Annotated in this window: 60 protein-coding genes (2 of these 60 only partly in view); 42 read left to right on the top strand and 18 right to left on the bottom strand. The window is 68.0% G+C overall.

The window, feature by feature from the left end; all coding sequences use genetic code 11:
- From hemW to B0920_RS19280, 5 genes are all read right to left on the bottom strand, one after another.
- Positions 1-705, bottom strand: the 5' portion of a protein-coding gene (hemW, locus tag B0920_RS19300; RefSeq protein WP_078034257.1) for a radical SAM family heme chaperone HemW. The gene continues 534 nt to the left of window position 1, outside the view; 705 of the gene's 1,239 nt are visible here — the first part of the coding sequence; the start codon lies at positions 703-705; the stop codon falls past the left edge of the window.
- A complete protein-coding gene (gene rdgB / locus B0920_RS19295) occupies positions 702-1,289 on the bottom strand; it encodes an RdgB/HAM1 family non-canonical purine NTP pyrophosphatase (RefSeq protein WP_078034256.1) in 588 nt (195 codons plus the stop codon). Before rdgB ends, hemW begins: the two co-directional genes overlap by 4 nt.
- Before the next feature lie 221 nt (positions 1,290-1,510).
- On the bottom strand, positions 1,511-2,245 hold the full coding sequence (rph, locus tag B0920_RS19290; RefSeq protein WP_078034255.1) for a ribonuclease PH: 735 nt from the start codon (positions 2,243-2,245) through the stop codon (positions 1,511-1,513).
- 11 nt (positions 2,246-2,256) lie between these two features.
- On the bottom strand, positions 2,257-3,189 hold the full coding sequence (locus B0920_RS19285) for a PP2C family serine/threonine-protein phosphatase (RefSeq protein WP_078034254.1): 933 nt from the start codon (positions 3,187-3,189) through the stop codon (positions 2,257-2,259).
- A 9-nt stretch (positions 3,190-3,198) separates the two neighbouring features.
- Positions 3,199-4,215, bottom strand: a complete 1,017-nt coding sequence (locus B0920_RS19280) for a serine/threonine-protein kinase (RefSeq protein ID WP_078034253.1) — start codon at positions 4,213-4,215, stop codon at positions 3,199-3,201.
- A gap of 94 nt (positions 4,216-4,309) precedes the next feature.
- Here B0920_RS19280 and B0920_RS19275 point away from each other — a divergent pair, with 94 nt between their 5' ends.
- The 4 genes from B0920_RS19275 to B0920_RS19260 all read left to right on the top strand — a co-directional run bounded on the left by B0920_RS19275 (position 4,310) and on the right by B0920_RS19260 (position 8,535).
- Entirely contained in the window at positions 4,310-5,197 is an 888-nt protein-coding gene (locus B0920_RS19275) for a YicC/YloC family endoribonuclease (protein WP_078034252.1), read from the top strand.
- A gap of 117 nt (positions 5,198-5,314) precedes the next feature.
- The gene (gmk, locus tag B0920_RS19270) at positions 5,315-5,962 is read left to right on the top strand and encodes a guanylate kinase (protein WP_078034486.1); all 648 of its coding nucleotides are present in this window, start codon (positions 5,315-5,317) and stop codon (positions 5,960-5,962) included.
- Positions 5,963-6,011: 49 nt separating this feature from the next.
- Positions 6,012-6,215 (top strand): DNA-directed RNA polymerase subunit omega, encoded by a 204-nt coding sequence (gene rpoZ, locus B0920_RS19265; protein WP_005665923.1) that lies wholly within the window; start codon positions 6,012-6,014, stop codon positions 6,213-6,215.
- 76 nt (positions 6,216-6,291) lie between these two features.
- Positions 6,292-8,535, top strand: coding sequence for a bifunctional (p)ppGpp synthetase/guanosine-3',5'-bis(diphosphate) 3'-pyrophosphohydrolase (locus tag B0920_RS19260; protein ID WP_229455777.1), 2,244 nt, complete (start codon positions 6,292-6,294; stop codon positions 8,533-8,535).
- A 3-nt stretch (positions 8,536-8,538) separates the two neighbouring features.
- Here the strand turns inward: B0920_RS19260 and B0920_RS19255 are convergent, their stop codons facing one another.
- Positions 8,539-8,961, bottom strand: a complete 423-nt coding sequence (locus B0920_RS19255) for a YciI family protein (protein WP_078034251.1) — start codon at positions 8,959-8,961, stop codon at positions 8,539-8,541.
- A gap of 151 nt (positions 8,962-9,112) precedes the next feature.
- On the opposite strand from B0920_RS19255, the gene B0920_RS19250 reads away from it, so the two are divergent.
- The gene (locus B0920_RS19250; RefSeq protein WP_078034250.1) at positions 9,113-9,520 is read left to right on the top strand and encodes a GFA family protein; all 408 of its coding nucleotides are present in this window, start codon (positions 9,113-9,115) and stop codon (positions 9,518-9,520) included.
- Positions 9,521-9,593: 73 nt separating this feature from the next.
- Entirely contained in the window at positions 9,594-10,271 is a 678-nt protein-coding gene (locus tag B0920_RS19245; RefSeq protein ID WP_078034249.1) for a hypothetical protein, read from the top strand.
- A gap of 30 nt (positions 10,272-10,301) precedes the next feature.
- Here the strand turns inward: B0920_RS19245 and B0920_RS19240 are convergent, their stop codons facing one another.
- From B0920_RS19240 to greB, 4 genes are all read right to left on the bottom strand, one after another.
- Entirely contained in the window at positions 10,302-11,594 is a 1,293-nt protein-coding gene (locus B0920_RS19240) for a sorbosone dehydrogenase family protein (RefSeq protein WP_078034248.1), read from the bottom strand.
- Positions 11,591-12,022 carry a DUF2231 domain-containing protein gene (locus B0920_RS19235; RefSeq protein ID WP_078034484.1) on the bottom strand — a complete coding sequence of 144 codons (432 nt, stop codon included), beginning with the start codon at positions 12,020-12,022 and terminating at the stop codon, positions 11,591-11,593. Before B0920_RS19235 ends, B0920_RS19240 begins: the two co-directional genes overlap by 4 nt.
- Positions 12,023-12,124: 102 nt before the next feature.
- Positions 12,125-12,715, bottom strand: coding sequence for a biliverdin-producing heme oxygenase (locus B0920_RS19230; RefSeq protein ID WP_078034247.1), 591 nt, complete (start codon positions 12,713-12,715; stop codon positions 12,125-12,127).
- Positions 12,716-12,764: 49 nt separating this feature from the next.
- Positions 12,765-13,331: a transcription elongation factor GreB gene (gene greB / locus B0920_RS19225; protein ID WP_078034246.1), complete on the bottom strand. Its 567-nt coding sequence runs from the start codon at positions 13,329-13,331 to the stop codon at positions 12,765-12,767.
- Positions 13,332-13,416: 85 nt separating this feature from the next.
- On the opposite strand from greB, the gene B0920_RS19220 reads away from it, so the two are divergent.
- From B0920_RS19220 to B0920_RS19155, 14 genes are all read left to right on the top strand, one after another.
- Positions 13,417-14,049, top strand: coding sequence for a hypothetical protein (locus B0920_RS19220; protein WP_078034483.1), 633 nt, complete (start codon positions 13,417-13,419; stop codon positions 14,047-14,049).
- Complete coding sequence (locus tag B0920_RS19215; protein WP_229455773.1) at positions 14,046-15,527, top strand: ATP-binding protein; 1,482 nt, start codon at positions 14,046-14,048, stop codon at positions 15,525-15,527. Before B0920_RS19220 ends, B0920_RS19215 begins: the two co-directional genes overlap by 4 nt.
- Positions 15,524-16,168 carry a response regulator transcription factor gene (locus B0920_RS19210; RefSeq protein WP_078034245.1) on the top strand — a complete coding sequence of 215 codons (645 nt, stop codon included), beginning with the start codon at positions 15,524-15,526 and terminating at the stop codon, positions 16,166-16,168. The genes B0920_RS19215 and B0920_RS19210 overlap by 4 nt, the downstream gene beginning before the upstream one ends.
- A 117-nt stretch (positions 16,169-16,285) precedes the next feature.
- A complete protein-coding gene (locus tag B0920_RS19205) occupies positions 16,286-17,860 on the top strand; it encodes a GGDEF domain-containing protein (protein ID WP_078034244.1) in 1,575 nt (524 codons plus the stop codon).
- Positions 17,861-17,946: 86 nt separating this feature from the next.
- Positions 17,947-19,173 (top strand): flagellin lysine-N-methylase, encoded by a 1,227-nt coding sequence (gene fliB / locus B0920_RS19200; RefSeq protein WP_078034243.1) that lies wholly within the window; start codon positions 17,947-17,949, stop codon positions 19,171-19,173.
- Between the two features lie 306 nt (positions 19,174-19,479).
- On the top strand, positions 19,480-21,009 hold the full coding sequence (locus B0920_RS19195) for a flagellin (RefSeq protein ID WP_078034242.1): 1,530 nt from the start codon (positions 19,480-19,482) through the stop codon (positions 21,007-21,009).
- Between the two features lie 79 nt (positions 21,010-21,088).
- The gene (locus B0920_RS19190; protein WP_078034241.1) at positions 21,089-21,460 is read left to right on the top strand and encodes a flagellar protein FlaG; all 372 of its coding nucleotides are present in this window, start codon (positions 21,089-21,091) and stop codon (positions 21,458-21,460) included.
- A gap of 111 nt (positions 21,461-21,571) precedes the next feature.
- Positions 21,572-23,611, top strand: a complete 2,040-nt coding sequence (gene fliD / locus B0920_RS19185; protein WP_078034240.1) for a flagellar filament capping protein FliD — start codon at positions 21,572-21,574, stop codon at positions 23,609-23,611.
- Between the two features lie 31 nt (positions 23,612-23,642).
- On the top strand, positions 23,643-24,086 hold the full coding sequence (gene fliS / locus B0920_RS19180) for a flagellar export chaperone FliS (protein ID WP_078034239.1): 444 nt from the start codon (positions 23,643-23,645) through the stop codon (positions 24,084-24,086).
- 1 nt (position 24,087) lies between these two features.
- Positions 24,088-24,423, top strand: a complete 336-nt coding sequence (locus B0920_RS19175) for a flagellar protein FliT (RefSeq protein WP_229455770.1) — start codon at positions 24,088-24,090, stop codon at positions 24,421-24,423.
- 25 nt (positions 24,424-24,448) lie between these two features.
- Positions 24,449-25,582, top strand: coding sequence for a flagellar hook-length control protein FliK (locus B0920_RS19170; RefSeq protein WP_078034238.1), 1,134 nt, complete (start codon positions 24,449-24,451; stop codon positions 25,580-25,582).
- A complete protein-coding gene (locus B0920_RS19165) occupies positions 25,575-25,940 on the top strand; it encodes an EscU/YscU/HrcU family type III secretion system export apparatus switch protein (RefSeq protein WP_078034237.1) in 366 nt (121 codons plus the stop codon). The genes B0920_RS19170 and B0920_RS19165 overlap by 8 nt, the downstream gene beginning before the upstream one ends.
- Positions 25,937-26,686, top strand: coding sequence for a flagellar brake protein (locus tag B0920_RS19160; protein WP_078034236.1), 750 nt, complete (start codon positions 25,937-25,939; stop codon positions 26,684-26,686). Before B0920_RS19165 ends, B0920_RS19160 begins: the two co-directional genes overlap by 4 nt.
- 91 nt (positions 26,687-26,777) lie before the next feature.
- Entirely contained in the window at positions 26,778-28,466 is a 1,689-nt protein-coding gene (locus B0920_RS19155) for a PAS domain S-box protein (protein WP_179119229.1), read from the top strand.
- Here the strand turns inward: B0920_RS19155 and B0920_RS19150 are convergent.
- The 5 genes from B0920_RS19150 to B0920_RS19130 all read right to left on the bottom strand — a co-directional run bounded on the left by B0920_RS19150 (position 28,401) and on the right by B0920_RS19130 (position 32,344).
- A complete protein-coding gene (locus tag B0920_RS19150; protein WP_078034234.1) occupies positions 28,401-29,162 on the bottom strand; it encodes an SDR family NAD(P)-dependent oxidoreductase in 762 nt (253 codons plus the stop codon). The genes B0920_RS19155 and B0920_RS19150 overlap by 66 nt on opposite strands.
- The gene (locus B0920_RS19145; RefSeq protein ID WP_078034233.1) at positions 29,149-29,547 is read right to left on the bottom strand and encodes a MerR family transcriptional regulator; all 399 of its coding nucleotides are present in this window, start codon (positions 29,545-29,547) and stop codon (positions 29,149-29,151) included. The genes B0920_RS19150 and B0920_RS19145 overlap by 14 nt, the downstream gene beginning before the upstream one ends.
- A gap of 113 nt (positions 29,548-29,660) precedes the next feature.
- Entirely contained in the window at positions 29,661-30,461 is an 801-nt protein-coding gene (locus B0920_RS19140; RefSeq protein WP_078034232.1) for an SDR family oxidoreductase, read from the bottom strand.
- Positions 30,462-30,573: 112 nt separating this feature from the next.
- Positions 30,574-31,350 (bottom strand): alpha/beta fold hydrolase, encoded by a 777-nt coding sequence (locus tag B0920_RS19135; protein WP_078034231.1) that lies wholly within the window; start codon positions 31,348-31,350, stop codon positions 30,574-30,576.
- Between the two features lie 106 nt (positions 31,351-31,456).
- Complete coding sequence (locus B0920_RS19130; protein ID WP_179119228.1) at positions 31,457-32,344, bottom strand: AraC family transcriptional regulator; 888 nt, start codon at positions 32,342-32,344, stop codon at positions 31,457-31,459.
- A gap of 177 nt (positions 32,345-32,521) precedes the next feature.
- Between B0920_RS19130 and B0920_RS19125 the strand changes: the two genes are divergently transcribed.
- The 7 genes from B0920_RS19125 (at position 32,522) to B0920_RS19095 (ending at position 38,767) form a co-directional block, all read left to right on the top strand.
- Positions 32,522-32,980 carry a carboxymuconolactone decarboxylase family protein gene (locus B0920_RS19125; protein ID WP_078034229.1) on the top strand — a complete coding sequence of 153 codons (459 nt, stop codon included), beginning with the start codon at positions 32,522-32,524 and terminating at the stop codon, positions 32,978-32,980.
- Positions 32,981-33,077: 97 nt separating this feature from the next.
- Positions 33,078-34,508, top strand: a complete 1,431-nt coding sequence (locus tag B0920_RS19120; RefSeq protein ID WP_078034228.1) for an HD domain-containing phosphohydrolase — start codon at positions 33,078-33,080, stop codon at positions 34,506-34,508.
- A gap of 197 nt (positions 34,509-34,705) precedes the next feature.
- Positions 34,706-36,361 carry a cbb3-type cytochrome c oxidase subunit I gene (locus B0920_RS19115; RefSeq protein ID WP_078034227.1) on the top strand — a complete coding sequence of 552 codons (1,656 nt, stop codon included), beginning with the start codon at positions 34,706-34,708 and terminating at the stop codon, positions 36,359-36,361.
- A gap of 10 nt (positions 36,362-36,371) precedes the next feature.
- Positions 36,372-36,974, top strand: a complete 603-nt coding sequence (locus B0920_RS19110) for a cbb3-type cytochrome c oxidase subunit II (RefSeq protein WP_078034226.1) — start codon at positions 36,372-36,374, stop codon at positions 36,972-36,974.
- Positions 36,971-37,570, top strand: coding sequence for a cytochrome c (locus B0920_RS19105; RefSeq protein WP_078034225.1), 600 nt, complete (start codon positions 36,971-36,973; stop codon positions 37,568-37,570). Before B0920_RS19110 ends, B0920_RS19105 begins: the two co-directional genes overlap by 4 nt.
- Positions 37,548-38,192 (top strand): SCO family protein, encoded by a 645-nt coding sequence (locus tag B0920_RS19100; RefSeq protein WP_078034224.1) that lies wholly within the window; start codon positions 37,548-37,550, stop codon positions 38,190-38,192. Before B0920_RS19105 ends, B0920_RS19100 begins: the two co-directional genes overlap by 23 nt.
- Positions 38,189-38,767 (top strand): hypothetical protein, encoded by a 579-nt coding sequence (locus B0920_RS19095; protein ID WP_078034223.1) that lies wholly within the window; start codon positions 38,189-38,191, stop codon positions 38,765-38,767. The genes B0920_RS19100 and B0920_RS19095 overlap by 4 nt, the downstream gene beginning before the upstream one ends.
- A gap of 10 nt (positions 38,768-38,777) precedes the next feature.
- Here B0920_RS19095 and B0920_RS19090 read toward each other — a convergent pair whose 3' ends face one another.
- A complete protein-coding gene (locus tag B0920_RS19090) occupies positions 38,778-39,398 on the bottom strand; it encodes a response regulator transcription factor (RefSeq protein ID WP_229455769.1) in 621 nt (206 codons plus the stop codon).
- Positions 39,399-39,556: 158 nt separating this feature from the next.
- Between B0920_RS19090 and B0920_RS19085 the strand changes: the two genes are divergently transcribed.
- Positions 39,557-40,006 (top strand): Rrf2 family transcriptional regulator, encoded by a 450-nt coding sequence (locus B0920_RS19085; protein WP_078034222.1) that lies wholly within the window; start codon positions 39,557-39,559, stop codon positions 40,004-40,006.
- 365 nt (positions 40,007-40,371) lie between these two features.
- Here B0920_RS19085 and B0920_RS19080 read toward each other — a convergent pair whose 3' ends face one another.
- Positions 40,372-42,885 (bottom strand): TonB-dependent siderophore receptor, encoded by a 2,514-nt coding sequence (locus B0920_RS19080; RefSeq protein WP_078034479.1) that lies wholly within the window; start codon positions 42,883-42,885, stop codon positions 40,372-40,374.
- Positions 42,886-43,139: 254 nt separating this feature from the next.
- On the opposite strand from B0920_RS19080, the gene B0920_RS19075 reads away from it, so the two are divergent.
- Entirely contained in the window at positions 43,140-43,355 is a 216-nt protein-coding gene (locus B0920_RS19075; RefSeq protein WP_078034221.1) for a DUF4287 domain-containing protein, read from the top strand.
- Between the two features lie 2 nt (positions 43,356-43,357).
- On the opposite strand, the gene fliE is transcribed toward B0920_RS19075, so the two are convergent.
- Complete coding sequence (gene fliE, locus B0920_RS19070) at positions 43,358-43,723, bottom strand: flagellar hook-basal body complex protein FliE (protein ID WP_078034220.1); 366 nt, start codon at positions 43,721-43,723, stop codon at positions 43,358-43,360.
- Positions 43,724-43,909: 186 nt separating this feature from the next.
- On the opposite strand from fliE, the gene fliF reads away from it, so the two are divergent.
- The 13 genes from fliF to fliR all read left to right on the top strand — a co-directional run.
- On the top strand, positions 43,910-45,613 hold the full coding sequence (gene fliF, locus B0920_RS19065) for a flagellar basal-body MS-ring/collar protein FliF (RefSeq protein WP_078034219.1): 1,704 nt from the start codon (positions 43,910-43,912) through the stop codon (positions 45,611-45,613).
- On the top strand, positions 45,606-46,610 hold the full coding sequence (gene fliG, locus B0920_RS19060) for a flagellar motor switch protein FliG (protein ID WP_078034218.1): 1,005 nt from the start codon (positions 45,606-45,608) through the stop codon (positions 46,608-46,610). Before fliF ends, fliG begins: the two co-directional genes overlap by 8 nt.
- Positions 46,610-47,329 (top strand): flagellar assembly protein FliH, encoded by a 720-nt coding sequence (fliH, locus tag B0920_RS19055; protein WP_179119227.1) that lies wholly within the window; start codon positions 46,610-46,612, stop codon positions 47,327-47,329. The genes fliG and fliH overlap by 1 nt, the downstream gene beginning before the upstream one ends.
- A complete protein-coding gene (gene fliI, locus B0920_RS19050) occupies positions 47,292-48,800 on the top strand; it encodes a flagellar protein export ATPase FliI (protein WP_373887904.1) in 1,509 nt (502 codons plus the stop codon). Before fliH ends, fliI begins: the two co-directional genes overlap by 38 nt.
- Before the next feature lie 34 nt (positions 48,801-48,834).
- Positions 48,835-49,275 carry a flagellar export protein FliJ gene (gene fliJ / locus B0920_RS19045; RefSeq protein WP_078034216.1) on the top strand — a complete coding sequence of 147 codons (441 nt, stop codon included), beginning with the start codon at positions 48,835-48,837 and terminating at the stop codon, positions 49,273-49,275.
- A 7-nt stretch (positions 49,276-49,282) separates the two neighbouring features.
- On the top strand, positions 49,283-50,605 hold the full coding sequence (locus B0920_RS19040; RefSeq protein ID WP_078034215.1) for a flagellar hook-length control protein FliK: 1,323 nt from the start codon (positions 49,283-49,285) through the stop codon (positions 50,603-50,605).
- Between the two features lie 199 nt (positions 50,606-50,804).
- Positions 50,805-51,323 (top strand): flagellar basal body-associated protein FliL, encoded by a 519-nt coding sequence (fliL, locus tag B0920_RS19035; RefSeq protein ID WP_078034214.1) that lies wholly within the window; start codon positions 50,805-50,807, stop codon positions 51,321-51,323.
- An 18-nt stretch (positions 51,324-51,341) separates the two neighbouring features.
- Positions 51,342-52,325: a flagellar motor switch protein FliM gene (gene fliM, locus B0920_RS19030; RefSeq protein ID WP_078034213.1), complete on the top strand. Its 984-nt coding sequence runs from the start codon at positions 51,342-51,344 to the stop codon at positions 52,323-52,325.
- Positions 52,326-52,365: 40 nt separating this feature from the next.
- Positions 52,366-52,803: a flagellar motor switch protein FliN gene (gene fliN / locus B0920_RS19025; protein WP_078034212.1), complete on the top strand. Its 438-nt coding sequence runs from the start codon at positions 52,366-52,368 to the stop codon at positions 52,801-52,803.
- Complete coding sequence (gene fliO / locus B0920_RS19020; RefSeq protein ID WP_078034211.1) at positions 52,800-53,684, top strand: flagellar biosynthetic protein FliO; 885 nt, start codon at positions 52,800-52,802, stop codon at positions 53,682-53,684. Before fliN ends, fliO begins: the two co-directional genes overlap by 4 nt.
- The gene (gene fliP, locus B0920_RS19015; protein WP_143745836.1) at positions 53,674-54,414 is read left to right on the top strand and encodes a flagellar type III secretion system pore protein FliP; all 741 of its coding nucleotides are present in this window, start codon (positions 53,674-53,676) and stop codon (positions 54,412-54,414) included. Before fliO ends, fliP begins: the two co-directional genes overlap by 11 nt.
- Before the next feature lie 10 nt (positions 54,415-54,424).
- On the top strand, positions 54,425-54,694 hold the full coding sequence (fliQ, locus tag B0920_RS19010; RefSeq protein ID WP_078034210.1) for a flagellar biosynthesis protein FliQ: 270 nt from the start codon (positions 54,425-54,427) through the stop codon (positions 54,692-54,694).
- A protein-coding gene (gene fliR / locus B0920_RS19005; RefSeq protein WP_078034209.1) for a flagellar biosynthetic protein FliR crosses the window boundary here: on the top strand, positions 54,695-54,741 show its 5' portion. The gene runs 787 nt beyond the window's last position; only the first 47 of its 834 coding nucleotides appear in the window; its start codon is at positions 54,695-54,697; its stop codon lies off the right edge, out of view.

Below are 54,741 nucleotides of genomic sequence, written 5' to 3'. Positions count from 1 at the left end.
GAACACCGTGTTCGGCTCCATCGTCAGGTGGTAGAGCGACAAATGGGGCGGCTGGAAGGCCAGCGCGGTCTCCAGGTCGCGCCGCGCTTCCTCGAGGGTCTGGCGCGGCAGCGCGTACATCAGGTCGAGGTTGAAGTTGTCGAAGGTCGACTTCGCGATCTCGACCGCGCGCAGGGCTTCGCCGCCGTCGTGGATGCGGCCCAGGGCTTCCAGGTGGCCGCCATTGAAGCTCTGGATGCCGATCGACAGGCGGTTGATGCCGCTCTCGCGGTAGGACTTGAAGCGTTCGGCCTCGAAGGTGCCGGGATTGGCTTCCATCGTGATCTCGGCGTCCAGGTCGAGCGGCAGCAGGGTGCGCAGGTCGGACAGCAGCCGGTCTAGGCCCGCCGCCGACATCAGGCTGGGCGTGCCGCCGCCGATGAACACGGTGTGGATCTTGCGGCCCCAGATGAGGGGCAGCGACTGCTCGAGGTCGAGACGCAGGGCGTCGAGGTAGGCCTGTTCCGGCAGCTCGCCCTTGGCCTCGTGCGAGTTGAAGTCGCAGTAGGGGCATTTGCGCACGCACCAGGGCCAGTGGATGTAGAGCGACAGCGGCGGCAGCGCGCTCAGGTTCAGGGCGCCCGGCTGCAGGTATTGCAGGGCGGCGGTGGCCGGATTGCGCGGTTCGATCGGGCCGCCCTGGCCGGCGGGTTTGATGGGAATCATCGCTTCAGCTTCTCGACGAGGGCGCGCAGGGCCTGGCCGCGGTGCGACAGGGCGTTCTTCTGGACCGGGTCCAGCTCGGCGGTGGTCTTGCCGAGGGCGGGGATCAGGAAATGCGGATCGTAGCCGAAGCCGCCCTCGCCGCGCGGCTGCTCGACGATCTCGCCATGCCAGGCGCCGTCGGCGATCACCGGCTGGGGGTCGTCGGCGTGGCGCACATAGACCAGCACGCAGTAGTAATAGGCGGACTTGTCGGCGTGCTGGACGAGCTCGGCCACCAGCTTCTGGTTGTTGCGGGCGTCGGATTTCGGCTCGCCGGCATAGCGTGCCGAGTAGACGCCGGGGGCGCCGCCGAGGGCGTTCACGCACACGCCCGAATCGTCGGCCAGCGCCGGCAGCCCGGTCAGGCGCGCGGCGTGGCGGGCCTTGGCCAGGGCGTTCTCGACGAAGGTGCCGAAGGGCTCTTCGGCTTCCGGGACGTTGAACTCGCCCTGGGGGTGGAGCTCGAAGCCGATGGGGGCGAGGAGTTGGGCGAATTCCTTCAGCTTGCCGGCGTTGTTGGAGGCGAGGATCAGGCGTTGGGTCATGGTGGCGTGGGTGCTTGTTGCTGGGGAGGGGTGGTATTTTACCCCTTGGGGGTGCTGCGTGCTGTAGGGGCTGCGGTGCGGACTTGGATTCCGGCCTTCGCCGGAATGACGTGCTGGGGCTAGTTGAGACGAGTTAGCGTACCAATTCTCCCGCTACGTATGAACGTCATCCCGGCGCAGGCCGGGATCCAAGTTCGTGCGATCTGAGAGAAAAGAAAACGTCAGCCCCCCAACCCCAACGCCTGCCTTTGCAACTTCACCAACTCCGTCACCCCCAACTGCCCCAGGTCCAGCAGCCGGTTCATGCCCGCCCGGTCGAAGGCCGCCCCTTCGGCCGTGCCCTGCACTTCGATGAAATGCCCGGTCTCGGTCATCACCACGTTCATGTCGGTATCGCAATCCGAATCCTCGACATAGTCCAGGTCCAGCACCGGCACCCCGTGGTACACGCCCACCGAGATCGCGGCCACGAAGTGGCGCACCGGCACGGCGGCGATCAGGCCCTGCCCGACCAGCGCCTGGAAGGCGTCATAGGCCGCCACCATGGCGCCGGTGATCGAGGCGGTGCGGGTGCCGCCGTCGGCCTGGATCACGTCGCAGTCGAGGTGCAGGGTGCGCTCCCCGAAAGCTTCCAGGTCGAAGGCTGCGCGCAGCGAGCGGCCGATCAGGCGCTGGATCTCCTGGGTTCGGCCGGTCTGCTTGCCGCGCGCGGCCTCGCGGTCCATGCGCGTGTGCGTCGAGCGCGGCAGCATGCCGTATTCGGCGGTCAGCCAGCCCTGGCCCTTCCCTTTCAGGAAAGGCGGCACTTTTTCCTCGATGCTGGCGGTGCAGATCACCTTGGTGTCGCCGAACTCGATCAGGACCGAACCCTCGGCATGCTTGGTGTACTGGCGGGTGATGCGGACCGTGCGCAGCTGGTCGACCGCGCGCCCGCTCGGGCGTTGTGCTTGTGTCATGGCTAACTTTCTTATTTGAGTAACTGGGATGATTTTTCGATCGCTTCGCGGATCTCGGCGATGGCGCGCTCGATCTCGGCCTCGTCGAAAGCGTCGGCCTCGCTGCCCGTGGGAGCCGGGTCGGCGGCGATGATGGACGAGCTGACCTCGTCCGCCGGCAGCAGCGCGGTCGAGATCACGTCGCGCATGTTGGCCCCGGCAGTGTCCGCGCCCTGCCAGGTGATGCCCAGGGCGGTAGTGTTGTCGCCGCGCGCGCCGCCGATGGCGGCGGACATGGCGACCAGCTCCGGCACCGCCTGCACGATGCCCGTGCTCGAGAGCCGGTGCACGATCTCGCTGTCGGGCAGCACGCCCCACAGGCCGTCGGAACAGAGCAGCAGCGTGTCGCCCGGCTGCAGGGCGGCCTGGCGCGAGACGTCGACCCGCGGCGCCTGGGACGCGCCCAGGCAGTTGTACAGCTTGTTGCGGTCGGGATGGGTGGCGCGCTCGGCCTCCGTGGCGCGCCCGCGTTCGATCAGGTATTCGAGATGCGAGTGGTCGCGGGTGCGCGCCAGCAGCTGCTTGCTGCGCACCCAGTAGAGGCGCGAATCGCCGGCGTGGGCCCAGACCGCGCTGTTGTGCTGGACCAGGCAGGCCACCACCGTGGTGCGCGGGGTCTCCGGCAGCTGGTGGGTCTCGGCGTAGGTGACGATGTCGCGGTGGGCCTGGTGCAGGGCTTCCTCGAGGAAGCGCTCGGGCTTTTTCACGTAGGGCCGCGCCTGCATGCGGAACTGCATCGAGATCGATTGCAAGGCGATGGTGGCCGCGATCTCGCCGCGCAGGTGGCCGCCCATGCCGTCGGCCAGCACCAGCAGCAGCGCGTCGCGCGTGAAGCTGTAGCCCATGCGGTCCTGGTTGAGCTTGCGCCCGCCGATGTGGCTCTGCTGGTAGACGGAAAACTGCATGCGCCCTCCTCAGCTCCCGGCTTTGCCGCGCCCGAGGCCGCCGAGGCGGCCGACCAGGCCGCGCCAGCCGCCCGCGCGCGGCGCGTCTTCCGGGTCGCTCGCCCGTGCGCGTCCCTGTTCAGCATCCGGTTCCGCCGGCGCGGCCGGGGCCGTGCGCAGCACTTTCTGCAGCGCGAACACGCTCTGCGGGCGCGCCAGCGGATCGAGGGCCAGGCAGGCGCGCACCATCCGCACCAGCTCCTTCGAGTAGCGCAGCTCGAGCGCGTCGAGCTGGGGCAGGAGCTTGTCTTCGCTCTTGCGCGCGTCCGCCGGCTGCGGGGTCGCGCCCGCCATGCAGGCATACATGGCGGCGCCGATGCTGTAGATGTCGGTCCAGGGCCCGAGCTGGCTGCCCTTGGCGTACAGCTCGGGGGCGGCGAAGCCCGGGGTGTACATGGGCGCCAGCATGGGCACGTCGCTCTCGATGGTCTGGCGCGCCGCGCCGAAGTCGAGCAGCAGGGGCGAGCCGTCGGTGCGCAGGTAGATGTTGGCGGGCTTCAGGTCGAGGTGCAGCAGCTTGTTGGCGTGGACTTCGCGCAGGCCGCCGCACACCCCATTGAAGACCTGGCGCACGAACTTCTCGCTCAGGCGGCCGCCCTTGGCCACGGCGCGCGCGATGTGCTCCTGCAGCGCGTGGCCGGACTCGTAGGCCATCACCATGTAGACCGTCTCGTTGGCGCGGAAGAAGTTCACCACCCGCACCACGTTCGGGTGGACGATGCGCGCCAGCGCCCGCCCCTCCTCGAAGAAGCACTTCAGGCCGATGTGGAAGATCGGTAAATTGGCCTTTGCGACGCTCGGTATCAGCTCGCCCGGCTGGCGCAGCGCGAGCGCGCTGGGCAGGTATTCCTTGATGGCGACAGCATTGCCTTCGCTGTCATATGCTAGATAAACAATACTGAACCCACCGGACGCAATTTTCTTTACAATGCGGTATCCGGCAATTTCCAGGCCATCGGGCAGGGGTGCGTTGTTCTGAGCGGCCATCCAAGTGGGTTTCCTTGCTAAACAGGACGATTGTGTGGATAAATATCGGCTTTGTAAAGAATAAAAACCGGGGAACCCATTGAGCATTTCAAGCATGACTGGTTATGCGGTTGCCACCAGCGAAGGCGCTGCCGGCACCCTCACGATCGAGATCAAGAGCGTCAATTCGCGCTTCCTGGATCTTCAGTTCCGCATCAACGACGACCTGCGCGCGCTGGAACCCGATCTGCGCTCCGCCATCATGGCCGCCATCACCCGCGGCAAGGTGGAGGTGCGCCTGTCCTTCGGGCGCAAGACCGCGGGCGGCTCGCAAGTGCTCAACCACGAGTTGCTGAACGACCTGGCCCGCCTGCAGGCCGAGGTCACGCGCCACTTCGTGTCGGCGCCCCAGATGACGGTGGCCGAGCTGTTGCGCTGGCCCGGCGTGATCGAGGAATCGACCATCGGCCAGGAGTCGCTCCAGGCCGACGTCGCCGCCCTCACCGCCAAGACCATCGCCGCCTTCGTCGATAGCCGCAAGCGCGAAGGCGCGGCGCTGGAAGCCATGCTGCAGTCGCGCATCGACGCCATGGAAGCCATCGTCAAGCGCATCACGCCCCTGATCCCGCAGGTGATCGCCCAGTTCCAGCAGAAGGCCATCGAGCGCATGCAGGACGCGCTGGGCCTGGCCGGCCACGGCAACCCGACCACCCTGACGCGCCAGGAAGTGCTGGAGCGCATCCGCCAGGAAGTGACCCTGTACGGCATCCGGATCGACGTCTCGGAAGAGCTGTCGCGCCTGTCGGCCCACCTGAACGAAACCCGCCACATCCTGAAGAAAGGCGGCCAGGTCGGCAAACGCCTCGACTTCATGATGCAGGAACTGAACCGCGAAGCGAACACGCTGGGCGCCAAGGCCTCGGTCAAGGAACTGGCCGACGCCTCGATGGAGCTCAAGCTCCTGATCGAGCAGATGCGCGAGCAGGTCCAGAACCTCGAATAAAGCGGACCCACTTCGAACGCGTGGATGCGGGACCCGGCGACCGGGTTTCCCATCCACGCGTTCAGCGTTAACATGAATCATCGCGAAATGATTTCGCACGACAAGAAGGAACCCACCATGCTCCCAACCGCCTTCTCCGGCAGCCTGTTCATCGTCGCGGCCCCCTCGGGCGCCGGCAAGTCGACCCTGGTCAATGCCCTGCTGGCGCAGGAACCGGGCATCAAGCTGTCGGTCTCGACCACCACCCGCCCGCCCCGTCCGGGCGAGCAGGATGGCCGCGAGTACCATTTCACCAATGCCGAGGACTTCGTCAACCGCGCCGAGCGCGGCGAATTCCTGGAGTGGGCCGAGGTGCACGGCAATTACTACGGCACCAGCCGCCTGACCGTGGAACAGGAAATGAAGACCGGCACCGACATCCTGCTGGAGATCGACTGGCAGGGCGCGCGCCAGGTCAAGAAGCAGTTCCCCGACGCCGCCGGCATCTTCATCCTGCCGCCGTCGATCGAGGCCCTGGAGGAGCGCCTGCACAAGCGCGGGACCGACGAGCCCCACATCATCACCCGCCGCCTGCTGGCCGCCGGGGGGGAGATCGCTCACGCTCCGGAGTTCGAGTATGCTATCATCAACGAAGAGTTCAACGTCGCCCTGGCCGAACTGCAGGCGATTGTCAAAGCGACACGTTGCCGGTTCGCCCAACAAGCCGCCCGCAACGCTACGCTGTTTGCCCAGCTGGGTATCCACGCGCAACAACCACAATCGTAAGCGCTCGCGCCTCCCGGCACGCGACCACCTTGTCTATTTAGGAGCACACATGGCCCGCATCACCATCGAAGACTGCCTCAAGAACGTCCCCAACCGCTTCCAGCTGACCCTGGCCGCGACCTACCGTGCCCGTCAGTTGCTCCAAGGCCACACTCCCAAGGTCGAAGCCAAGGACAAGCCGACCGTTGTTGCACTGCGTGAAATTGCAGCTGGTAAAGTCGGTCTGGAAATGCTCAAGAAGGTCCCCATGTAATACCCGGGGGTTGCCTGGGTTAGTCAATCCGTTAACCTGTTATTCTGTACTATCACGCGGCTTGACGATAGAACGTATGATTTTGCCTAATCCGGATTCTCATCCAGGCAGCACCACCACCGGCCGCAGCAAGCGGCCGGATTCCCGCCCGCAGGACCCGATCGAGGCCCCCGCTCCCGGCGTGGCCTCCGTCACGCAGCTGATCAACAAGCTGTCCGACTACCTCACCCCCGCCGAACTCAAGAAAGTCAAGGAAGCCTACCGCTTCTCGGACGAGATGCACCTCGGGCAGGTGCGCAAGTCGGGCGAGCCCTATATCTCCCATCCGATCGCCGTCGCCGAGATCTGCGCCGAGTGGAAACTCGACGCCCAGGCCATCATGGCCGCCCTCCTGCACGACGTGATCGAAGACCAGGACGTCAAGAAGGACGAACTGATCGAGCGCTTCGGCGCCCAGGTCGCCAACCTCGTCGACGGCCTGTCCAAGCTGGAAAAAATCGAGTTCCAGAGCCTGGTCGAAGCCCAGGCCGAGAACTTCCGCAAGATGCTGCTGGCGATGGCCTCCGACGTGCGCGTGATCCTGATCAAGCTCGCCGACCGCCTGCACAACATGCGCACCCTGGGCGTAATGGCCCCGGCCAAGAAGCGCCGCATCGCCAAGGAGACGATGGAAGTCTACGTGCCGATCGCCCACCGCCTCGGCCTGAACAATATCTACCGCGAGCTGCAGGACCTGTCCTTCTCGCACCTGTATCCGCTGCGCTACCACACCCTGGGCAAGGCCATCAAGGCGGCGCGCGGCAACCGGCGCGAGGTGGTCAAGAAGATCCTCGAGGCCGTCAAGACCCAGCTGGCCAGCGCCGGCCTGCCGGCCGAGGTCTATGGCCGCGAGAAGACCCTGTTCGGCATCTACAAGAAGATGCGCAACAAGCACCTGTCCTTTTCCCAGGTGCTGGACGTGTACGGCTTCCGCGTCGTAGTCGACACCGTGCCCAACTGTTACGTGGCCCTCGGCACCCTGCACGCGCTGTACAAGCCGATGCCGGGCAAGTTCAAGGACTACATCGCGATCCGCAAGATCAACGGCTACCAGTCGCTGCACACCACCCTGATCGGCCCCTACGGCACCCCGGTCGAATTCCAGATCCGCACCCAGGAGATGCACCGCACCGCCGAGAGCGGCGTGGCGGCGCACTGGCTGTACAAGACCGGCGACTCCAACATGTCGGACCTGCAGCAGCGCACCCACGCCTGGCTGCAATCGCTGCTCGACATCCAGCAGCAGACCGGCGACTCGGCCGAGTTCCTCGAGCACGTCAAGGTCGACCTGTTCCCGGATTCGGTCTACGTGTTCACGCCCAAGTCCAAGATCATCGCCCTGCCGCGCGGTGCCACCGCCCTGGACTTCGCGTACTCGATCCACACCGGCATCGGCGACCATACGGTCTCGGTCAAGATCAACAACGAGGATCAACCGCTGCGCACCGAGCTGCACAACGGCGACATCGTCGAGATCGTCACCGACCCGGAATCGCGCCCGAGCCCGACCTGGCTGAGTTTCGTCCGCACCGGCAAGGCGCGTTCGGCGATCCGCCACCACCTGCGCACGGTGAACGTGAACGAGTCGGTGGAGCTGGGCCAGGAACTGCTGGCCCAGGCCCTGGCGGCGCGCAACATCCGCCCCGAGCTGCCGGCCGCCACCATCGAGAAGCTGCTGGCCGAATCCTCGGCCAAGTCGATGGACGAACTGTATGCCGACATCGGCATCGGCAAGCGCATGCCGGCCCTGGTGGCGCGCCACATCTTCGGCCTGATGGAAGGCGACCCCGAGCACCAGCCCTCGGCCCAGCCGGTGCCGGCCAGCGACATCGCGCCGGTCACCATCTACGGCAGCGAAGGCGTGGCGGTGCAGCTCGCGCCCTGCTGCCTGCCGATCCCGGGCGACCAGATCACCGGCCAGCTGCGGCGCGACCAGGGCCTGGTGGTCCACACCTGCGACTGCCTGCCGGCCAAGCGGGTGCGCGCCAAGGAGCCGGACCGCTGGATCGCGGTGCAGTGGGGCGAGGAACTGAACCGCCGCTTCGACTGCCGCATCCGCCTCCTGATCAACAACGAGAAGGGCATCCTCGCCCGGGTCGCCGCCGAGATCGGCGAGTCAGACGCCAACATCACCTATGTGGGCATGGACGAGGACGACGAACACAGCATGACCCAGCTGCGCTTCACGATCCAGGTCAAGGACCGGGTCCACCTGGCGCAGCTGATCCGCAACCTGCGCCGGGTCGCCGGCGTGAACCGCGTCGAGCGCGAGCGCTCCTGACCCTCAGGTCCCGAGCTGGGCGCGCTGGCGCGCTTCCTGTTCGCGCAGCTCGGGGGTCATGGCCTCGCCGAAGTCTTCCATGTCGAACACCTGGCGGATCTCGATCTCGGCTTCGCCGCTCAGCATCGGCATCGGCACCTTCTTGACCCATTCGATGGCCTCCTCGCGCGAGTTCACGCGCCAGATCCAGAAGCCGGCCAGCAGGCCATCGAGCGGAAACGGGCCCTCCTCCACCCTCACCCCGCCATCCTTCGAGAAAAACACCTTGGCGCCGCGCGAGGACGGATGCAGGCCCTCGCCGGCCTGCATCAGGCCAGCCTTGATCAGTTCCTCGTTGAAACGGCCCATCTCGGCCATCAACTCCGCACTGGGCATCTCGCCCGCTTCGCTGTGTTGGTCGGCTTTCAGCAAAATCATGAAACGCATGGCAATCTCCTTGTCTTGGTCAGTCTCTGGTGAGTCTCTGGCGAGTCACGGGGCTCGCGGCCGCCGTGTATCCTACGACGAAACACAGCGCGAAGATTCGACAGGGGCGCCAGGATTTTTTTCGCCTTTGGCATCGCGCAAGGAGAAGCGTATGACGAAGCTAAGCGGCGGCTGCCTGTGCGGCCAGTTGCGCCTCACCGCATCCGGCCCGCCCTACCGGGTCGGCATCTGCCACTGCATGGATTGCCGCAAGCACCATGGTGCGCTGTTCTACGCGGCCGCGATCTACCCGCAGGCCATGGTCCGCATCGAAGGCGAAGCGCGCGACTACCGGGGCCGGCATTTCTGTCCGCACTGCGGCTCCTCAGTGTTCGCCCGCAGCGGGGACGAGATCGAGGTCCACCTGGGCGCGCTGGACGCGCCCGACCAGCTCACGCCGAGCTATGAGAACTGGACCGTGAGGCGCGAAGCCTGGCTGCCGCCGTTTCCCCACACGCGGCGCTACCTGCACAACCGGGAGAATCAGGGAAGGTCCGAGGACGAAGACGGCGCTTCCTGAAGCATGGCGGCGGCACGCGTGCGCCACCCCTGCGCCATCCTCCTATACTGGCTCCACAACCGTGGAGGCCGCCATGTCCCGACTGTCCGTCCGCTCCCCTGCCCTGCTGCTTGCCGCGCTGCTTGCTTTGCCGCTTGCCGCGGCCGCCGAGCCGGTACGCATCGCCTCTCACAGCCAGGGCATGCTGTATCCCGAGCAACAGGCGCTGGGTGCGCTCGAACTGATTGCCCCGGTCAGGGACCCTGTCGATGTGCCGTTCTCCCTGCAACTCGACAGCCTCATCGATCCCGCCTCGCCCGACTTCGTCGCCTCCGCCTACGGCGTGCGCGATGGTTCGAGCATGGTGTCCCTGAGCTTCCAGGTCGGCGACCTGGCGCTGTCCTATGCCGGGCCGGCCCGGGCCAGCATCATCCGCTACAGCGACGGCCAGTACCAGCACAGCCTGTCCTTTACCCACAATTTTTATAATGTGTCTCTCACGCACATCTTCAACGCCGATCCGGCCTTGCTGGGAGACGGCTTTCTGGCGCCGCGCAGCTTTTCCAGCGACGATGGCGCGCAGGCCGTCTTTGAACTGGGGGTCAGCCAGTCCAACCCGGACGGCCCGAGTTTCCCCAGCGTAAGCGTGAGGCCCGAATTCGCCGCGCTGAGCGTCACCAGCCCGGTGCCTGAACCAGCGCCGGCCAGCCTGCTCGCGCTCGGCCTGCTGGCATGCGCCCTGCCGCTGGGCCGGCGCTTGAGGCGAGGCTGAGCAGCGCGGCCAGGCGGCCGCGCCTTCCCTTCACTGCTTGCGCGCCACCCGCCACACGATATTGGCGAGGTCGTCGGCGACGATCAGCGCCCCGCGCGGGTCCACCGTCACGCCCACCGGGCGGCCGCGGGTCTTGCCGTCGGCGTCGCGAAAGCCCGTCACGAACTCGACCGGCTGGCCGGCCGGACGTCCGTTACTGAAGGGAACGAAGATCACCTTGTAGCCCACCGGCTGGGCCCGGTTCCAGCTGCCGTGCTCGCCCACAAAGACGCCGTCGGCGAACTTCGCGCCCATTTCCGGCCGCGAGAAAGCCACGCCGAGAGCGGCGACGTGCGAGCCGAGCGCGTAATCGGGCTTGATGGCCGCGGCGACCTTCTTCGGATCCTGGGGCATCACGCGGGTGTCCACGTTCTGTCCCCAGTAGCTGTAGGGCCAGCCGTAGAAGCCGCCCTCCTTGACCGACGTCAGGTAGTCCGGCACCAGGTCCGGACCCAGCTCGTCGCGCTCGTTGACCACCGCCCACAGCTGCCCGCTGCCGGGCTGGATCGCCAGGGCGGTCGGGTTGCGCAGGCCGGTGGCATAGGGTTTGTGGGCCCCGGTCTCGGCGTCGATCCGCCACACCATGGCGCGGTCGGCCTCGACTTCCATGCCGCGCTCGGTGATGTTGCTGTTCGAGCCGATGCCGACGTAGAGGAAGCGGCCATCCGGGCTGACGGTCAGGGCCTTGGTCCAGTGGTGGTTGATCTCGGAGGGCAGCTTGGTCAGGCTGGCCGGCGGCCCGCCGGCCGTGGTCTGGCCCTCCTTGTAGTCGAAGCTGACCAGTTCGTCCTGGTTCGCCACATAGATCTTGTTGTTGGCGAAGGCCAGGCCATAGGGCGCGTTCAGCTTGTCGGCGAACACTGTCTTGAGCTCGTAGACGCCGTCGCCATCGGCGTCGCGCAGCAGGCTCAGGCGGTCGCCCCCCTTGACCTTGGTCGTGCCCTTGGCCTTGATGTAGCCGGCGATCACGTCCTTGGGCTTGAGCTTGGGTGCGCCCTTGGCCCGTCCTTCCGCCACCAGGATGTCGCCGTTGGGCAGCACCAGGGTCTGGCGCGGGATCTGCATGTCGGTCGCGATGGCGCTGACCGTATAGCCCTCGGGCACGGTCGGCTTCTGGTCGCCCCAGGCCGTCGGCTCGGCGATCTTCATGCTCGGCAGCAGGCCGCGTTGCGGCTCCGGCAGCTTGGGATCGGTGCCGTAGGCCTGGGTATTGCCGCCTTCGTCGCCGCAGGCGCTCAGCAGCAGGGCGGCGCCCACCAGGGGCAGGAGGCTCAGGCGCTTCATCGCACACCTCCCGTACGCAGGCCGAGTCCGACCCAGGCGGCGGCGATGGCCAGCAGGGTGACGATGACCGAGAGCACCAGGCCGGTCGGCATGACGGCCCAGGCGTCCTTCGCGTGTTCGAAGGCGTTCACCAGGCCCAGCACCCAGGTGGTCAGCAGCAGGAGGAAATAGATCAGCGCCTGGCGCGCCCTCGGCCTGGCGCGGACCAGGTGGACCAGCGCGAACAGCAGGGCCAGCCCGCAAAAGACCAGGGCCCCGGCGATCAGCCAGGAGGCGAAGTTGGCCCACTGGATCTGGTAGCTGTTGTGGTAAGCGATATCGCTCAGCAATGCGCCCAGGAACAGGGGCACGGTCCCGGCCAGCAGGATCGTATGCAGCGCGCCCGGTGGGCGATGAAGGGCCGTACTGGCCGGTGAGACGGAAGCCATGGTCGTGTCCTCGATGATGATTTCGTTGTCCAAATCATATCGACACGATCGGAAGCCTGTCGCATGCTTGAGCGCAGGAAACATCCGCGCCCGGCGGCCTTGCTAGGAGGCGGGCCGCAAGCCCAGTTGCAGGATGCTGTCGAAGGCCGCCCGCGCGCCGGCGCAGGCTTCGGCCACCTCTTCGGGCGTGCGCACCGCGCCGCGCAGGGACTGCATGAAGGCGCGCCAGCGCGGACCCGGTCCCTCCACATCCCCGCGCAGGTAGCGCAGCGGATGCGGCGCCAGGCGTTCGCTCAGCCGCTTGTGCAGCACGCTGCCGCCCAGCTGGGCGCCCTCGATGACGTAGCAGACGCCCCAGCGGTAGGCGGCGCTGGCGCCGTCCGGCCAGCGCGCAGCCGGTTGTGGCGCGACCGGCGCCGGCATGCCGGGCTCGTCCAGGTCGGCCGCGATCAGGGCCAGGCGCTCGCGCGGCGGCAGGAAGGCGGCGGGACCGTCGGCATAGCCGGCCAGCCAGGCCTGCAGCGGGGTCAGCCAGTCGCGCACCAGGCGCAGGTGGCTGGCGTAGTCCTCCAGGCCGGGCTGCGCCCCCGCCAGGGGAAGGCCGTTGTCCAGCCGCTCGTGGCGCGTGGCCGTGGCGGCGCGCAGCGCGGCGAGGACGTCCTGCTCGGCTGCGGTATCGTGATGGTGATTCATGCGGGGTCCGGAAAACGGCAAGCATCCATCTTACCAGCCCCCGGGCTCCTCAGTCGGCCTGCGGTTCGGGATACTCGACCGCCAGGATCTCCAGTTCGTCCACGCCGTTGGGCGTCTGCAGCATCACCACATCGCCCTCGCGCGCCTTGGTCAGGGCGCGCGCCACCGGCGACACCCAGCTGATCCGGCCCTTGAGCGGGTCGAGCTCGTCGATGCCGACGATGGTGACGGTGTGCTCTTCGCCGGCCTTGTTGAGGTAGGTGACGGTGGCGCCGAAGAAGACCTGGTCGTTGCCGTAATGAACGCTCGGGTCGACGGGGAAGGCCGAGTCCATGCGCTTGGTGAGGAAGCGGATGCGGCGGTCGATCTCGCGCAGGCGCCGCTTGCCGTAGATATAGTCGCCGTTCTCCGAGCGGTCGCCGTTGGAGGCGGCCCAGTGCACCACCTTGACCACCTCGGGCCGGTCGACGTCGATCAGCTGCAGCAGTTCGTCCTTGATGCGCTGGTAGCCGGCGGGCGTGATGTAGTTCTTGGCGCCGGCGGGAATCGCCTGGGCCAGGGCCAGTGCTTCGTCGTCGTCCTCGTTGTCGGACTCTTTCACAAATGCCTTGTTCATGGCGCCTATTGTAGCCACACCGGGGCCGGCCTGCGCTCCCGGCGCGTACGTGTGCCCATCCCGGGGCCTCATGTATCATGCTTTCATGAGACGCGCGCCATCCTCACGCCCCCGCAGCCGGCCGCTCGCGCCCCTGGTCCACCTGGCGGCGCTGGTCCTGCTCGCCGAGGCCTGGACCTGGGAAGTGGGCGCGCGCTGGGCCGCCGCGCTGGCCGCCTGGCCGCCGCTGCGCCGGCTGGAGGAGCACGTAAGCCGACTGCCGGCCTGGGCCGCCCTCACCGCCTTCCTGCTGCCGGGCCTGCTCCTGCTGCCGGTCAAGCTGCTGGCCCTGCTCGCCATCGGCCACGGCCATGCCGGCGCCGGCATCGCCGGCTTCGTCGCGGCCAAGCTCGGCGGGGCCGCGGTCGTGGCCCGCATCTACCTGCTGACCCGGCCCACCCTGCTCGGCGTGGGCTGGTTCGCGCGCTGCCACGGCGCCTTCCTCGCCTTCAGCGACCGGCTGCTGTCCCTGCTGCGCGCCAGCCCCTTCTACCTGCGCGCGCGCCGCCTGGTGGCGGCCTGGCGCCAGGGCGCGCGCCGGCTCGCGCGCCGGCTGCGGCGCCGGCTGCGCCCCCCTGCCGCGCACCCGCCTTCCAGCCACCTGCTGCGCGTCCTGCGCCGCTTCAGCGCCCAGTGGCGGGCGCGCCGCAACAAATCCACCGGAACCGGACAGCCATGAACGCCACCCCCAGCCTCGCCGCCGAGATGCAGTCGGCCACCTCGGAGATCTTCCTGCTCGACGCCGACACCCTGGCGGTGGTCGACGCCAACCAGGCCGCGCGCCTGAACCTGGGCTACGACAGCGCGGCCCTGTCGGGCCTGGACGCCTACGCCCTCGCGCCGGCGCTCGACCGCACGGCGCTGGCCGAGCTGCTGGCCGGCCTGGGCGAGGACGTCGGCGCCCAGGTCGGCCTGCGCACCCGCCTGCGCCGCAGCGACGGCAGCAGCTACCCGGCCAAGCTGACCCTGCTGCGCATCGTGCGCGATGGCCGCCGCCTGCTGCTGGCGATCGGCGACGACCTGTCGCTCGAGCATGCCGCCGTGCTGGCGCTGGAGCAGTACCAGGCGCGCTTCAACGCCATCGTCGACCACACTCCCGGCCTGGTCTACCAGTTCGTGCTGCACCCGGACGGGCGCGCCGACTTCCCCTACCTGAGCGAAGGCTGCCCGGCCCTGCTCGGGCTGTCGGTGTTCGAACTCCAGCACGACGCTTCGCTGTTCGAGGCCCTGATCCTGCCGGAAGACCGCAAGGGCTACCACGAGTCGATGCAGGCCTCGCGCGAGGAACTGGCGGCCTGGAACTGGGAAGGCCGGATCTGGATCGACGCCTGGAAGGACGTCAAGTGGATCAACCTGCGCGCCACGCCCCACCTGCTGGCCGACGGGGCCTTGCAATGGGACGGCATCATGACCAACATCACGGCCAGCCGCCAGGCCCAGGAAGAACTGCAGCGCTCGCGCGAGCGCCTGGCCGAGCTGACCGCCCACATCGAGCATGTGAAGGAACAGGAGCGCACCCGCATCGCGCGTGAGATCCACGACGACCTGGGCGGCAACCTGACCGCCATCAAGATGGCGCTGGCGATGCTGGCGGCGCGCCTGCCCGACGACCAGCCGGCCCTGCTCGACAAGGCCAACTACCTCGACGACCTGGTCGACCGCAGCATCGAGGCGGTGCACCGCATCTCGCTCGACCTGCGCCCCACCACCCTCGACCTGGGCCTGGTCGCCGCCCTCGAATGGCAGGCGCGCGAATTCGAGAAACAACTGGGGATACCGGTGCTGCTGCGCTTCGCCGACCCCGACATCGTCCTCGACCCGGACCACGCCACGGCGCTGTTCCGCATCTTCCAGGAAACCCTGACCAACATCGCCAAGCACGCCGGCGCCACCCGCGTGACGGTCTCGCTGCGGCGCCAGCGCCAGCACCTGCTGCTCACGATCTGCGACAATGGCCGCGGCATCCAGCCGGCCGACCGCCTCAAGCCGCACTCCTTCGGCCTGCGCGGCATGAGCGAGCGCGCCAGCGCCCTCGGCGGCACGCTGGCCTTGTCGGCGGCGCCCGGAGGTGGCACGATGGTGACCATCAAGATTCGTCTGGCCGACCCTGGCGTCGCCGGGTCCGCCCGCACCAGCAACACCGCACAACAAGAATGACCGACAAAACCATCCGCGTATTCATCGCCGACGACCACGCCATTGTCCGTGAGGGACTCAAGCAAATCCTGGCCGAGCAGCGCGACATCATCGTCGCCGGCGAGGCCGAGAACGGGCTCGACGCCACCCGCCTGATCGGCAAGGCACGTTGCCAGGTGATGCTCCTCGACATTTCCCTGCCCGACCGCAACGGCATCGATGTGCTCAAGCAGGTCAAGAAGGACCGCCCCGAGCTGGCGGTGCTGATGCTGTCCATGCACCGCGAAGACCAGTATGCGATCCGCTCGCTCAAGGCCGGCGCTTCGGGCTACATGACCAAGCAGAGCGCGCCCAAGGAACTGGTGACCGCGATCCGGCAGGTGGCGGCCGGCCAGAAATACGTCAGCGCCGCCCTGGCCCAGACCCTGGCCAGCACCATCGGCGAAGACCACGAGGCGGCCGTGCACGAGACCCTGTCCGACCGCGAATACCAGACCCTGACCATGATCGCCTCGGGCATGACGGTGAGCGAGATCGCCAAGGAGCTGTCGCTGTCGGTGAAGACCATCAGCGAATACCGCGCCCGTCTCTTGACGAAAATGAAACTCAAGACCAGCGCCGAGCTCACCCACTACGCGATTCGCAACGGCCTGGTCGACTGAGGCTGTTGCTGGAAGACCCCAGCGGTGGGGTAAGCCTAACTTTGTTACTGTTTATTTATTGATGGTAAGCAAAAAAGATGCTTATCATTACGCACTTAGTTCCAGCGTCATTACACCATGTCGACCCCCACCGCTCCGGCCAGCTCCCCGGCCGCCATGAATCCCGCCGAGATCGCCCGCGAAGCCTTCCGCCGCCTGGCCACCCGCCGCATCGCGCCCACGCCGGACGCCTACCGGGCCATCTATGACGAAATCGCCGGCACGCCGCCGGCGCCCCCCGCGCCTTCGCCGGAGAGCGGCGCGGTCGAGGTGCTGAATGGCTTTGCGAAGCGCCTGTCCGAGACGCCGGGCGAAGTGTCGGAATATGGCCGCCGCCTGGCGCGCGCCGCCAGGACCGGCGACTGGAACGGCTACACCCAGGCCCTCACCCAGTTGCAGGACCGCCACCTGCGCCGCAACACGCCGGTGATGGCCCTGGGCGCAGAGGAACCGGACACCCGCCTGCTGCGCGAGATGCTGGCGCGCTCCCTGTCCTTCGCCCTGCCTTCCCTGCTCAGCGGCAGCCCGGCCCTGGTAGCGGAGGCCGAGAGCATGGGCGCGGCGGTCAAGACCGCGCATGGCGAATCGGAGTTGCAGGACCTCGCCGCGCGCCTGAAGCAGCTGTGCTTCCAGGTCGAACTGCGCGGCCAGGACGGCGCCGAGGAACAGCAGTTGCTGCTGCGCCTGTTCAAGCTCCTGCTCGACAACGTCAGCGGGCTGCTGGACGACGACAGCTGGATGCGCGGCCAGATCGCGGCGGTGCAGGACCTGATCTCCGGGCCGCTCGACGCGCGCGCGCTGGAAGACGCCACGCGCAGCCTGAAGGACGTGATCATCAAGCAGGGCCACCTGAAGCACGGCCTGGCCGATGTCAAGTCGACCATGAAGAACATGATGATGACCTTCATCGACCGCCTCGGCTCGGCGGCGGCGGCCAGCAGCGACTACCACGAGAAGCTGGGCGGCTTCTCGGAGCGCATCGGGCGCGCCGGCAACATCGACGAGCTGAACGCCGTGCTGGAGGAAGTGCTGCGCGAAACCCGCCACGCCCAGGACGAGGCCCTGGCCGCGCGCGACCGCATGCTGGCCGCGCACCGCGAGGTGCAGGACGCCGAGCAGCGCATCCGCGAACTGGAAGCGGAGCTCCAGCACATGAGCGAACTGGTGCGCGAAGACCAGCTGACCGGCAGCCTCAACCGCCGCGGCCTGGACGACGTGTTCGAGCGCGAGAGCGCCCGGGCCGACCGGCGCAACATGCCTTTATGCGTGGCCTTGCTCGACCTCGACAATTTCAAGAAACTCAACGATACCTATGGCCACCTGGCCGGCGACGCCGCCCTCAAGCACCTGGTCAAGGTGGTGCGCGACACCCTGCGCTCGATGGACGTGATCGCCCGCTTCGGCGGCGAGGAATTCCTGATCCTGCTGCCCGAGACCACGGTGGACGCGGCGGCGGCGGCCATGGTGAGGGTGCAGCGCGAGCTGACCAAGCACTTCTTCCTGCACGATAACGAGAAGATGCTGATCACCTTCTCCTGCGGGGTGGCCTTGCGCCTGCCCAACGAGGAGCAGGCCTCGCTGATGGCGCGCGCCGACCGCGCCATGTACCAAGCCAAGAATAGCGGCAAGAACCGGGTGGTGATTGCCGATTAGCTTGGCTTGCCTCTGAGCTAGACTTCCGGTGTCAGGCTGTGGCCGGTCCGTCCCGGGCCGGCGCAGCAATCACTCCATTGCCGCCCATGCCCATTCGCCATCCCACCCTCACCGTCCCGGCCCTGCAACCCCAGTACGTGTCGCGCTTCCGCTGCATCGGTCCCCAGTGTGAGGACAACTGCTGTAAGGAATGGCACGTCGGCCTGGACAAGCAGACCTTCGAGGCCTACCAGCGTCCGGAAGCCGGCAAGCTGGCCACCATCATCCGCATCAATCCCGAGCCGCGCAGCGACCTGAACTACGGTCGCATCGAGCTGAGCGGCGCGGACAGCGCCTGCCCGGCCCTGGAAAACGAACTGTGCAGCGTGCACCGCGACCTCGGCGACCAGGCCCTGTCGCACACCTGCTTCACCTACCCGCGCGTGTGGACCGACGTCGGCGGCCAGGCCGAGCAGTCGCTCGAACTGTCCTGCCCCGAAGCGGCGCGCCTGGCCTTGCTGGCGCCGGACGCCTTCGAGTTCACCGAAGGCAGCATGACGGTGCGCGCGCCCCTGGTGCGCGTGGTCAATGCCCGCGAAGGCATGAGCCTGGAGGCGGTGAACGAGATCCGCTATTTCTGCCTGAACCTGATGCGCGTCGACGGGCTGCCGGTATGGCAACGCCTGGCTGTGCTCGGCCTGGTGTGCGAGGGCCTGGTCGAGCCCCTGGCGCGGCGCGACCTGGAGGCGGCCCGCACGCTGCTGGCCGACACCGCCGCCCTGCTCGAGAATGGCGCCCTGCTCGAGCCCCTGGCCCAGCTCCAGCCCGATCACGAGGCCCAGGCCATGCTGTTCTCGGTCCTGCTCGAATCGGTGCCCAAGGAGCGCCATGCCAACCTGCGCCATCGCGTGGCCGACGCCGTTGCATCCGGCCTGGGCGCCGACCCGCTCACCGGCCAGGTCAGCGCCGAGCGCCTGGTCGAGTGCTACCGCCGCGGCCTGGCGCGCCTGCCGGAAGCCCTGCAGGCAGCGCCTCACCTGCTCGATCACTATCTGTTGAACGAGCTCTTCCTGCATCTCTTCCCCTTCGACATGGCCTCGCCCTTCGACAGCTACCTGCGGCTGGTCAGCCGCTTCGGCCTGCTGCGCCTGATGCTGGCGGCGCGCTGCAATACGGAAGGCGAGCTGCCGGACGCGGCCACCCTGGTGCAAACCGTACAGGCGCATTACCGGCGTTTCAATCATGACCAGACGCTGCTGGGGCGGATCGACGCCGCCCTGCACAAGGGCGGCTGGGCGCGGCTGGACAAACTGTACGGCCTTTTGCGCAGCTGATGAAGAATTGACAAGAAAACGCCGGCGATGCCGGCGTTTTTTATTCCTGAGGCCCCCGGATTGCGGATTCTTTAGCCGCTTCCACGTAAAAAAATAAATTTTTCTGCCCTAAAGTTCGCCAAAACAGCGCCGATTAGACGCAGCCGCCGGCCGAACTATAGGGCAAAAACAAAAGATTTTTCTCCTAAAGTTTTCCCACAGGAACTCGTTACCTGCATCAACAGCGGTTTGATCGTCACGGAACAGGGTGGCGGACCAAAGTGAACAGGGCAGATCGCCCGCCCCGAAATACAAATGGAGAACTCCATGGCCTCGTCTATCATCACCAACACCGCATCGCTGAATTCCCAACGTAACCTGAGCCAGTCGCAGGGCGCCCTCGCGACCTCGCTGCAGCGCCTGTCCTCGGGCCTGCGCATCAACAGCGCAAAGGATGACGCTGCCGGTCTCGCGATCTCGGACCGCATGACCAGCCAGATCAACGGCCTGAACCAGGCTGCCCGTAACGCGAACGACGGTATCTCGCTGGCTCAGACTGCGGAAGGTGGCCTGGCAACCGCGACCGACCTGCTGCAGCGTATGCGTACCCTGGCCGTTCAGGTGGCCAACGGCACCAACTCGGCATCGGACCGCAATTCGACCCAGCAGGAAATCAGCCAGCTCCAGCAGGAACTGAACCGCGTGGCCAACACCACCCAGTTCAACGGCAAGAACCTGCTCGACGGCACCATGAACAACGCCCAGTTCCAGGTGGGCGCGAACTCTGGCCAGACGATCAACTTCTCGATCGGCAGCGCCCAGGCTTCGGCACTCGGCAACAACAACTTCAAGGCGGACGGCGACGTCAGCGCCGCAGTGGCCAGCACCGCGAAGAACACCCTCGCCAAGAACAACATCGACGCCCAGAACCTGACCATCCAGGGTAACGGCGCCTCGAGCGGCGCGATCGCCATCACCCAGGGCGAATCGGCCAAGTCGATCGTCGACAAGGTCAACGCCGCATCGGGTTCGACCAACGTCACCGCCACCGCCACCACCGAAGTCACCCTGGGCAACTTCGCCAACTCGGGCACCGTGTCGTTCTCCCTGCAGGGCGCTCCGAAAGCCGACGGCACCACCGCCAACCCGGTGACCATCTCGGCCCAGGTGAACAACCCGAAGGACCTGTCGGCCCTGACCAAGGCGATCAACGACCAGGCAGGTTCGACCGGCATCACCGCCGTCGCCGACCTGACCGCCGGCACGATCAAGATGACCCAGGCGCAAGGCTATGACATCGGCATCATCAACAACAATGCCGCCGGCTCCAGCCTGGACACCGTCACCGCGACTGGCGCCAGCGGCGCGGCCGTCCCGATCGGCAACAACACCGGCGTCGCCAACGCTGTGACCATCGGTGGCCAGATCAACTTCAACTCGCCGAGCAGCTTCACCGTGTCGTCGGACACCGGCGCATCGGGCATCACCGCCGGCGCTGCCAACGTGGCCTCGACCAGCGCACTGAAGTCGGTTGCCTCGATCGACGTGAACACCACCACCGGCGGCATCCCGACCGGCGCCAACGATGCTCTGCAGATCATCGACTCGGCCCTGGCCAACATCAGCAACTCGCGTGCTTCGCTGGGTGCGGTGCAGAACCGTTTCACCAACACCATCAGCAACCTGCAAGCAACCTCGGAAAACCTGTCGGCAGCACGTAGCCGTATCCAGGACACCGACTTCGCAGCCGAAACCGCGAGCCTGACCCGCGGCCAGATCCTGCAGCAGGCAGGCACCGCGATGCTGGCCCAGGCCAACTCGCTGCCGCAAGGTGTGCTGTCGCTGCTGCGTGGCTAATCCGCACACAGCCAGCTAGTACTCAGCGCTCCCCGGCCGGTGTCCACCGTCCGGGGAATTTTTCATTGAGGAGAACGCCATGCAGTTGCCATCCATCAAGGCCGCCCTGCCCGCGAGCGTCGAGGCTCCCGCCGCCGAGCGCAGCCAGCCTTCCGTCGAACCCGCCGCCGTGCGCCGGGCCGAGCCTACCGAGCAGGCGAAGGACGCGCAGAAAGCCGGCAAGGAAGGCGGGCGCGAGGTCGAGTCCGCCCTCGACAGCATCAACAAGACCATGAAGTCCCTCTCGCACCGGCTCGAGTTCTCGGTCGACGAGGACAGCCAGCGCCAGGTCGTGAAGGTGGTCGATCCGGACACCAAGGAAGTGATTCGCCAGATGCCGAGCAAGGAAGCGCTGGAAATCGCCAAGGCCCTGGACCGCCTGCAGGGCTTGCTGATCAGACAACAAGCGTAAAGATATTTACGCTTGGAATCAATTTCCCGAACTAAGGGAGAAAGCGGCCTCTAAAGACGGGTTCAGCGCTGCCGATAATGACTTACATTATCATTTTCCGCAGGAGGCTCCGTGGCATTGTCATCGCCGGGTATTGGTTCCAATCTGAACGTCAAGGACATCGTCAGCCAGCTGATGGCCGTCGAGGCCCAGCCGCTGACTGCCCTTGCCAAGAAGGAAGCGAGCTACCTCGCCAAGGTTTCCGCCTTCGGCAACCTGAAGAGCTCCCTGAGCAGTTTTCAAACGGCGCTCGAAGCCCTGCGCTCGCCCGCCAAGTTCCAGTCGGTCACCCTGGTCCCCGCCGACAACACCATCGTCAGCGGCACCGCCACCACAAAGGCGGTCGCGGGCACCTACAACGTCGACGTCACCAAGCTGGCCCAGGCCCAGACCATCGCGACCAAGGGCATGGCCAGCAGCAGCGCGCCGGTCGGCGACGGCGCCAAGACCACCCTCACCTTTTCCTTCGGCGCCATCAGCGGCGGCAAGCTGGTCGATGGCGTGTATGTCGCCGATCCCGGCGCGACACCGCCCAATCCGGCCTTCACCCAGAACGCGGACCAGGTCAGCGGCAGCATCGTCATCGACAGCAGCAATAATTCGCTGCAGGGTATCCGCGATGCGATCAACAAGGCCAACCTGGGCGTGACCGCCACCGTGGTGTCGGATGGCAGCGCCAACCCGCATCACCTTGTGCTGACCTCGAACAAGACCGGCGAGAAATCGAGCATGAAGATCACGGTCGAGCGCGACCCCGCTGCGCCCGCCGACACCTCGCTTCAGGACCTGCTCGGCTACGACCCGGCCGGCGCCCAGAACATGAAGCAGAGCACCGCCGCCCAGGATACGGCGCTGACGGTGAACGGCATCGCGATCAAGTCCAGCACCAAGGACGTGAGCGAGGCGATCCAGGGCGTGAACCTGAGCGTCAGCAAGGTCGGCAGCACCAGCGTCACCGTGGCGCGCGACACCGCCTCGGTCACCAACAGCGTGAACGCCTTCGTCAAGGCCTATAACGAGCTGGAAAAGACCATCAAGAACCTGACCAGCTACGATGCCGCCACCAAGGCCAAAGGCCCGCTGCTGGGCGAATCCTCGGTGCGCAACATCCAGTCGCAGATCCGCGGCATGATCGGCCAGCCGATCGCGGGCGCGGCCGGCGCCTTCAACAACCTGACCCAGATCGGCGTCAGCTTCCAGAAGGACGGCACGCTGGCGCTCGACAGCGCCAAGCTGACCAAGGCCATGGGCAGCAATTTCGAGGACATCGCCGGCCTGTTCGCCTCGATCGGCAGCACCACCGACCCCCTGGTCAAGTACATCGGCTCGACCGCGTCGACCACGCCGGGCAGCGCCCCGGTGCGCGTGACGGCGCTGGCCACGCGCGGCGCGCTCACCGCCACGGCGGCGCCGGCCGACCTCACCATCGGCCCGGGCAAGGACCAGCTGAACCTGACCATCGACGGCGTCAGCAGCGCCCTGACCATCCCGCCCGGCACCTATACCTCGGCCTCGCTGGCGGCCCAGCTGCAATCCAAGATCAACGGCCTGTCCGAGTTCACCGCGGCCAACATCAGCGTCAGCGTGCGCGCCGACGCCGACGGCAAGCTGACCATCGAATCGAACCGCTATGGCTCGGCCTCGAAGGTGGCGGTGGGCGGGGACGCGTCCACCAACCTGTTCCAGAGCGCGACCTCGGTCGACGGCACCGACGTCGCCGGCACCATCGGCGGCGTGCCGGGCGAAGGCTCGGGCCAGACCCTGACCGCCGGCAAGGGCTCGCCCCTGGCCGGTCTCAAGGTCGACATCACCGGCGGCGCCGTGCCCGCGGACCGCGGCACGGTCAGCTATTCGCGCGGCTATGCCGACCTGATGACCAAGCTGCTCGAGGACTTCACCGGCAGCAACGGCATCATCAGCGGCCAGACCAAGAGCCTGGACGACACCGTCAAGGAGCTCGGCAAGACGCGCGACGCCCTGAATGCCCGCCTGGCCGCCACCGAGAAACGCTACATGGCCCAGTTCACCGCGCTCGACGTATCGATCGGCCGCATGCAGCAGACCAGCAGCTACCTGACCCAGCAGCTCGCCCAACTGAGCAACCTGCGCTGAGTCGGCTAACATTTTCAACAAGGAAGAAACCATGTTCGGAACCATGAAAAGCGGCGCCAGCGCCTACGCCAAAGTGGGCGTCGAGACCGGTGTGCTGGCGGCCAGCCCGCACAAGCTGATCGTGATGCTGTTCGACGGCGCCGTGACGGCCGTGGGCAGCGCGCTGGTGCACATGCGCGCCGGTAACATCGCCGAGAAGGGCAAGGCGATCTCCAAGGCCATCCAGATCATCGAGAACGGCCTGCGCGCCAGCCTCGACCGCAAGGCCGGCGGCCAGATCGGCGAGAACCTCGACGCCCTCTACGAGTACATGCAGCATCGTCTCCTGATGGCCAACCTGAACAACGAGCCCGAGATCCTGGAAGAAGTCCAGCGCCTGCTGAACGAGCTGCGCGACGCCTGGAACGCGATCGGCGCGCCGGCCAACTCCCCTTCCGCCGCACCGGCCCCGGTGGCGGCCTACGCAGGAGCCTGAAATGGGCATCAAGATGAGCACCCACGACATCCTGGCCGTCTACGAATCGATGGTCGACCTGAGCCGCCAGATGCTGGACGCCGCCGTCAGCAGCGACTGGGACCGCCTGGTGCAGCTGGAAGACCGCGCCGCCAGCCAGGTCGCGCGCCTGCAGGACGGCGAACGCGGCGTGCCCTTCGAGGGCGAACAGCGGGTGCGCAAGATCGCCATCCTCAAGCAGCTGCTGGACGACGACCGCCGCATCCGCGACCTGGCCATGCCCAAGCTGGCCGAGCTGTCCGCCCTGATCAGCAACACCGGCAACCAGCGCCGCCTCGCGCACGCCTACGGCGTCTGAGCCGGCAGGCTCGGGGGGCTGAACCATGCTGCCGCGCGAGCTCGTCTCCGCCGTCACGCGGATCGATCCGGCCCAGCCGGCCGAACGGCTCGCCGACCCGCGCCAGCAAGCCTTCCAGCGCGCCGTCGCGCCCCTGCTGGGCAAGGCCATCCACGGCGAAGTCCTCGCCAAGCTCACCGACGGCAGCTTCGTGGTCAAGGTGGCCGATGTTCCGGCCCGCATGCAGCTCCCGCCCGGCGCCCAGGTCGGCGCCGACGTCCCCATGACCCTGGTCGCCCTGCAGCCGCGCGCCACCTTCCAGGTCGGCGCGCAAGGCCCGGGCGGGCGCGCCGGCTTCAGCGAAGCCGGCCCGCCCCTGCCCGAGGGCGCCGACCCGGCCAAGGCCCCGCTGGCCTACCGCGAAGGCGCGCCCGTGGGCCGCGCCGCCGCCCTGCTGGCCCAGGCCGGCGCCGCCGGCGCCCTTCCCCTGGGCGCCGACACCAATTCCGCCACCCTCAGCCCGACCGGCAAGGCGATCGCCGGCGTGCTGGCCGCGGCCGCCAGAGCCGAGACCCAGCAGAGCGCGGTGGTGGCGCGCACGCCGGCGCTGCCGGCCGCCGGCCTCGAACCCGCCGCGATCGCCCAGGGCCTGCAGCAGGCCGTCGGCAAAAGCGGCCTGTTCTACGAATCCCACGTGGCCGAATGGGCGCGCGGCGCGCGCGCCCTGAGCGAACTGGCGACCGAACCCCAGCAGCAGGCCGCGCGCGAGGGCGCGAAACCGGTGGCGCTGGAGCCCGCCACGGCCCAGTTCATCAACCTCCAGCTCGCCACCCAGGAACAGGCCCGCCTGGTCTGGCAAGGCCCGATCTGGCCCGGCCAGCAGATGGAATGGGAAGTCGAGCGCGAGGCCGACGGACGCCAGGCGGGAGACGACGGGGACGGCGGCGTGTGGCACAGCCGCCTGCGGCTGCGCTTTCCGGAACTGGGCGAACTGGAAGCCGATCTCAGCCTGACCGAGGGCGGCCTGCAGGTGCGCTTCGCGGCCGGCAGCGAGGACAGCGCCAGCCTGCTGCGCCGCCACGCGCCGGAGCTCAGGGCCGCGCTGGAAGCGGCGGGGACCCGCCTGACGGCCTTCGACGCACGCAGCGCCGGCCCCGCGACGGGCGAACGGGATGAGTGAGCCCGGCCAGCCGCGCAAGAACGCGGTCGCGCTCGCCTACGGCGCGGGCGACCCGGCGCCCAGGGTGGTGGCCAAGGGCCAGGGCCTGGTGGCCGAGCAGATCATGGAACGCGCGCGCGAAGCCGGCGTGTTCGTGCACGAGTCGAAGGAACTGGTGTCCCTGCTGATGCAGGTGGACCTGGATCGCGAGATCCCGCCTGCCCTGTACCGCGCGATTGCGGAACTGTTGGCGTGGTTATATCATATCGAGTCGGCTCGGAAGACCGGCGGGCCAGCGCCCGCCGCGCCCGCTGCGCCTACCCACTCAGCCCACCTGGACCCCGTGGCAACGACGAGCAAGGACGATCCGCAGCAATGACCAACGCAGAACTCGAAAACTGGCACGACTACGAAGTCGGCTCGCCCCGCGAAATCGTCTCCCTGCTGCGCCAGATCGGCGAGAAGCACCAGCTGATCCGCATGCTGGTCAAGGGCGAGGCCGACGTGGCCGTCACCTCCATCCTCGACGTCGACGCGGACGAAGGCACCTTCGTGCTGGACCGTTCGGTCGATCCGCTGCAGAACGAGCGCATCGTCGGCGCCGGGCGCGTGATGTGCGAGACCTACCTCGACAAGATCCGCATCCTGTTCGCCGCCGAAGGCCTGCGCGAAACCAGCTTCCAGGGCGGCCACGCCCTGCTGGCCGACATTCCCGCTACCCTGATCCGCCTGCAGCGGCGCGAGTTCTACCGCATGCCGACCCCGGTCAGCAATCCGGTTCGCGCTCTGATTCCCCTGCCGCTCGCGGCGGGCGGCGGCAGCGGCGTGTTCCCGCTGCACGACATCAGCGTGGGCGGCATCGCCATCCTCGACAACAAGCTTCAGCTCGGCAACACCATCGGCCTGGTCTACGAGAACTGCCGCATCGAACTGCCCGAGATCGGCCCGATCACGACCTCGCTCCAGATCCGCAACTCGCTCGACATGACGTTGCTGAACGACAAGACCAACCGGCGCCTCGGCTGCCAGTTCGTCGACATCTCGCGCGGCGCCATGGCCGGCGTGCAGCGCTACATCACCCGCCTCGAACGCGAGCGCAACGCGCGCCTGGCCGGCCTGGCCTGAACCGGCGCGCGGGCGCTGACCGACAAACAGTGCTCAACGCCAATTGACAGTTAGGCTACACTAGGGGTATCCGCACCTGTCGATGCCCGCGATGCCGCCTTTTTCCCCGGAACACCGTCACTTCTCCACCGCCTTCGCCCACTCCCTGGTCGGCATGGCGCTCGTGGGCCTGCGCGGCCACTGGCTCGACGTCAATCCAGCCCTGTGCCACATCCTCGGCTATACGCGCGCCCAGTTGCTGGGTGGCACCTTCCAGGATCTGACCCATCCCGAGGACCTGGCCACCGACCTGGGCCTGATGGCGCGCACCCTGGCCGGCGAGATCGAGAGCTACCACCTGGAAAAGCGCTACCGCCACGCCGACGGCAGGCTGGTGTGGGCCATGCTGACCGTCACCCTGGCGCGCGACGGCGACGGCCGCCCGGAATGCTTCGTGTCCCAGGTGATCGACCTGTCGGCCCAGAAGGCGGCCCAGGAGGAGCGCGACAGCTTCTTCTACCAGTCCAGCAGCATGCTGGCGATCGCCGACACCGAGGGCCGTTTTCTCCAGCTGAACCCGGCCTGGACCGAGGTGCTGGGCTGGACCACCCAGGAACTTCTGGCGCGTCCCTACATCGACTGGGTGCACCCGGACGACGTGGCGCGCACCCTGGCCGCCGGCGAAACCCTGCGCGCCGGCGGCGTGATCGCCGGCTTTCGCAACCGCTACCGCCACGCCGACGGCGGCTGGCGCTGGCTCGAATGGGGCAGCCACACGGTGCGCGACGGCCGCCTGTACTGCACCGTGCGCGACGTCACGCGCCAGGTCGAGGACGAGGAAGCCCTGCGCAGCCAGGAAGAAAAGATCCGCCTGCTGATCGACGGCGCCCACGACGCCTTCATCGGCATGAGCGAGGACGGCGTGATCACCGAATGGAACAAGCAGGCCGAGCTCACCTTCGGCTGGGCAGCGAGCGAGGCGATCGGGCGTCCGATGGACGAGCTGATCGCCCCGCCACGCCTGCGCCAGCTGCACCTGGACGGCATGCGCGCCTTCCTAGCGCGCAGCACCGCGCCCGGCTACAGCAAGCGGACCGAGGTGCCGGCCCTGCGCCGCGACGGCCGCGAGATCCTGGTCGAGTTCGCGGTGGGCATGGTGCCGCACCGCGGCCGGCGCTATTTCTACGCTTTCCTGCGCGACGTCTCCGAGCAGCGCCGCTACGCCGAGCGCATGCACTACCAGGCCACCCACGACTTCCTGACCGGCCTGCCCAACCGCTACGAATTCATGGGCCAGCTGGCGCGCGCGGTCGACAAGGCGGCCCGCCACGCGCATGCGCTGGCCCTGCTGTTCATCGACCTGGACGGCTTCAAGGCGGTCAACGACCAGTGCGGCCACGAGGCGGGCGACGCGGTGCTGACCGAATTCGGCGCGCGCCTGGGCCAGGCGGTGCGGCGCAGCGACCTGGTGGCGCGCCTGGCGGGCGACGAGTTCGTGGTGATGCTGGAAGAGTCGCCCAACATGGACCGCGAGGCGCGCGAGGTGGCTCAGCGCATCCTGGCCGCGGCCGCGCAGCCCTATCCGCTGCCGGAAACCTGCCCGGCCATCGGGGCCAGCATCGGCATCGCCCTGTACGGCGCGGGCGACAGCGCCGACGCCCTGCTGTCGCGCGCCGACACCGCGATGTACGCGGCCAAGCGCGCCGGCAAGAACCGTCTGAGCATCGCGACGGAGTCAGGCGATGTTCAATCCGCCGTCGACGGCCAGCACCTGTCCGGTGATCCAGGCGCCGGCATCTGAAACCAGGGCCACGATCATCGCCGCCACGTCCTCCGGTTCGCCGCGTCGTCCCAGGGGGATGCGGCGCGTTTCCTCTTCCTTGACGGCCGCGATCTGCGCCGGCGACAAGCCCATGCGCTCGGCCAGGAAGTCGCTTTCGGTGGGGCCGGCGGCGACCGCGTTGACGCGCACGCCGGCGGGAGCCAGTTCCAGCGCCCAGCAGCGCGTCATGTGTTCGAGCGCCGCCTTGCTGGCCCCATAGTGCGAGAGCATGGCGCCGGCCTTGCGGCCGAAGGTCGAGGAGATGTTGACGATCGCCCCGCGTCCGGCGCGCAGCAGGGGCAGCGCGGCGCTGGCCAGCAGCGAAGGACCGACCACGTTGACGTCGAGGATGGCGCGGATGCGCGCCGCGTCGGCGTCCTCCAGCGCCAGGATGGCGCCGGCGCCGGCATTGTTGACCAGCACGTCGAGCCGTCCCCAGCGCTCGGCCACGATGGCCACGGTGCGCGCCGCGTCTTCCGGCGCGCCGGCGTCGGCGACGATCCAGTCGATGCGGCCCTGCGCTTCGGCGCTGTCGGCCAGGGCGCGCAAGGGTTCCTCGCGACGCCCCGTGACGACCACGCGCGCGCCGGCGCGGGCAAAGCGCAGGGCGGCGGCGCGGCCGATGCCGGCGCCGCCGCCGGTGATCAATACGACTTTCTCTTCAAGATTTGGCATGCTGTGCTCCCTCGTCCGGTGGTTGAATGGCGCGGGGGTGAGGCCCGAAATGGGCGATGCGGCGCTCCAGGCGGTCGCGGCGCGCCTCCAGCACGGCGATCAGCCCGTCCAGCTCCTCGCGCTTGCGCAGGAACAGGGCTAGTCCGGCGGCGCAGCTGCGCGCGTCGTAGACGCCGCCCAGGCAATCCATCATGCCGGCGATCTGGCGCGTGCCGAAGCCGCAGTCAAGCAGGTCGCGGATCCAGCCGACCTGCTCCACCGCGCGCGCATCGAACACGCGGTAGCCGTTGGGCCCGCGCCGCGCGCGGATCAGGCCCTGGGATTCGTAATGGCGCAGGGTGCGGGGACTGACCCCGGCGGCCCGCGCGAGCGCTCCGATTCGCAATTCTCACTCCTTGTCGTGATTGTGCGGGCCTGACGCTAGCGGCAAGGTCAAGCCCTTATCGACAAGACGAGTGGAAAGCGCCAGGCGTGACATGGCGCGCCCGGGGCGGCGCTTCAGCCGGGCAGGTAGCGCGCGGCCGGGCGCGCGTTGCCGAACAGGCCCGAGAGTTCGCGCCGCGCGGCCTCGAAGGCGGTCCACCGCTCGCCCTGGTGCAGGCCGGGGATGGTGACGGTTTCGCCCAGCGCCAGGCCGGCCAGGGCGGCGTCGACCAGGTCGTCCACGTTCATGACGATGTCCGCCGGCAGGCGCTCGAGCGGATGGCCCAGCACGTCCCAGAAGCCGGTCGCCGTGACGCCCGGCAGCACCGCCTGCACGCGCAGGCCCTTGGGGCCCTGCTCGTGCAGGAGCGACTGGGTAAAGGCCAGCACATAGGACTTGGTGGCGCCGTAAACGCCGTTCATCATCTCGGTGGCCACCGCCACGATCGAGGAGACGTTGACGATGGCGCCGCCGCCGCGCTCCACCATGCCCGGCGCCAGCGCATAGCTCAGGCGGGTCGGCGCGGTGACGTTCAGTGCGATCATGCGCTCCATGGCGTCGGCGTCGCCGCCCAGCAGCGGCGCGACCGAGCCTACGCCGGCGTTGTTGACCAGGAGCGTGAGGTCCTGGCGGGCGCGCAGCACCGCTTCCACGCGGCGCAGCTGGACCGGATCGGCCAGGTCGGCCGCCAGCACTTCGGCGCGCCGTCCAGTAGCGTCCAGCACCTGTTGCGCGACCCGCGCCAGCCCTTCTTCGCTGCGCGCCACCAGGATCAGGTCATAGCCCTGGCGCGCAAGGCGGTCGGCGTAGACCTCGCCCATGCCGGCCGATGCGCCGGTGACAACGGCGGTGCCCTTGTTTTCTGCTCGTGTCATGTGTTGCCCCTTTCAGTGTTGACCGGGACAGTGTAATGACGAAGGCCTAAAGATGCAAATATTTTGCATCTTTAGGCCTTCTATCGAAAGACAGAAGCTCGAGCAGTGCGGATCAGCGGGCGGCGGCCACCGCGTCGAGGATCACCTTGGCCACGTCGGCGGGACGCGACTGCTGCGGCACGTGGCTGGTGGGCAGCTCGGTGCTGCGGGCGCCGATCTTCTTGGCCAGGTCGCGCTGCAGTTGCGGGTCGATCATGCGGTCCTTGCCGGCGACGATGTAGTAGGAAGGCTTGGTCTTCCAGGCGGCGACGGTGGCGCGCTCCTCGAAGGCCTTGACCTGGATCGGGCCCTGGGTGGCGGTCATCACCGCGGCCTGGGCAGCCGGCACGTCCTGGGCGAAGTCCTCGCGCATCGCGGCCAGGGGCAGGGTCAGGAAGCCTTCGGCATCGGCCACGAACTTCTTCGCGCCCGGCGGCACTGGATAGCCCTTGCCCACTTCGGCGCTGGCCTGGCCCGGCTCGAGGGCGAAGGCGGCCACGTACACCAGGTTGGCGACCTTGTCGTGCTGGCCTGCCTCGCTGATCACCGAACCGCCCCAGGAATGGCCCACCAGCACGACCTTGCCGGTCTGGGCGTCGAGCACGCGCTTGGTGACGGCGACGTCGTCCTTCAGCGAGGTCAGGGGATTCTGGATCGCGGTGACCTTCACGCCCTTGGCCTGCAGCAGCGGGATCACCTTGGCCCAGTCGGAACCGTCGGCGAAGGCGCCGTGGACGATCACGACCGAGGCCTGATCCTTGGCTTCGGCGGCGGGAGCGGCGTGGACGGCGCCGGCGGCGAGGACGGCGGCGGCAGCCAGGGTGCGCAGGGTGGTGTTCAGCTTCGACATGGTGCTCTCCTTCGTGGTGGGTTAGTGTGAAGCCAGTATAGGGAGCGGCCATGCGGGCCGGTATCGGTCGATCGACCGACCCGGCGCGGCCGGACGAAGCGGACGCTCAATGCAGCGAGGTGGAGGGTGCGGCCGAGACGGCGGCTGCGGCGGAAGCGGAGACGGCGGAGGAGGAGGCGCCGCGGCGCAGCCACTCGCCGGGACTCATGCCGCAATGGCCGGAAAATGCGCGGGTGAAGGCGGCCTGCGAGCCGTAGCCCACCGCCGAGGCGACGATCTTGAGAGCGGTCCCGCGCCGCATCATCTGCTGCGCCAGGCGGATGCGCCAGTCCGCCAGGTAGGCGATCGGCGGCACCCCGGCCAGCTCGGTGAAGCGCGCCGAGAACTTCGAACGCGACATGCCGCACAGCCGCGCCAGCCCATCGACTTCCCAGTCCCGCTCGGGCTCCCAGTGGATCGCGCGCAGGGCCTTGCCCAACTGGGGGTCGAGCATGCCGACCAGGACGCCGCGCTCGATCATGCCGCGCGCCAGGGCTTCGCGCACCAGCAGGATCAGCAGGTATTCGAACAGCACGCCGAGCGCCTTCTCGCGCGCCGGATGGTCGGCGCGCAGCTCCGCCGCGAGCAGCCGCAGCACCGGCCCGGCGGCCGGCAGCGCGTCCACCGCGAATACCAGGGTGCGCTCGACCCCGAGCGGATTGCCCAGGCCGATCACCTTGCCCAGCTCGAAGCTGGCGCAGACCACCGGCGCCGGCCGGATGCCGGCGGATCGGATGCGGTAGGTGCAGCTGTCGGGGCAGAGCAGGATGGCGGGATCGTTCACCGCCAGCGCCGGCCGGCCTTCCTGCACCAGTTCCACCCCGCCCTCCTCGACCAGGTGCAACAGGGCGGTGCCGGGCTCGCGGGCGAGCGTCAGCACGCCGTCGAGCTGGCCGGCATAGAACAGGCGCCCGCGCAGCTGCAGGCGCTCGAAGAAGTCGGAGATCAGGTCCACGATACCCATCTTACGCCCAGCGCGGCGCGCCGGGCCCCTCCCTCGCCTCTGCCTTTGGAGGTGGCCGCGCAGCTTCTTCGAAAAAAAATCGCCGGCCATGTCACAGCCCGCCGCCCCGGCTCGTCTTGTCTGCATGAGGGACGCACGGGGCGTCCCGCACACCGAAAGGAAGAGACCATGTCCGCACGCCTGAACCTGTTTTCCCTCGCACCCGCCAACCTCAAGGCCCTGATCAACCTGTCGATGACCAACAAGCAGGGCGCTCTCGGCGAGCGCCTGGTGGAGCTGGTCCAGCTGCGCGTGTCCCAGCTCAATGGCTGCGGCGTGTGCATCGACATGCACTGGCGCGACCTGGTCAAGCAGGGCGCCGATCCGCGCCACCTGAATTCGCTCGCAGCCTGGCGCGAATCGCCCTTCTTCAGCGAGCGCGAACGCGCCGCCCTGGCCTGGGCCGACGCCGTCAACGCCCTGCCGCAGCGCGACGACACCGACGCCGCCTGGCCGGCTCTGCGCGAGCATTTCTCGGAGGCCGAGATCGCCGAACTTGGCTATACTATCGCGGCCATCCGGGGCTGGAACGTGATCAACCTGAGTCTGCGCAACCAGATCCCGGTCAATCCGCCGCCGGGCATGTAATCGGGCACGCCACTGGCCAGGGCGCGCCGCCACCGATGGAGCGCGCACACCCTTGTATCCGCCAGACCTGTCCTCCCCTCCCTCCCCCCTGAACGGCATGGATGCGGCCTCGCTCGACCAGGCCCTGCGCGCGCTCGCCATCGTGGGCGACCTGAGCATGGGCCAGCCGATCGACCAGTCCGACCGCACGGCGCGCCTGGCCGCGCGCCTGGCCCAGGAAGACGGCGCCGCGCCGGCGACCGTCGCCCATGCGCGCATGGTGTCCCAGCTGCGCTGGTCGGGCTGCACCGCCAACGCCTCCGGCTTCGCCGAGCTGCTGGGCGACGACGTGGGCGGGCGCAACGCGATGCTGACGCGCACCTTGCGCCCGGACCAGGAAAGGCGCATGGCCGACACCGTGGCCCTGGCCGAGATCCACTGCGAAGTCGCGGGCGACATCGCCGCCATCGTCGGCCTGCCGGCGGTGGTCGAAACCGCCCTGCGCCAGATCTGGGAACACTACGACGGCAGCGGACGTCCGGCCGGCCTGAGCGGCGACCAGGTGCCCGCGGTCGTCTACTACACCACGCTGGCCGGCGACCTCGAGATCCTGGCGCGCTCGCGCGGCATCGGCGTGGCGCTGGACATCATCCGCAGCCTGTCGGGCATCAAGTATCCCCCGGCCCTGGTGCGCCTGCTGGAGCCACACGCCCAGGCCTGGATCGAGGCGCTGGAAAACGAGGAGGAGCCGCTGGCGGGCGCCGACTTCCTGCCCGCCTCGGTGCCGCTGACGGTGGTGGCCGACATGATCGAACTCAAGCTGCCCTGGCTGGCGGGCTATTCGCGCCGCGTGGCCGTGCTGGCGTGCGAGGCCGCCCGCCTGGCTGGGCTGCCGGACGCCCAGCAGCGCTGCCTGGCGCGCGCCGCGCTGCTGCACGGGATCGGCCGCGCGGCCGTGTCCAACACGATCTGGGAACGCAAGGGCCGGCTCAGCGCGAGCGACTGGGAAGCGGTGCGCCTGGTGCCCTACTGGACCGCGCGCGCCGGCGCCCGCCTGCCCGGCCTGAACCAGGACACCGCGCTGGCCTCCCACGTGTACGAACGCCTCGACGGCAGCGGCTACTTCCGCAGCCTGGACGGCACGACCCTCGGCCAGGCCCAGCGCCTGCTGGGCGCGGCGGCCGCCTACGTGGCGCTGCGCTCGCCGCGGCCCTGGCGCGCGGCCCACGAGCACACGGCGGCCCTGGCCCTGCTCGACGCCCAGGTCACGGGCGGCCGCTTCGAGCGCGCCGCGGTCGACCTGGTGACGGCCGCCGCCACCGGAGCCCAGCCGGCCGCGCCGGCCGCCTGCGCGCGCATCGCCCTGTCGGCGCGCGAGATCGAGGTGCTGCAGCGGATCAGCCTGGGCGAGAGCAACAAGGAAGCGGCGCGCACCATGCAGATCAGCCCCAGCACCGTGCGCACCCACGTCGAGAGCATCTTCCGCAAGCTGGACTGCTCGACGCGGGCCGCGGCCACCCTCAAGGCCCTGACCCTGGGCCTGATCTAGCGGCCGGCGCCGCGCGCGCCGCCGTCCTTTCCCAAGCTCCTCCCCAAGCCGGGCCGGCCTTCCCCGGGCGCCCGGCCCATCCTCGACCTCACCTGACCGAGATGTAGAAGGCGCACTCCCCCCTATGCCGTATTGCTTTTTCAAAACATATTAAGTATTTTGTATATATCTTTTTATCCGCTCCAACACCGCATGCCATGAACACCACGACCATCCTGCTGTCCTCGTTCATCCTGTCGGTGACGGGCCTCCTGGTCTTCATCTGGTCGCTGCGCAACCGCCTGTTCGAGCCCAGTCCGGCGGCGGCCCGCACCATCTTCTCGGAGGGCGAAATCGGGCGCAGCGACGACCCGGCCGGCACGCCGGCCCAGAACGCGGCCATGGGCGCGATCGACGCGGCCAAGGGCAAGACCGCGCCGCCCCCGGCGGTGGCGGAGAGCCTGGCCGCCGAACTCGGGGCGCGCATCGAGGCCGACCGCTCGAGCAGCCTGGTGACCTTCCTCTTCCTCGGCTGCTCGATCGTGTGGTTGCTGGTGGCTACCGCCGCCGGCCTGCTGGCCTCGATCAAGCTGCACCAGCCCGACCTGCTGGTCGACCAGGCCTGGCTCACCTTCGGCCGGGTGCGCACCCTGCACCTGAACGCGGTCGCCTACGGCTGGGCGCCGATGGCGGCCCTGGGGATCGCGATGTGGATGCTGCCGCGCCTGCTCAAGACCCCGCTGGTGGGGGCGCGCTACGCGGTGATCGGCGCCATGGTCTGGAACGCCGGCCTGGTCGCGGGCCTGGGCTGCATCGCGGCGGGCATCAGCGACGGCATGGAATGGCTCGAGATCCCGTGGCAGGTCGACGTCCTGTTCGTGATCGGCGGCGCCCTGGTCGGCCTGCCCCTGGTCTACACCCTGCAGGCGCGCACCGTGCACCACCTCTACGTCTCGGTGTGGTACATGGGCGCGGCCCTGTTCTGGTTCCCCACCCTGTTCCTGGTCGGGAACCTGCCGGCGGTGCACTTCGGCGTGCAGCAGGCGGCCATGAACTGGTGGTTCGGCCACAACGTGCTGGGGCTGTTCTACACGCCCATGGCCCTGGCCTGCGTCTACTACTTCCTGCCCAAGATCATCGGCCGCCCGGTGCAGTCGTACAACCTGTCGCTGCTGGGCTTCTGGACCCTGGCCTTCTTCTACGGCCAGGTCGGCGGCCACCACCTGATCGGCGGCCCGGTGCCGGGCTGGCTGATCACGCTGTCGATCGTGCAAAGCGTGATGATGATCATCCCGGTGCTGGCCTTCACCGTGAACCAGCACCTGACCCTCAAGGGCCACTTCGATCGCCTGCGCCATTCGCCGACCCTGCGCTTCATCGTGCTGGGCGGGATGATGTACACCCTGAGCTCGATCCAGGGCTCGATCGAAGCCCTGCGCAGCGTGAACACGGTGGCCCACTTCACCCACTTCACCGTGGCCCACGCCCACCTCGGCCTGTACGGCTTCTTCACCCTGGTGATGTTCGGCGCCGTCTACTTCGTGATGCCGCGCGTGATGGACTGGGAGTGGCCCTACCCGGGCCTGATCTCGCTGCACTTCTGGCTGGTGTGCCTGGGCTTCGCGATCTATTTCACCGGCCTGAGCATCGGCGGCTGGCTGCAGGGCCTGGCCATGCTGGACGCCGCGCGCCCGTTCATGGACTCGGTCAACGTGACCATCCCCTGGCTCAAGAGCCGCTCGGTGGGCGGCGCCATCATGGCCCTCGGCCACCTGGTGTTCGCCTTCCACTTCGTGCTGATGGCGACCCGCCGCGGCCGGCGCCGCCTGGGCGCGGCCATGCTGAACGACCTCGCCGTCCCGCGCGCGGCCTGAAGGAGCAAGGATGCAAGACGAACTGAAACTGCTGGGCGGCGCGATGGCGACCCTGGCCCTGGCCGTGTCGGCCCTGGTGGTGGTGCCGCACATCCAGCTCAGGGACGGCGAGCCGCCGCCCGGCCTGAAGCCCTACACCTCGGCCCAGCTGCGCGGCCGCGAGGTCTACATCGCCAATGGCTGCATCTACTGCCATTCGCAGCAGCCGCGCGACCGCGCCCAGGCGCCGGACGACAAGCGCGGCTGGGGGCGCGCCTCGGTGGCGGCCGACTACCACTACGACCGCCCGCACCTGCTGGGCACCATGCGCACCGGTCCCGACCTGTTCAACATCGGCGCACGCCAGCCCAGCGCCGACTGGCACCTGGGTCACCTGTTCCAGCCGCGCGCCTATGTGCCCGGCTCGATCATGCCGGCCTACCGCTACCTGTTCGAGGTCAAGGACAAGGCCGACCCGGGCGAACGCGTGGTGAGCATGCCGGATGGTTACAAGCCGCCGGGCAAGGTGGTGGTCGCGCGCCAGGAGGCGCTCGACCTGGTGGCCTATCTGCAGGGCCTGGACCACACCTACCCGGCCGTGGAGACGGCCGCCACCCGCCGGGAGCGCAAATGAGCGAGCCCATCGACCACCCGCCGGGCCACGAGGATGCGCAGCGGCGCGAGAACCCCGACCCGACCGAATCCGAACGCCCCTTCCCGCTGCCGCTGCTGGCCCTGGTGGCCGGGCTGCTGCTGTGGGGCGTGGGCTACATCCTGACCGAGCAGCGCAACGACGACGCGGCCTGGGGCGACCGCCGCACCGCGTCGACCCTGGAAGCCCAGGCGACCGGCGCGGTCGACGGCGCCCAGCTCTACGCCGCCCAGTGCGCGGCCTGCCACCAGGCGAGCGGCGCCGGCCTGCCCGGCGCCTTCCCTCCGCTGGCCGGATCGGAATGGGTGACCGGCGATCCCAGGCGGCTGGCCGACATCGTGCTGCACGGCGTGAGCGGCGCCCTGACCGTCAAGGGCACGGTCTACAACGGCCAGATGCCGGCCTTCAAGGACAAGCTGGGCGACGTCGAGCTGGCCGCCCTGCTGAGCCATCTGCGCACCCAGTTCGGCAACAGCGCCGGCGCGGTCGACGCCAGGCTGGTGGCCGAGACGCGCGCCGCCAGCGCGGCGCGTACCGCGCCATGGAACGGCGACGATGAACTGGCCGGCTACAAATAATCCGGCTTCGGCGCGCGCCACCGCGGGCGCCGTGCTGGCGCTCGCGCTGGCCGGCTGCGCCGCGCTGCACTACGCCACCGCCGGTTTTCGCGCGGTCTCGACCGAGGCCGTGCGCCGCCTGCAGGTGGACGAACGGCCGCTGGTCTTGCCCGCCGCGCGCCTGGAAGACAGCGAGGGCGCGCCGTCCACCCTGAACGCGGACGCCCGTACGGCCATCGTCAGCTTCGTCTACGTGCGCTGCCAGTCGGTGTGTCGCGCCCTGGGCAGCGAGCTGCAGCGGATGCAGGAAGCAATCCGCGCGCGCGGCGCCGGCGACCGGGTGCGCCTGGTGACCCTGAGCTTCGATCCGCGCGACGACGCCGAGGCCCTGCGCGCCTGGGGCAAGGGCATGCGGGCCGATCCCGCGCTGTGGCGGCTGTACCGCATCGCCGACGAAGGCGAACGGCGACGGCTGCTGGACAGCTTCGGCGTGGTGGTGGTGCCGGCCCCGCTCGGCGAGTTCGAGCACAACGCGGCCTTCCACCTGGTCGACCGTGACGGGCGCCTGGTGCGCATCATGGATTACGCCGACCCGGCGGCGGCGCTCGAGGCCGCGCTGGCGCTGGCCGCGGAGGACGCATGAGGCCCGCCGCCGGCGCCGCCGGCGGCCTGGCCCTGCTGGCCGCCCTGTTCCTCACGCGCGGCTGGATGGAAGCGAGCATGCTGCGCCACATGCTGTTGCAGCTGCCGCTGCTGGTGCTGTGCGGCGCCTTGCTGCATGCGCAGGCGCCGGCCCGCGTGCGCCAATTTGGTGCACGTCTCGACCTGCAGGGCCTGGCCTCCTTCACCGCCCTGCTGTTTGTCAGCACCTACTGGATGGTGCCGCGCGCGCTCGAACAGGCCTTGTTCGCGCCGGCGGCGGAGGCCGCGAAATGGATCTCGCTGCTGGCGGTGGGAGCCTGCCTGCCGGGCGCCCTGGCCCGCGCGCACCTGGTGGTGCAGCTGTTCTTCGTGGCCAACCTGTGCGCGATGATGGCGATCGCCGGGCTGCTGTACCAGGAGCTGCCCCAGCGCCTGTGCAATGCTTATCTGCTGGACGACCAGGCCGCGACCGGCGCCGGGCTGGTGGGCCTGGCGCTGGCGCTGGCGGCCGCCTGGTGCGCGGCCAATGGCCGGCGTTTCCTGGACCCGGCGCGGCCGGCGCGGTCAGATGCCTAGCCCGGCGCGCTCAGTGCGGATGCACGCTGCTGCCGGGGCGGATCAGGCCGCGCTGGGCCGCGACCACCACCGCATGGGTGCGCGCGGTCGCATCGAGCTTGCTCATCACGCCCTTGACGTGGGTCTTGACCGTGCCCACGCCGATGCCCAGCTTGCGTGCGATCGACTTGTTGCAACAGCCCTGGGCCAGCAGTTGCAGCACGTCGGTTTCGCGGCCGGTCAGGGTTTCGCGGCTCAGGCTGTCGGCCACGCTGCGGGTCACCGATTCGCTCAGGTAGCGCTGGCCCTGGGCCAGGGTGACGACGGCCTTCTGCAGTTCGTCCGGGCTGCAGGACTGCAGCACGTAGCCGTGCACGCCGGCGTCCATGGCGATGCGCACCTCGAATTCCTTGTCGAGCTGGGTCACGATGAGCACGCTGGGATGGCGCAGCGAATCGGACATGGGCTGGCGCGCCAGGGAGATGCCGGTGTCGTAGTCGGCGACCAGGACACGCGCCACGCGTTGCGCCTCGGGCTGGCGCAGGTTGGTCGTGACGCGCAGTTCGGGCAGTTCAGCGATGATGGCATGCAGGCCGGCGGTCATGACCGGATCGGCGTGCATGATATGGATGGCGGATGAAATCGTATGCATGGTCTGCTCCTGGTAGACGACGACGGGCGACAGGGTTGGGGTCAGTCCCGAGTTTTATCTTGGAACTTCCCAAGCCTCCAAGCAAGTTAAGACATGTAAAAAATGCGCCGCCGGGGCCTTCATCGAGGCCAGGGCAATTGCGTTATACTTGGCCGATCATGCGCCTGACCTCCTTCACCGATTACACGCTGCGCACCCTGCTGCACCTGGGGAGCAACCGCGAGCGCCTGGTCACCATCCAGGAAATCGCGGACCTGCACAACATCTCGAAGAACCACCTGATGAAGGTGGTGAACGAGCTTGCGCGCAACGGCGTCATCGAGACCATCCGCGGCCGCAACGGCGGTTTTCGCCTGGCCCACGAGCCCGAGGACATCAACGTCGGGGCCGTGGTGCGCATGAGCGAGAGCGATTTCTACATGGCCGAATGCTTCGACCCGAACGGCAGTCCCTGCGGCCTGACCAAGGCCTGCCGCCTGAAGGGCGTCCTGGGCAATGCCACCAATGCCTACCTGGCGGAACTCGATCGCCACACCCTGGCCTCGCTGCTGCCGGAACCGGCGCCGCGCGAAGCGCCGGTGGTATTCCAGCGAAAAAAAGCGGCCTGAGCCGCCCCCTCCCCGATCCCGACCCGCGCCGCCCCTACGCCGGCTGCCCTCCCGCTTCGACGAAAAAAACTGGGGTCGGAGTCGACTTTTTGGGCAATTCCCAAAAGTTGTCAAACAATTCGACTCCGACCCTATTTTTTCTTAGCTCTGCGGAAAGAAAGGAAAGCGCGAAGCTTGTGAAGGTTCAAGGCGGGTGAACTTGCCTTTTCGAGGATCGATGCTTTGGCGAACTCGGCAGGCCGAAAAAAAGTAGGGTCGGAGTCGATTTTTTGGACAATTCCTTAGAGTTGTCAAAAAATTCGACTCCGACCCTAGTTGTGCGCCCTGCGGCGCCGACCCGGGATGGGTCGGCGGTGGGAGCAGGCTTAGAAGCCGTAGCTGGCGCGGGCGTAGATGTAGCGGCCCGAACGGCCGAAGGGCGCGTAGTTGGCGAAAGGCGTGTTGCCGGTGGTGTTCAGGGCCGGCGGCAGGGTCTCCGGATACTGATCGAACACGTTGTCGGCGCCGAGCGCCAGGCTCAGCTTCGGCGTGAGCGCATAGCGCGCTTCGAGGTCGACCAGGGTCTTGGCGCCCAGCTCGAAGTCGAAGTTGGCCGTGGTGCCAGGCGACAGCACCTTGCCGTAGCGGGTGGCGCGCACGGTGCCGCCCCACTTGCCCAGCTTCCAGTTCACGTTGGCGCTCAGCTTGTTCTCCGGCTGGCCTTTTTCCAGCGACAGCACGTTCAGGCGGTCGAACAGCACCGGCGCCGGGCTCAGGGCCGACAACTGGGCCGTCTGCGGCACCTTGGTGACCTTGGTGTCGGTGAAGTTGCCGGCCAGGGTGAAGTCGAAGCGGCCCGCCGCGCCCGCGTTCCACGGCCAGCTCACCACCACGTCAACGCCCTTGGTCTCGGTGTCGACGCCGTTGATGAAGAAGCGGCCGCCGCCCACGCCGATGAAGCCGCGGCTGGTCAGGTAGCTGCGCACATTGGCCTGGGTCAGGTTCTCCGACAGCACGATGCGGTCGTCGATGTCGATGCGGTAGGCGTCCACCGTCAGGTTGACGTCGCCGAAGCGCATCACCGCGCCGATCGAGGCGTTGATCGATTCCTCGGCCTCGAGCGGCTTGGCGCCCAGGGCCACCGCCACCGGGTCGCTCGGCTTGAAGGTGGTGATCTCGAAGGGCACGCCGTTGATGAAGTTGGTCGAGGTGGCGGTGAAGTTCTGCTGCTGCGGCGAAGGCGCGCGGAAGCCGTTCTGGATGGTGCCGCGCAGCGCGAATTCCTTGCTGAAGTCATAGCGCGCCGACAGCTTGCCCGCCAGGCTGTTGCCGAAGTCGGAATACTTCTCGCCGCGGATCGCGAACGAGGTCAGCAGCTGCGGGGTCAGGTTGGCTTCCAGGTCGATGAAGGCGCCGACCGCGTTGCGGTGGCTGTTGGTCTCGTTCGAGGGACGGAAGCCCGGGAACACCTGGGCGCCCGGCGCCGCCGGGGTGCCGTTCGGCAGCACCTGGCCGTAGTAGTCCCAGGACTCGCGCTCGCCCGCGAACAGCTTGTAGCCTTCGCGCCGCGCTTCCATGCCGACCGCCACGTTCAGCGGCGAGGCCAGGCCCGCGATCTCCACGCTGCGCACGCCGGTCAGGTTGAGCACGGTCTGGTCGTAGGAATAGCCACCCGCATAGAACTCACGCTTGCTGGTCGGCCCGATCGAGCGGTTCAGCGTGTTCTGGATGTCGTACTCCATCTTGTTCTTGCCGTAGCCCAGCGAGGCGTCCATGTCCCAGGCGCCCCAGGTCCAGGTCGCGCCGCCGGTGGCCGCGTAGTCGTCCACGCTCGGCGCGATGATGGGCAGGAAGCCGTCCGGATAGATCGAGGGCACGTTGCGCGCATCCTGGGCGGTGCGGAAGAAACCGCCCGAGCGGGCGTCGCGGTTCTGGTAGCTGGCCCAGCCGTAGAGCTTGACGCCGCCGCCCAGGCTGGCGCCTGCGTTGGCGAACAGGGTGCTCTGCTCCATTTCCGGCTCGCCGTACCAGGCGTTGAAGCGGTTGATGGTGTTCTCGCGCGGATCGAAAGCGCCGCTGGCCAGGCGCGGGTATTGCTGGCGCATGTCGTAGCCGCTGCGCTCGGTGCGGTGCTGGTCGCGGTATTCGGCGGCGATGGTCAGGTAGCCGTTCTCGCCCAGTTCCAGGCCCTTCCACACGCTGACGGTGGCGGTCTGGCCGTCGGTGCGCTTGCGCGAGGCGGGCGCGGTGCCGGCCCAGGGCGCGCCGGCCGGGGCGGCGTCGTTCCACAGGTCGTATTCGGTCTTGCGCGCGCCGTAGGTGACGGTCGCCTCGCCGCCGCTGCGGTCGGTGCGCAGGCGGATGTTGACCACGCCCGAGATCGCGTCCGAGCCGTACTGGGCCGCCGCACCATCGCGCAGCACCTCGACGCTCTTCACGATCGCGGTCGGGATGGTGTTCATGTCCACCGCCGCCGAACCACGGCCGATCGAGCCGTTGACGTTCACCAGCGAGGAGGCATGGCGGCGCTTGGAGTTGACCAGCACCAGGGTCTGGTCGGGAGCCATGCCGCGCAGGGTGGCGGGACGGATGGTGTCGGTGCCGTCCGTGATCGCCGGACGCGGGAAGTTCAGCGACGGCAGGGCGATGGAGAGCGCCTGGTTCATCTCGGTGGTGCCGGCGTTCTTGAGGGTCTCGGAGGAGACGATGTCGACCGGGGCCGCGGTGTCGAGCGCGGTGCGGTTGGCGACTCGGGTGCCGGTCACGACGACGGTGGCGGCGGCCGAGGGTTCGGCTGCCTGCGCACCCGCGGCGCCGTCCTGCGCCTGCGCGGTGCCCGCAAACAGGGAAGCGATGGCCAGGGCCAGTACTGTTTTTTCCGTTACTTGTTTCTTCTGCATCTTCAATCCTTTTCTTGTTGTCCTGCGCAGCTTGAACGTTTCCCGGAGGGCAACGCCCGGTCCATGCTGCGTGACACAGTTGAAGATGTCAATTCGTAACGATGTTGCTTTGTGGTATTTACAACAGTGTAAATCTGTCAGGATGGCGTAAGCTTCGCGCAGGGACGAAACGCCTTGTCGAAACCGCAGCCCTTCTTTCGTCGTGGATGCGGAAGGCCGGCCCACGGCCCGGATCGTCGACCACAGGAGGAAGCATGACGGAGCAGACCAAGGGACCCGCGTCCTATTTTCCCTCGATCGAAAAGAAGTACGGCCAGCCGGTGGCGCACTGGCTTGGTTTGCTGGCCGCCAGGAAGGGGATGAAACACATGGAAATGGTGAACTGGCTCAAGACCGAGCACGGCCTCGGCCATGGGCATGCGAATGCCCTGGTGGCCTGGCACCTGGCCCAGCCGGGCGCCGCCGGCTGAACTCAGACCTGCATGTTCATGATGTCGTGGTAGGCCGACACCAGCTTGTTGCGCACCTGGACGGTGGCCTGGAAGGCGATGCTCGACTTCTGCATCGCGATCATGGTGTCCGACAGGCTGACCGTGTCGTCGCCCATGGCGAAGCGCTTGCCCAGGTCCGCCGCGACCTGGGACTTGTTGCTGACTTCCTGCAAGGTGGAATGCAGGGCGTCCGCGAAATCCAGCTTGGCCACGGGCTTCTCGCCCAGGCCCGCGGGCGCGAGCGAGGGTGCGGCCGGCTTGGCCGCCGCCGCCTTCAACTGCTCCATCATCGCCTGGATGCGGCTGCTATCGATACCACCTATGCCGCCGATGCCGCCTATGCTCATCTTCTTCTCCTGAGTGTTGCCCTGTAGAATCATCACCAGATGATCTCAGGCTGTCAGAATAGCAGCGCGAGGGCAAATGCGATCGGTGAGGAAGACGGTAAATCTCCCCCTGTTTCCCGATTTGATTGTTGCCCTACGGCTCCATAATTGCTGCCTGAGCCCCCAATCCCTACCCTATTCCAGACCATGGCAGCAGCAGCGGAAGAACTTCTCGATACGCCCCAGGCGGCAGCCCAGGACCGGCCGCCGACCTTTTTCCAGACCACGATGGGCAAGCGCATCGCCGTCGGCGGCGGCGTCGCCATCATCCTGGCGATCATGGTCGCGGTCTGGATGTGGAGCCAGGCGCCGGAATACCGGGTCCTGTTCGCGAACTACAGCGACCGCGACGGCGGCGCGATCACGGCTTCGTTGGACCAGATGGGGGTGCCCTACAAATTCTCGGACGGCGGCAACGCCATCCTGGTGCCGGCCGAACAGATCCACGACCTGCGCCTGAAGCTGGCGGCCCAGGGCCTGCCCAAGGGCGGCAACGTCGGCTTCGAGCTGATGGAAAACCAGAAGCTGGGCGTGTCCCAGTTCCTGGAACAGGTGAACTACCAGCGCTCGCTGGAAGGCGAACTAGCGCGCTCGATCCAGTCGCTGGGCTCGGTCAGCAACGCGCGCGTCCACCTGGCCCTGCCGAAACCCTCGGTCTTCGTGCGCGACCAGCAGAAGCCGACCGCATCGGTGCTGCTCAACCTGCAGCCCGGCCGCGCCCTCGACCCGGGCCAGGTCAGCGCCATCGTCCACCTAGTCGCCTCCAGCGTGCCGGAACTGACCATCGGCAACGTCACCGTGGTCGACCAGAACGGCAACCTGCTGTCCGACACCAGCAACAAGCAGGCGGGCGCCAAGCAGCTCGACCCGACCCAGCTCAAGTACATCGACCAGGTCCAGCAGAACATCATCAAGCAGGTCGAATCCATCATCAAGCCCATCGTCGGCGAAGGCAATGTGCGCGCCGAGGCGACCGCCGAGGTGGACTTCGCCCAGGTCGACACCGCGGCCGAGATGTACAAGCCGAACTCGCCGCCCGAGCCCCAGGCCATCCGCAGCCAGCAGACCTCGGAGTCGAGCCAGGCCGGCGCCGGTCCCTCGGGCATCCCGGGCGCGCTGTCGAACCAGCCGCCGGGTGTGAACACCGCGCCGATCGAGGGCCAGCAGCCGCCGGCCCCGGCCCAGGCCGCAGGCGGTCCGACCAGCAAGAATTCGACCACCAATTACGAAGTCGACAAGACCATCCGCTACGAACAGCGCCCGATGGGCGGCATCAAGCGCCTGACCGTGGGCGTGGTGGTGAACCATCGCCGCATCGTCGATCCGGCCACCGGCAAGGTCACGGTGCGCCCGCTGTCCGCCAACGAAGTGGCCCAGATCAACGAGCTGGTCAAGCAGGCGATGGGCTACAACCAGGCCCGTGGCGACACCCTGAACGTGGCCAACGTGCCCTTCGAGGGCGTGGACAAGCCGGCCGAAGCAATCCAGCCCCTGGCATGGTGGGCGGACCCGGCGAACTTCCCGCTGTTCAAGGAAATCGCCCGCTACGCCTTCGTCGCCGCCGTGATCGCCTTCCTCTACTTCCGCTTCCTGCGCCCGCTGCTGCGCCCGGCGATCAAGAAGTTCGACGAGGCCACCGCGATGCCGGAAGAAGAGAAGAAGGACGAGGACGAGGAAGATGCCGCGGCAGAAGCCGAGGCCGAAGCCGAGGCGGTACAGGAAGAGGAAGTGGAACAGCAGCGCCGCGCCCAGGGTTACCGCGCGAACCTGCAGATGGCGCAGGATCTGGCGAAGGAAGACCCGCGCATCGTGGCTAACGTGATCAAGGCATGGCTGGGTACAAATGAGTGATAAAGACAAAGACGGCACCAACAAGGCGGCGATCCTGATGCTGGCCCTGGGTGAGGAGCAGGCCGCCGAGGTGATGAAATTCCTCGGCCCGCGCGAAGTGCTGAAACTCGGCGCCGCCATGGCGCAGATGAAGGCGGTACAGCACGAGCAGGTGGTGACCGTGCTCGAAGAGTTCGTCGAAGAGACCAACCTGCACTCGACCGTCGGCCTCGACTCGGACGAATACATCCGCCAGGTGCTGACCAAGGCCCTGGGCGACGACAAGGCCGCCGTGCTGCTCAACCGCATCCTGGGCGGCAAGGACGCCTCGGGCATCGAGAGCCTGAAGTGGATGGACGCCACCTCGGTGGCCGAGCTGATCCGCAACGAGCACCCGCAGATCATCGCCACCATCCTGGTCCACCTCGAGCGCGACCAGGCCTGCGAGATCCTGAGCAATTTCACCGAGCGTCTGCGCAACGACGTGGTGCTGCGCATCGCTACCCTGGACGGCGTGCAGCCGGCCGCGCTGCGCGAGCTGAACGACGTGCTGACCAAGCTGCTGTCGGGTAACGAGAACATCAAGAAGTCCTCGCTGGGCGGCGTGCGCACCGCGGCCGAGATCCTGAACTTCATGAGCGGCGAGCAGGAAGCGGCCGTCATGGACAACATCAAGAACTACGACAACGACATGGCGCAGAAGATCATGGACGAGATGTTTGTGTTCGACAACATCATCGACATCGACGACCGCGGCATCCAGCTCCTGCTGCGTGAAGTCCAGTCCGAGATGCTGATCATCGCCCTGAAAGGCGCGTCGCAGGACCTGCGCGAGAAGATCTTCAAGAACATGTCGCAGCGTGCCAGCGAGATGATGCGCGAAGACCTCGAATCGAAAGGCCCGGTCCGCCTGTCGGAGGTAGAATCCCAGCAAAAGCAGATCCTGCAGATCGTTCGCCGCCTGGCCGACGAAGGCCAGATCGTGTTGGGCGGCAAGGGTGAGGATTCCTTCGTTTGATGATTCCGAAAGAACAGCAAAGCGCCTACCAGCGCTGGGAAATGACCAGCTTCGACGAGGAGCGCCGCCAGAACGCGCGCCGCCTCGCCGAGCAGTACGCCCCTGCCCCGGCCCCCGTGCCGGAAGCGGCGCCCCAGGTGGTGCTGCCCAGCGTCGAGGAAATCGAAGCCATGCGCGAGGCGGCGCGCCAGGAGGGCTATGCCCAGGGCCTGGCCGAGGGCCGCGAGCAGGGTTACGCCGAGGGCCGCGCCCAGGGCTATGCCGACGGCGCCGAAGCCGGCCAGCAGGAAGCCGCCGCCGAAGTCCAGCACATGCGCGCCATCGCCGCCAGCTTCGGCGACGCGGTCGCCGCGGCCGACGAGACCATCGCCGCCGACGTGCTGGAACTGGCCCTGCGCCTGGCGCGCGGCATGGTGCGCACCGCCTTCGAGGTGCGCCCGGAACTGATCGTGCCCATCGTGCGCGACGCCATCGCCTACCTGCCGGTGCTGCAGCAGCCGGCCACCCTGATCCTCCACCCCCAGGACGCCCTGATCGTGCGCGAAGGCATGGCCGACGAGCTGAACAAGGGCGGCTGGCGCATCGTCGAGGACGCGAGCATGGGGCGCGGCGGCTGCAAGGTGGAAACCGCCAGCAACCAGATCGACGCCCAGGCCCAGGCGCGCTGGAGCCGCCTTACCCATGCCCTGGGGGCCAACGTGGACTGGATGGGACCCTGACATGAGCAGCGCCGAGCAGCAGGACCGCCAAGGCGGAAGCCAAGGCGGAAGCCAAGGCGGAAGCCAAGGCGGAAGCCAACAGGACCGCCACACCGCGCGCTGGAAATCCTACCTGCGCGACTGCGACGCTCTGGTCGGCTTCGCCGAGCCGATGCAGGTCTCAGGCCGCGTCACCCGCGTCGCCGGCCTGGTGATGGAATGCGTGGGCCTGCGCCTGGCCGTGGGCAGCGCCTGCACCATCCCGACCGCCAGCGGCGCCCACATCGAGGCCGAAGTGGTCGGCTTCGAGGGCGAACGCCTGTTCCTGATGCCCCAGAGCGACGTCGAGGGCGTGGTGCCCGGCTCGCGCGTGTTCCCGGTCGAGAGCGTGCTGCCGAAACCCGGCAGCGTGCCCCATCCGCGCCGCCGCCCGAGCGACCGCGCGCGCCACCTGCCGGTGGGCGAGCAACTGCTGGGCCGGGTGGTCGACGGCGCCGGCCGCCCGCTCGACGGCCTCGGCCCGCTCGGCACCCATGAAGTGGCGCCGCTCAACGCGCGCCCGGTCAATCCGCTCGACCGCGCCCCGATCAAGGACACCCTGGACGTCGGCGTGCGCGCCATCAACGCCATGCTGACCGTGGGCCGCGGCCAGCGCCTGGGCCTGTTCGCCGGCACCGGCGTGGGTAAATCGGTGCTGCTGGGCATGATCGCGCGCTATACCGAAGCCGAAGTCATCGTGGTCGGCCTGATCGGCGAACGGGGCCGCGAGGTGAAGGAATTCATCGAGCAGATCCTGGGCCCGGAGGGCCGCGCCCGCTCGGCCGTGGTGGCCGCGCCGGCCGACTCCCCGCCCCTGATGCGCCTGCAGGGCGCCGCCTATGCCACCGCGATCGCCGAACACTTCCGCGACCAGGGCAAGAACGTGCTCCTGATCATGGACTCGCTCACCCGCTACGCCATGGCCCAGCGCGAGATCGCCCTGGCGATCGGCGAGCCGCCAGCCACCAAGGGCTATCCGCCCTCGGTGTTCGCCAAGCTGCCGGTGCTGGTCGAGCGCGCCGGCAACGGGCTCGAGGGCGGCGGTTCGATCACCGCCTTCTACACCGTGCTGTCCGAGGGCGACGACCAGCAGGATCCGATCGCGGATGCCGCGCGCGGTATCCTGGACGGCCACATCGTCCTCAACCGCCACCTGGCCGAAGCCGGCCACTATCCGGCGATCGACATCGAGCAGTCGATCTCGCGCGCCATGCACGGCATCACCACCCACGAGCACCAGCTGGCGGCGCGCAAGCTCAAGCAGCTGTATTCGCGCTACCAGCGCTCGCGCGACCTGATCAGCGTCGGCGCCTATGCCGCCGGCAGCGACCCGGTGCTCGACCAGGCCATCGCCAAGCACGATCAGATCGAGTCCTTCCTGTGCCAGGAAATCCACGACAACGTGGGCTTGCCGGAGAGCTTGGGGCAACTTACCTCGCTATTCCAAGGATAGAAAGATGCTCAAGGGCACTATACTCTGAGTCATTATGGCCCAAGCATCCGCCCTCGCAACCCTGATCGACCTGGCCCAGCGCGAATCCGACGCTGCCGCCAAGCGCCTCGGCGCGGCCCTCAAGGCCGTGGAAGAGGCCGAGCAGAAGCTGGAGATGCTGGTGGGCTACCGCGACGAATACGCGCGCAAGCTCGACGCCGCCCAGGTGGCCGGGATCACGCCTCTCTCGTACCACAACTTTGTTGCCTTCATCGGCAAGCTGGACAACGCGCTCAACGGCCAGCGCGAAGTCATCAAGCACGCGCAGTACAAGGCCAACGTGGAAAAAGCGGCATGGCAGGATAGCGAACGCAAGCGCCTGTCCTACCGCACCCTGAGCGAACGCGCGGCAGCCGAGGCCCTGAAAGTCGAGAACAAGCGCGACCAGAAACTGATGGACGACCACGCGGCCCGTGGCGCCTTCTACAAACGCTGAACCAACCATGACGATGCAGACCACCACCCTCCCGTTCCAGGTCTCCGGCGCCAACGCCGCCGCGCGCGCTCCCGCCCTCCCGGGCGCGGCCGCCGACGGCGGCAAGGCTTTCGGCGACACCCTCTCGCGCGAGATCGCCCAGCGCCAGATGGCGCCCCAGCAGGGTGCGCCCGCGCCGGCCCCGGCGGCCCAGCAGAACAAGCCGGCCGCGCCCAACAAACCGGCCTCGGGCGACAAGCCGAACGCGGCCCAGGCCCAGCGCAGCCCGGCGCGCGAACCGGCGAAGCAGCAGGTGGCGGACAACACCGAGGCCGCGGCCAGCACGGCCCAGGCCGGCGCCGCCCAGGCCGGCGAGGAAAGCAAGGAGGCGGCGGCCGACGCGGCGGCGGCGGCAGCCGCAGCGGCCACCAACCCCGTGACCGACATGCTGGCCTACATCGCCAGCCTGGCCCAGCCGGCGGCGAACGCCGTCCCGGCGGCCACGACCCCGGCGGCCGAGGACGCGGCGGCCAGCGCCGCCGCGCCGGGCGAGCTCCAGCTCGCCGTGCTGGAATCCAGCTTCGCCCGCCTCGCGGCCCAGGACGGCGCCGCCACGGACGCCTCGGCCGGCGCCGAGGCCCCTGCCGAGGACGCAGGCCAATCCGGCCCGCAGTTGTCCGCCGGCGTCGAGCGCGCCCCGGCCGAGCCGCGCGGCGCGCCCGAAGCCCCTGCCGCCAAGACCCAGCCGGACGCCAATGCCTTCGCCGCCCAGTTGCGCCAGGCCGGCCAGGACGCCGCGCCGCAAACCGAAGCGCCGGCCCCGTCGGTCACCCAGCTGCAGGCCCAGGCGGCCAAGCTGGAAGCCGTCCAGAATCCGGCCGCGGCGCCGGGCGACCGCATCCCGGCGCGCGTGGGCACCCAGGCCTGGGACAACCAGGTCAGCCAGCGCATCGTCTACATGGTCGGCAAGGAACAGGCCGCCACCCTGACCCTGAACCCGCCCGACCTCGGCCCGGTCCAGGTGGTGCTGAACGTGAGCAACGACCAGGCCAGCGTGCAGTTCTCCTCCAGCCAGGCGGAAGTGCGCCAAGCCCTGGAAAACGCCCTTCCGCGCCTGCGTGAAATGATGAGCGAGAGCGGCATCGCCCTCGGCAACGCGACGGTCGACGCCGGCGTGCCGGACGGCCGCCAGGCGCCCCAGGATGGCGAGCGCCGCAGCGCCGGCCACGGCGGCGGCGTGGGCGGCAATGGCCGCGACGGCGCCGCCCAGGGCACGGCCGAGGCTGCCGCACCGCGCGCCACCCGCACGGTCGCCCTGGGCGACAGCGGCATGGTCGACACCTTCGCCTGATTGTCGGTCTATCCATACGTCGGCGGCGCGTTCGGCCGCCCTTAACAACCCGTCATCGCCCGGACGCAACAAACGCGCGGAATGCCAGCCCTTCCGGCCTCTTTTCGAGGCTTGCCCGGGTGCATCTTTCCGCGACAATGCCATAATGACGGTAACGATCCACTAGGCAGTAAGAGACATCTTGAAAGCGAATCCGAAAATGAAAGCTGATCCCAAGGCCGACGCGGCGGCAGCAGCACCGGCGGGCGGGAAGAAGAAGCTGATCATCATCATCGCCGCGGCGGTGCTGGTGCTGGGCGCCGGCGCCGGCGGCGGCTGGTACTTCACCCAGTCGGCGGCGGCCGAGCATGCCGAGGAACCGGCCAAGGAAAGCAAGAAGAAGAAAAAGAAGGATCCTGAAGCCAAGTCCGAATTCGTGCCGGTGGAGGCCTTCACGGTCAACCTGCAGCCCGAGAACGGCGAGCAATACCTGCAGGTGCAGTTCACCCTGCAGGTGGCGGGCGCCGAGCAGTCCCAGCTCGTCAAGGACAACATGGCCGTGGTGCGCAACCGCGTGCTGCTCCTCCTGTCGGGCAAGAAGGCCTCGGAAATCAGCACCGTCGAGGGCAAGCAGCAGCTCGCGACCGAGATCCAGGAAGCCGTCAAGCAGCCGTTCGAGAAAGATGGCGACGAACAGGATGTGACCGACGTATTATTTACCTCATTCATAATCCAGTAAGCCTTACTAAGAAGCACCATGGCCGATAATTTCCTCTCACAGGAAGAAGTCGATGCCCTCCTCAAGGGGGTCAACGGCGATCAGGACGACATTGCGACGCCTGAAGACACCTCGGGGGTACGCACATACAACCTGGCGACGCAGGAGCGGATCGTCCGCGGCCGCATGCCGACGCTCGAGATCATCAACGAGCGTTTCGCCAGGTATTTGCGGGTCGGCCTGTTCAACTTCCTGCGCCGCAGCGCCGAGGTCTCGGTGGGGTCGGTGCGGGTCTCCAAGTACAGCGAATTCATCCGCAACCTGGTGGTCCCGACCAACCTCAACCTGATCCACATGAAGCCGCTGCGCGGCACCGCGCTGATGGTCTTCGACCCGGGCCTGGTGTTCCTGCTGGTGGACAACCTGTTCGGCGGCGACGGCCGCTTCCACACCCGCGTGGAAGGCCGCGACTTCACCCAGACCGAGCAGCGCATCATCATGCGCATCCTGGACATCGTGTTCGAGGCCTATGCCAAGTCCTGGGAACCGGTGTACCCGATCGAATTCGAGTACATCCGTTCCGAGATGAACACCCAGTTCGCCAACATCGCGACCCCGAACGAGGTGGTGGTGTCCTGCACCTTCACGGTCGAGCTGGGGTCGGTCTCGGGCCAGATCCACTTCTGCATGCCCTACTCGATGATCGAGCCGATCCGCGATGCCCTGACCTCGAGCATCCAGGGCGAGGCGCTGGAAGTGGACAAGCGCTGGGTGCGCCTGATGACCCAGCAGATCCAGGTCGCCGAAGTCGAGCTGGTGGCCGTGCTCGGCCACGGCAAGGCGAACTTCGACGAGATCCTCAACATGAAAGTGGGCGACGTCATCCCGATCAGCGTGCCGGAGACGATCCAGGCGACGGTGGACGGCGTGCCCGTGATGGACTGCAGTTACGGCGTCCTCAACGGCCAGTACGCGCTCAAGGTCGAGAAGCTGCTGGCCAACAGCGACACGTTCAGCAAATAGACAGCAAACATGCAGCAAGCACGCAACACAGGAGAACACCATGTCTGACACCCAGGACGATCAAGGCAGCCTCGACGACGATTGGGGCGCGGCGATTGCCGAGCAGGCCGCGGCCGAAGCGGCGGCGCTCGAACGCCAGCAGCAGGCGGCCGCCGCTGCGCCGAGCGCGGCCGTGTTCAAGGACTTCTCGAACAAGGGCGCGCGCAACGACACGCCGAACGACATCGACTTCATCCTCGACATCCCGGTCCAGCTGACCGTGGAGCTCGGCCGCACCAAGATCGCGATCAAGAACCTGCTGCAACTGGCCCAGGGCTCGGTGGTGGAACTGGACGGCCTGGCCGGCGAGCCGATGGACGTGCTGGTGAACGGCTGCCTGATCGCCCAGGGCGAGGTGGTGGTCGTGAACGACAAGTTCGGTATCCGTCTGACTGATATCATCACGCCATCTGAACGGATCCGAAAACTGAATAAATGACCAAGCGCAACGTCGCGATCAAGTACCTCCCAGGGTTGGCCAGCGCGCCAACCCTGCGCGTTTTCACGGCCGCCCTGCTGTTCGCACCGCTGGCAGCCTGCGCCGCGCCGCCCCCGGCCGCCAGCGCGCCGGCAGCGCAGCCTGCCGCCCCGGCCCCGGCCGCCCGGCAGCCCGCCACCCCTGGAGATTCCCCCGCAGCGCCGGCCAATGCGCCCGCGCCCGCCGCCCAGGACCCGGCCACCACCCCGCGCCGTCCTGGCGAGACCACCACCGGCCGCCCTCCGGCGCCGGTGCGTCCCGCGCCCTCGGCCGCAGCGGGCAGTACCGCGCCGGCGCCGGCCAGCCTGCCGGGCGACCAGCCGGCCGCGCCTGCGCCTGCGCCTGTGCCCGCGGACCAGTCGGGAACCCAGCCGGGAACCCAGTCGGGGACCCAGATGGGGACCCAGATGGGGACCCAGCCTGCAAGTCCGGCAGCCCCGGCGCCGGCTCCCGTCCAGTCCGCTCCGCAAGTCGCCCTGCCGGCTTCGACGCCGGCGGCCGGCAGCCTGTTCCAGACCATCATGGCCCTGGTCCTGGTGCTCGCCGTGCTGGCGGGCCTAGCCTGGTTCATGAAGCGCTTCGGCGGCCGCATGATGGGCACCAGCAATGCCAACCTGCGCATCGTCGGCGCGCTCAACATCGGCGGGCGCGAACGCATCATGGTGGTCGAGGTCGGCGACCAGTGGATCGTGGTCGGCGCCTCGCCCGGCCGCGTCAACGCCCTTGCCACCCTGCCGCGCCAGGAAGGCGCGGCCGCCGATGCCGCCACCCAGCCCGGCGCGCCGGCCGCGAGCTTCTCCGACTGGCTCAAGACTACGATCGACAAGCGTCATGTTAAATAAGAAAGTTTGGCTGGCCGCGGGGCTCGCCTTGTTGCCCCTGCTGGCCTTCGCCCAGCCGGGCCTGCCGGCCTTCAACACCAGCCCGGGTCCGGGCGGCGGCACCACCTATTCGCTGCCGGTCCAGACCCTGCTGCTGCTGACCGCCCTCACCTTCATCCCGGCCGCCCTCCTGATGATGACCAGCTTCACCCGCATCATCATCGTGCTCTCGCTGCTGCGCCAGGCGCTCGGCACCCAGACCGCGCCGCCCAACCAGGTGATGGTCGGGCTCGCCCTGTTCCTGACCCTGTTCGTGATGGGGCCGACCTTCGACCGCATCTACAGCGAAGCCTATGTGCCGCTGCAGGAAAACAAGATCCAGATGATGGAGGCCCTGAACCGGGGCGCGGTGCCGCTCAAGGAATTCATGGTCAAGCAGACCCGCCAGTCCGACCTCGCCCTGTTCGTCAAGATCTCGCGCTCGCCCGCGCTGCAGGGGCCGGAAGACATTCCGCTGCGGGTCCTGATCCCGGCCTTCGTCACGAGCGAGCTGAAGACGGCCTTCCAGATCGGCTTCGCCATCTTCATCCCCTTCCTGATCATCGACATGGTGGTGGCCTCGGTGCTGATGTCGATGGGTATGATGATGATGTCGCCGGCCGTGATCGCCCTGCCCTTCAAGCTGATGCTCTTCGTGCTGGTCGACGGTTGGCAACTGCTGCTGGGATCGCTGTCCCAGAGTTTCTACTGAGGAGGCGAGCATGACCCCGGAAAGCGTGATGACCATGGGCCGCACGGCCATGGAAGTGACCCTGATGGTCTCGGCCCCGCTGCTGCTGGTGGCCCTGATCATCGGCCTGATCGTGTCCATCTTCCAGGCCGCGACCCAGATCAACGAAGCGACCCTGTCCTTCATCCCCAAGCTGGTCGGCATCTTCATCGCCCTGGTGGTGGCCGGCCCCTGGATGCTCTCGGTGATGCTCGACTACATGCGCCAGGTGTTCACCGGCATCCCTGGCCTGATCGGCTAGATGCTGGCCCTCACCTCGGCCGAGCTCAACGCCTGGGTCGCCGGGCT

The organism is Massilia sp. KIM, from assembly GCF_002007115.1.
Lineage (GTDB): Bacteria > Pseudomonadota > Gammaproteobacteria > Burkholderiales > Burkholderiaceae_D > Telluria.
Note: the sequence above shows the minus strand (reverse complement) of the source record. Positions and strands in the feature narration are given on the sequence as shown.

Bases quoted from the DNA above. Each gene is read 5' to 3' on its own strand.
- gmk (WP_078034486.1), top strand. From the start codon at position 5,315: ATGCTCCCAACCGCCTTCTCCGGCAGCCTGTTCATCGTCGCGGCCCCC.
- fliQ (WP_078034210.1), top strand. From the start codon at position 54,425: ATGACCCCGGAAAGCGTGATGACCATGGGCCGCACGGCCATGGAAGTG.
- B0920_RS19080 (WP_078034479.1), bottom strand. From the start codon at position 42,885: ATGCAGAAGAAACAAGTAACGGAAAAAACAGTACTGGCCCTGGCCATC.
- B0920_RS19190 (WP_078034241.1), top strand. From the start codon at position 21,089: ATGCAGTTGCCATCCATCAAGGCCGCCCTGCCCGCGAGCGTCGAGGCT.
- B0920_RS19075 (WP_078034221.1), top strand. From the start codon at position 43,140: ATGACGGAGCAGACCAAGGGACCCGCGTCCTATTTTCCCTCGATCGAA.
- fliM (WP_078034213.1), top strand. From the start codon at position 51,342: ATGGCCGATAATTTCCTCTCACAGGAAGAAGTCGATGCCCTCCTCAAG.
- B0920_RS19155 (WP_179119229.1), top strand. From the start codon at position 26,778: ATGCCGCCTTTTTCCCCGGAACACCGTCACTTCTCCACCGCCTTCGCC.
- B0920_RS19205 (WP_078034244.1), top strand. From the start codon at position 16,286: ATGTCGACCCCCACCGCTCCGGCCAGCTCCCCGGCCGCCATGAATCCC.
- B0920_RS19255 (WP_078034251.1), bottom strand. From the start codon at position 8,961: ATGCGTTTCATGATTTTGCTGAAAGCCGACCAACACAGCGAAGCGGGC.
- B0920_RS19095 (WP_078034223.1), top strand. From the start codon at position 38,189: ATGAGGCCCGCCGCCGGCGCCGCCGGCGGCCTGGCCCTGCTGGCCGCC.
- greB (WP_078034246.1), bottom strand. From the start codon at position 13,331: ATGAACAAGGCATTTGTGAAAGAGTCCGACAACGAGGACGACGACGAA.
- B0920_RS19150 (WP_078034234.1), bottom strand. From the start codon at position 29,162: ATGCCAAATCTTGAAGAGAAAGTCGTATTGATCACCGGCGGCGGCGCC.
- B0920_RS19085 (WP_078034222.1), top strand. From the start codon at position 39,557: ATGCGCCTGACCTCCTTCACCGATTACACGCTGCGCACCCTGCTGCAC.
- rph (WP_078034255.1), bottom strand. From the start codon at position 2,245: ATGACACAAGCACAACGCCCGAGCGGGCGCGCGGTCGACCAGCTGCGC.
- B0920_RS19220 (WP_078034483.1), top strand. From the start codon at position 13,417: ATGAGACGCGCGCCATCCTCACGCCCCCGCAGCCGGCCGCTCGCGCCC.
- B0920_RS19140 (WP_078034232.1), bottom strand. From the start codon at position 30,461: ATGACACGAGCAGAAAACAAGGGCACCGCCGTTGTCACCGGCGCATCG.
- B0920_RS19210 (WP_078034245.1), top strand. From the start codon at position 15,524: ATGACCGACAAAACCATCCGCGTATTCATCGCCGACGACCACGCCATT.
- fliL (WP_078034214.1), top strand. From the start codon at position 50,805: ATGAAAGCTGATCCCAAGGCCGACGCGGCGGCAGCAGCACCGGCGGGC.
- B0920_RS19245 (WP_078034249.1), top strand. From the start codon at position 9,594: ATGTCCCGACTGTCCGTCCGCTCCCCTGCCCTGCTGCTTGCCGCGCTG.
- fliB (WP_078034243.1), top strand. From the start codon at position 17,947: ATGCCCATTCGCCATCCCACCCTCACCGTCCCGGCCCTGCAACCCCAG.
- B0920_RS19110 (WP_078034226.1), top strand. From the start codon at position 36,372: ATGCAAGACGAACTGAAACTGCTGGGCGGCGCGATGGCGACCCTGGCC.
- fliS (WP_078034239.1), top strand. From the start codon at position 23,643: ATGTTCGGAACCATGAAAAGCGGCGCCAGCGCCTACGCCAAAGTGGGC.
- fliG (WP_078034218.1), top strand. From the start codon at position 45,606: ATGAGTGATAAAGACAAAGACGGCACCAACAAGGCGGCGATCCTGATG.
- B0920_RS19175 (WP_229455770.1), top strand. From the start codon at position 24,088: ATGGGCATCAAGATGAGCACCCACGACATCCTGGCCGTCTACGAATCG.
- fliF (WP_078034219.1), top strand. From the start codon at position 43,910: ATGGCAGCAGCAGCGGAAGAACTTCTCGATACGCCCCAGGCGGCAGCC.
- rpoZ (WP_005665923.1), top strand. From the start codon at position 6,012: ATGGCCCGCATCACCATCGAAGACTGCCTCAAGAACGTCCCCAACCGC.
- B0920_RS19125 (WP_078034229.1), top strand. From the start codon at position 32,522: ATGTCCGCACGCCTGAACCTGTTTTCCCTCGCACCCGCCAACCTCAAG.
- B0920_RS19100 (WP_078034224.1), top strand. From the start codon at position 37,548: ATGAACTGGCCGGCTACAAATAATCCGGCTTCGGCGCGCGCCACCGCG.
- B0920_RS19135 (WP_078034231.1), bottom strand. From the start codon at position 31,350: ATGTCGAAGCTGAACACCACCCTGCGCACCCTGGCTGCCGCCGCCGTC.
- B0920_RS19170 (WP_078034238.1), top strand. From the start codon at position 24,449: ATGCTGCCGCGCGAGCTCGTCTCCGCCGTCACGCGGATCGATCCGGCC.
- B0920_RS19120 (WP_078034228.1), top strand. From the start codon at position 33,078: ATGGATGCGGCCTCGCTCGACCAGGCCCTGCGCGCGCTCGCCATCGTG.
- rdgB (WP_078034256.1), bottom strand. From the start codon at position 1,289: ATGACCCAACGCCTGATCCTCGCCTCCAACAACGCCGGCAAGCTGAAG.
- B0920_RS19115 (WP_078034227.1), top strand. From the start codon at position 34,706: ATGAACACCACGACCATCCTGCTGTCCTCGTTCATCCTGTCGGTGACG.
- B0920_RS19260 (WP_229455777.1), top strand. From the start codon at position 6,292: ATGATTTTGCCTAATCCGGATTCTCATCCAGGCAGCACCACCACCGGC.
- fliN (WP_078034212.1), top strand. From the start codon at position 52,366: ATGTCTGACACCCAGGACGATCAAGGCAGCCTCGACGACGATTGGGGC.
- B0920_RS19040 (WP_078034215.1), top strand. From the start codon at position 49,283: ATGACGATGCAGACCACCACCCTCCCGTTCCAGGTCTCCGGCGCCAAC.
- fliI (WP_373887904.1), top strand. From the start codon at position 47,292: ATGCCCTGGGGGCCAACGTGGACTGGATGGGACCCTGACATGAGCAGC.
- B0920_RS19240 (WP_078034248.1), bottom strand. From the start codon at position 11,594: ATGAAGCGCCTGAGCCTCCTGCCCCTGGTGGGCGCCGCCCTGCTGCTG.
- B0920_RS19165 (WP_078034237.1), top strand. From the start codon at position 25,575: ATGAGTGAGCCCGGCCAGCCGCGCAAGAACGCGGTCGCGCTCGCCTAC.
- B0920_RS19105 (WP_078034225.1), top strand. From the start codon at position 36,971: ATGAGCGAGCCCATCGACCACCCGCCGGGCCACGAGGATGCGCAGCGG.
- fliH (WP_179119227.1), top strand. From the start codon at position 46,610: ATGATTCCGAAAGAACAGCAAAGCGCCTACCAGCGCTGGGAAATGACC.
- B0920_RS19250 (WP_078034250.1), top strand. From the start codon at position 9,113: ATGACGAAGCTAAGCGGCGGCTGCCTGTGCGGCCAGTTGCGCCTCACC.
- B0920_RS19160 (WP_078034236.1), top strand. From the start codon at position 25,937: ATGACCAACGCAGAACTCGAAAACTGGCACGACTACGAAGTCGGCTCG.
- B0920_RS19275 (WP_078034252.1), top strand. From the start codon at position 4,310: ATGACTGGTTATGCGGTTGCCACCAGCGAAGGCGCTGCCGGCACCCTC.
- fliO (WP_078034211.1), top strand. From the start codon at position 52,800: ATGACCAAGCGCAACGTCGCGATCAAGTACCTCCCAGGGTTGGCCAGC.
- B0920_RS19280 (WP_078034253.1), bottom strand. From the start codon at position 4,215: ATGGCCGCTCAGAACAACGCACCCCTGCCCGATGGCCTGGAAATTGCC.
- B0920_RS19090 (WP_229455769.1), bottom strand. From the start codon at position 39,398: ATGCATACGATTTCATCCGCCATCCATATCATGCACGCCGATCCGGTC.
- fliE (WP_078034220.1), bottom strand. From the start codon at position 43,723: ATGAGCATAGGCGGCATCGGCGGCATAGGTGGTATCGATAGCAGCCGC.
- B0920_RS19215 (WP_229455773.1), top strand. From the start codon at position 14,046: ATGAACGCCACCCCCAGCCTCGCCGCCGAGATGCAGTCGGCCACCTCG.
- B0920_RS19285 (WP_078034254.1), bottom strand. From the start codon at position 3,189: ATGCAGTTTTCCGTCTACCAGCAGAGCCACATCGGCGGGCGCAAGCTC.
- B0920_RS19195 (WP_078034242.1), top strand. From the start codon at position 19,480: ATGGCCTCGTCTATCATCACCAACACCGCATCGCTGAATTCCCAACGT.
- fliJ (WP_078034216.1), top strand. From the start codon at position 48,835: ATGGCCCAAGCATCCGCCCTCGCAACCCTGATCGACCTGGCCCAGCGC.
- B0920_RS19235 (WP_078034484.1), bottom strand. From the start codon at position 12,022: ATGGCTTCCGTCTCACCGGCCAGTACGGCCCTTCATCGCCCACCGGGC.
- fliP (WP_143745836.1), top strand. From the start codon at position 53,674: ATGTTAAATAAGAAAGTTTGGCTGGCCGCGGGGCTCGCCTTGTTGCCC.
- B0920_RS19230 (WP_078034247.1), bottom strand. From the start codon at position 12,715: ATGAATCACCATCACGATACCGCAGCCGAGCAGGACGTCCTCGCCGCG.